The sequence below is a fragment of the Microbacterium sp. Bi98 genome (assembly GCF_918698045.1).
GTDB lineage: Bacteria > Actinomycetota > Actinomycetes > Actinomycetales > Microbacteriaceae > Microbacterium.
In genome coordinates this window covers 1-57,671 of sequence record NZ_CAKKLK010000006.1, presented here as the reverse complement: position 1 = coordinate 57,671, position 57,671 = coordinate 1, and the positions used below count along the sequence as shown (strand labels likewise).

The window sequence follows — 57,671 nt, the reverse complement described above, 5'->3', positions numbered from 1 at the left end:
AAGCAGGACCTTCGGCTCGGTGACCAGAGCGCGGGCGAGCGCGACGCGCTGCTGCTGACCTCCGGAGAGCTGATGCGGGTAGCGATCGGCGAAGTCCGAGAGCCCCACGAGCGCGAGGGCATCGAGGGCGCGCGTTGCCGCCTCGGCCTTGCCGACGCCGCGGCGACGCAGCCCGAACGCCGTGTTCTCCGCGACCCGCAGGTGCGGGAACAGGGAGTACGACTGGAACACCATGCCGATGTCCCGCTTGTTCGTGGGCACCCGCGAGACATCGTTGCCGCCGAGCAGCACCGCACCGCTGTCGAGCCCCTCGAGTCCGGCGAGCACGCGAAGCAGCGTCGTCTTGCCGCAGCCGGAGGGGCCGAGCAGCGAGACGAACTCACCGGGGGCGATGTCGAGATCGACGCCGTGCAGCACCGTGTTGCCCGAGTAGCTCTTCACGATGCCCTGCAGCTGCACGCGTGTGCCCTCTCCGGCTTCGGCGAGCAGCATGTTGTCGGCGGTCTGGGGGAGGGTCATGAGCGGGCCTTTCCGGTGCCGCGGGCGACGCGGCCGATGAGAAGCAGAAGCAGGAAGACGAACAGCAGCGCCAGCAGGGTGAAGATCGCCGGAGCGTACGGGTCCTGCTTCTGCACGACGACCATGGCCGTCTGGAACACCTGGCGGTTGAGGAGCGAGGCGATCGTGAACTCGCCGAGCACGACGGCGATCGAGATGAGAGACGCCGCGAGGAGTCCCTGACGCAGGTTGGGAGCGAGCACCTTCAGCACGACGGTAGGCCAGCCGGCGCCGAGGGATCGGGCGGCTTCGGCGAGCGTGCGCAGGTCGGCGGCGTCGATGGAGGCCTGGATCGAGCGGTACGCGAACGGCAGCACGGTGATGCCGTAGGCGAAGGCCAGCGTCCACGTGCCGGTGCCGAGGGTGCGTCCGATCTGCAGATAGATCGGTGCGAGACCCACGACCAGCACGATCGCGGGGATCGAGATCGGCAGCAGCACGGCGAACTCGAAGACGGGTGTGAGCTTCGCGAAGCGCAGGTTCACCAGGATCATGGTCGGTGCGAGCAGCAGGAGCACGATCGCGACGGTCACGACCGCGAGGACCAGGGAGTTGCCCAGGCCCATCCAGATCGGCCTGATCGCCGCCGACTTCGCGGGATCGAAGAGCGCGGCCCACCGCTCGAGGCCGAGACTGCCGTCGGTCTGGCGCAGCGTGTAGAGCAGGGTCGAGACGAGCGGGATCGCGAAGAATGCGCCGACGACCACGCCGATGATCCAGCGGGTCGCGAGTGACGGGCCGAGGCGGTTCATGACTGCCACCTCGCTGCCCGACGCTGGATGAGCGAGTACAGGGCCATCACGACTCCCACGATGACGATCATGCCGAGCGCGAGCGCGCCGGCGAGATTCTCACGGCCGAGAAGGGTCTCGCTCGTGAGGGCGGCGCGGATCTGCAGCGGCACGATCTGCGAACCCTGACTGGCGAGGGCGGCGGCGGTGGCGTACGACGAGAAGGCGTTCGCGAAGAGCAGCAGGAGGCTCGCGAGGAACGAGGGTGCGAGCACGGGGACGCCGATGCGCAGCCAGAAGCTCGCGCGCGTGCCGCCGAGCGTGAGGTTCGCCTCGGCCCACTGCGGCTTGAGGGCTGCGAGGGCGGGCATGAAGGTGATCACCATGAGCGGGATCTGGAAGTAGATGTACGGGAGGATCAGCCCGGGAAGCTCGTAGAGCCACGTGCCGTTCGCGAAGATGTCGATACCGAGGTCGTTCTTGAGGAAGAGGGTGACGACCCCCTGGATGCCGATCGTGGCGATGAAGGCGAAGGCGAGCATCACGCCGCCGAACTGGGCGAGGACGCCGGCCGCAGCATCCACGGTCGAGCGCACGGCGCCGTCCGGGTTCATGCCGAGCAGGGCATAGCAGACCAGAGCACCCGCGATCGCGCCGACGACGGCGGTCAGCAGCGACAGGCCGGCGGAGTTGGCGAACGTGGTGAGGACGACGAGGTCTGCCAGGGCCGACAGGTTCGACCAGGTGAACGACCCGTCCTTCGTGAAGAAGCCGGAGCCGATCGCGAGGAAGGTCGGAACGGCGAGGAAGAGCACGACGTAAGCGGCGAAGGGCACGAGACCGAGCCAGGCGACGGACGGCGCGGAGCGCTGGGCCCGCGACGAGGTCGCAGGCCCAGCGCTGTGCGCTGCGGGGGAGACGGGGGCGGATGCCGTGGCATCCGCCCCCGCTGCGGTGGCAGTCGTCACTGGACCGCCGCGGCCCACTTCTCGCCGAGCAGCGTGCCGGCGTTCGTCGACTGCTCCTCGGTCGGGACGACCGTCTCGCTGGGGACCTCGGGAAGAGCAGCAGCCAGGTCGGCGTCGATGGTGCCGGCCTCGGTCATGGCCTCCATGCGGGCCGGGCGTGCGCCGCCCTTGAGCCACAGGTTCTGCACCTCGTCGCTGTAGAGGAACTCCTGCCACAGGCGTGCGGCGGCCGGGTTCGGAGCATCCTTGTTGATCGCCTGGTTGTAGTAGCCCGCGTAGCCGGTGCCGTCGAGGACGACGACCTTCCAGTCCTTGTTGTCGGTGGCGTGCGCCGCGTTCAGGTAGTCCCAGTCGAAGACGACAGGGGTCTCGCCGCTGGCCACGGTCGCGGTGGTCACGTCGACCTTGAGCAGGTTGCCGGCCTTCTGAAGGTCGGAGAAGAAGTCGATGCCGGGCTGGAAGTCGTCGAGGGTGCCGTCGGACTGCACGGTCGCGAGGCCCACGGCGGCGAAGGCCGCGCCGGCCTGCGTCGGGTCTCCGTTGATGGCGACGGCGCCCTTGTAGGCGGCATCCTTCAGATCGTCGAGCGACTCGGGAGCGTCGAACTTCGAGGAGTCGTAGCCGATCGACATGTATCCGCCGTAGTCGCCGACGAAGAGGCCGGTCGGCTCCTTGAGAGCGTCGGGGATCTCGTCCCACGTCTGCACCTGGTACGGCGCGAAGACGTCGGTGTTCTGCAATGCGACGGTCAGACCCAGGTCGAACACGTCGGGCGCGGTGTCGAGGCCCTCGTTCGTCTTCGCAGCCTGGATCTCCTCGGCGCTCGACACGTCGGGAGAGGCCTCGTTGATCGTGATCTCGGGGTACTTCTCGGCGAAGAGGTCGAGGATCTCGCCGTAGTTCGCCCAGTCACGCGGAAGCGCGATGACGTTGAGCTGCCCCTCGGCCTTCGCGGCCTCTTCGAGGTCGGAGAAGGAACCGAAGTCCTCGACCGAGGTCGCGGATGCGGCGTCGACAGCGTCGCTGCCTGCGGCCGGGGTCTCCGCGCCGGTGGCGCAGGCGGTGAGACCCAGCGCGGCGGTCGTGAACAGGGCGATGCCGGCGCCGATTCGTGCGCGGCGGTGGAAGTTGGTCATCAGGGTCCTCTCGGTGCCCGGCGCTGTGAGCCGGATTCGGGTTGCGAGAGGACACTATGAGCCGAGGGTTGCCGATGATCGCGGCTCGGGTGAACGACAGGTGTCGAGGGTGTGACGGGTCGGACTGCAGTGGCGTTCGAGGTGCCGCGTGGTCTGACATCCTGGACGGATGGACATCGGCAGTGTGCTCGGGCTCGAACAGCTCACCTGGGGCACGCTGATCCTCGTCGTCGTCGCGGCCTTCGCTGCCGGGTGGATCGATGCGGTGGTGGGCGGCGGCGGTCTGCTGCAGCTCCCCGCCCTGCTGCTGATCCCCGGAATCTCGCCGATCCAGGCTCTCGCGACCAACAAGCTCGCCTCCGTGTTCGGCACGGCCACGAGCAGCGTCACCTACTACCGTCGTGCGAAACCCGATATCCGCACGGCTCTGCCGATGGCCGCGATCGCCCTGGTCGGATCGTTCGGGGGAGCTGCCGTCGCGACCGTTCTGCCTGCCGCCGCCTTCAAGCCGATCATCGTGGTCGCACTGCTCGCCGTCGCGCTCTTCACCGCCTTCCGCCCGCAGATGGGCGCCGCGACGCGGCTGCGCTTCAGCGGGCACAAGCACCACATCATGGCGGGTCTCTCAGGGCTCGTGATCGGCTTCTACGACGGTCTGATCGGGCCGGGCACCGGCACGTTCCTGGTGATCTCGCTCGTCGCGCTGCTCGGCTACGACTTCCTGCAGGCGAGCGCGAAGGCGAAGATCGTCAACCTGGCCACGAACACCGGCGCCCTGCTGCTCTTCATCCCGCACGGCGCCGTGCTGTGGCTGCTCGGCGGCATCCTCGCGGTCGCGAACGTCGCAGGCAGCTACCTCGGATCCCGCATGGCCATCTCGCGCGGCACGACCTTCATCCGCGTCGTGTTCCTCGTCGTGGTGGTCGCCCTCATCGCCAAGCTCGGCGTCGACGTGTGGAACGAGAACATCGTTCCGGCGCTCGCGCAGCTGCACTGAGCATCCGCCCTGGCGCACCTCCGCCCCCGCCTGCGCTCCGGCATCCGCTCGCGCTCCGGCATCCGCTCGCCGTCCGCGCGGTGTTCTGCGCGTGTCACGGCCGGATTCGGCGAGTCCGGCCGATCCTGACGCATTCGGCCGAGCGGGGGATGCGCGGTGCATGCGTCCGGGATCCGGCCTGGCGCATACGCAGAGACCCCGCTCCGCTGAGCGGAACGGGGTCTCGGTGCGACGGGCGATGCGGCGTCAGGCCTCGTCGTCCTCGGGCTCGAAGTCGACGCCGGCCTCGGCGCGCTGCTCGGCCGTGATCGGTGCCGGAGCGGCTGTCAGCGGGTCGAACCCGTTGCCCGACTTCGGGAAGGCGATGACGTCGCGGATCGACTCGGTCTTCGACAGGTGCTGCAGCACGCGGTCCATGCCGAGGGCGATTCCACCGTGCGGCGGGGCGCCGAACTTGAAAGCGTCCAGCAGGAAGCCGAACTGCTCCTGCGCGACCTCGTCGCTGATGCCCATGACCTCGAACACGCGCTTCTGCACGTCTTCGCGGTGGATGCGGATCGATCCGCCCCCGAGCTCGGAGCCGTTGCACACGATGTCGTATGCATAGGCGAGAGCCGAACCGGGGTCGGTGTCGAACGTGTCCTGGAACTCGGGCTTCGGCCCCGTGAACGCGTGGTGCACGGCCGTCCAGGCTCCGGCGCCGACGGCGACGTCACCCGACGCCACGGCATCCGCTGCCGGCTCGAACATCGGAGCGTCGACGACCCACGTGAACGCGAACTCGTCGGGGTTCAGGAAGCCGAGACGACGTCCGATCTCGACGCGGGCGGCGCCGAGCAGTGCACGGCTCTCCTTCGTCGATCCGGCGGCGAAGAACACGCAGTCACCCGCGGATGCGCCGACGAACTCGGCGAGGCCCGCCTGCTCCGCCTCGGACAGGTTCTTGGCGGCGGGGCCGCCGAGCGAGCCGTCCTCGTTGAAGAGGACGTACGCGAGGCCACGCGCACCGCGCTGCTTGGCCCAGTCCTGCCACGCGTCGAGCTGCTTGCGGGGCTGGCTCGCACCGCCGGGCATGACGACCGCGCCGACGTACTCGGCCTGGAACACCCGGAACGGGGTCTCGGCGAAGTACTCGGTCGCCTCGACCAGCTCGAGTCCGAAGCGCAGGTCGGGCTTGTCGGAGCCGTACTTGGCCATCGCCTCGGCGTAGGTCATGCGGGGCAGCGGGGTCTGTACGTCGACGCCGATGGTCTTCCACATCGCGACGATGAGCGACTCCATCAGCGTGATGACGTCTTCCTGGTCGACGAAGCTCATCTCGATGTCGAGCTGCGTGAACTCCGGCTGGCGGTCGGCGCGGAAGTCCTCGTCGCGGTAGCAGCGGGCGATCTGGTAGTACTTCTCGACGCCGCCGACCATGAGCAGCTGCTTGAACAGCTGCGGCGACTGCGGCAGGGCGTACCAGCTGCCCGGGTGCAGACGGGCGGGCACGACGAAGTCGCGGGCGCCCTCGGGCGTCGAGCGCGTGAGGGTCGGCGTCTCGACCTCGGTGAAGTCCTCGCCGTGCAGCACATCGCGGACGGCCTTGTAGACGTTCGAGCGCAGACGCAGAGCGGATGCCGCGGCGGGGCGACGCAGGTCGAGATAGCGGTACTTGAGGCGCGCCTCCTCGCCGACCGTCTCGGTGTCGGCGACGGCGGTCGACACCTGGAACGGCAGCGGAGCGGACTCGTTCAGCACCTCGACGTCGGTCGCGATGAGCTCGATCTCGCCGGTGGGCAGGTTGGGGTTGGCGTTGCCCTCGGGGCGACGCGAGACCTCGCCGGTGACCTTGAGGACGAACTCGTTGCGCAGCGGGTGCGCGATCTCCTCATCGCGGATGACGACCTGCGCGATGCCGGACGCATCCCGAAGATCGATGAACGCGACTCCTCCGTGATCACGACGGCGATCGACCCAACCCGAGAGGGTGACGGTCTGACCGATATGCTCGGCTCGCAGTGAGCCTGCCGAGTGGGTGCGAAGCACGGAGGATTCCTCCTGATCTGGGAAATGATGAACCCGCCCATTCTACGTGGGCGGGTGTCGCCTCCTCTGCCCGCGGCATATCGGTCAGTAGGATCGCCACGACAGAAAGGGTCACCATGGACTCCAACGGCATCTCCGACCTGTACGCGTCGATCTTCTCCGGCACGACCGGACTCATCGTGCTCGTCTTCTACGTCCTCGTCGCGGTCGGTCTGTGGAAGGTGTTCACCAAGGCGGGGTACCCCGGCATCCTCGCCGTCATCCCGATCGTGAACGTGGTGTTCCTCGTGAAGATCGCCGGGATGTCCGGCTGGCTCGCACTGCTCTATCTCATCCCCATCGTCGGCTTCGTCTTCGGGATCATCGTGGCGGTGCGACTCGGCGAGCGGTTCGGCAAGGGAGGGCTCTTCTCCTTCTTCCTGCTCTTCGTCTTCCCCTATATCGGGTATCTCATCCTCGGCTTCGGCGACTCCCGCTACAGCAGGGCGTGACGTGGTGGCATCGCGACTGCACCTCGTCCGCCACGGCGAGGTGCACAACCCCAGGCGCGTGCTCTACGGTCGGCTCCCCGACTATCACCTGAGCAGGGCGGGACGGAAGATGGCGCGAGCCGCCGCCGATCACATCGCCGGGCTCGATCGTCCGGTCCGGGGGCTCTACTCCTCTCCGCTCGAGCGGGCGCAGGAGTCTGCTGAGCCGTTCGCCGAGCGCTTCGGCCTCTCGCCCGAGATCGACATCCGTCTGATCGAGCCGACCAACGTGTTCGAGGGCACGCAGATGCGCCGCTCGCTTCTGAACCCGCTCAAGTGGTGGCACCTGCGGCAGCCGTCGCTGCCCAGCTGGGGTGAGCCCTACGCGTCGATCGCCGAGCGGATGCTGGGCATGATGGCCGAGGCGTGGCGGTCGGTCGACGACGGCGATCTGGTGATGGTGTCCCATCAGGCGCCGATCTGGATCACCCACCTCCGGGTGGCGGGTCTGCCCCTGCAGCACGACCCGCGCACCCGGCGCTGCGCACTGTCGAGCGTCACCTCGTTCGAGCTGGTGGGCGACGTGTGGCGTGAGGTCGATTACGCCGAACCTGCGGCGACCGGCGGTGCGGTGGACGTGGGAGCAGTCTGACCCCTCGCCTCGGTCTCCCTTCCGCTGCGGTCAGTGCGCCATCAGCGACTGGATGACGCCGACCGCCGCCATCTGACCGGCAGCGGACGCGAGCAGCACCGATGCCATGGGTCCGGGAAGCGACGCCCGGTGCGCGAGGTCGCCCGCCGCGAAGACCCCGGGCTGCGATGTGCGCCCCAAGTCGTCGATCTCGATCGAGCCGGAGGGCAGCAGTTCCAGGCCGAGCTGATCGGCGAACGGCGCACGGTGGCGCAGTGAACCGGATGCCACGAACACGCCGACCACGGTGTGCGCGGTCGACGCCGTGGTGATGCGCACATCAGCCGCCTCCGGCGCGACGGCGGCGACCGGTTCCGCGCTGACCCGAACGCCCAGCCCTTCGAGAGTCCGCGTCTCGTCGGCCGCGAACGGCTGCTCGACAGGGAACACCGTGATGTCGCCGACGATGCGCCCGAGCAGCCCGATCAGGTGCTCGGCGCGAGGAGCGGGTCCGAGGATGCCGATCGAGCGACCGGCGTGCTCGTGACCGTCGCAGAACGGGCAGCTGAAGGCCTTCGTGCCCCAGAGGTCCTGAAGTCCGGGGATGTCGGGGAGATCGTCGGCGACGCCGGTCGCGAGGATGACATGTCGGGTCTCGACCGTCTCGCCGTCTGCGAGTCGTACGACGAAGCTGCCCTCTGAGCCGGTCACCGTCTGCGCTCCGACGTCGCGGACATCGATATCGGAGTACTCGGCGAGCTGGGCTCGCGCCGTCGCGCGGAACTCCGCAGGGGGAGTTCCGTCGTTCGCGATGACGTTGTGCATGTGCAGCACGGTGCCGTTGCGGTATTCGCCCGAATCCAGAAGCAGCGTGGGGCGGTGCATCCGCCCGAGGGTCAATGCCGCCTGGAGGCCGGCGGGGCCTGCGCCGATCACGATCGCGTCGTACATGTGGGGTCCTTCCGAGGGGTGGTCGCTTGCGTTCGTCCTCAGTCTGTGACTTCATGTCAACATGAAGTCAAGCATCGAGAGTCCGTGGTCCGTGGGAGAGGTCGCCGAACGCTTCGAGCTGCCCACGAACGTGCTCAGGCACTGGGAGTCGGTCGGCCTGCTGCGCCCCGCGCGGGACACCGCAGGGAGGCGCCGCTACGGCCAGGACGACGTCGTGCGCATCGCTGTCATCCAGCGCAGCAAGGCAGCCGGGATGACCCTCGATCAGATCGCCGTGCTCCTCGACGACGGCAGCGCGGGGCGTCACGAGGTGCTGCAGCAGCACCTCGACGATCTCGATCGGCGGATGGAGGACATGCGCCGCTCGCGGGAGATGACCGAGCACGCGATGGGATGCCGGTCGCACGACATCGCCACCTGCCCGCGCTTCCGGGCCAGCGTGGAGGACGTCCTCGCGCGTCTCTGACGGCGGCCGAGCACCCCCGGGGCATCCGGCCCATGCATAGGAACCCCCGCGTAAACTGGGAATCGTGCCACTCGCCTCGACGGTTCGTCCGATCCGCAGCGGCCGCTCCTCCCGCATCCGGCCATCTCGCCGCGCGGTCGGGGCCGCGCTCGCCGCGGTGCTCGCCATCGGTCTGAGCGCCTGCGCTCCCGATCCCGTGAACGACTCGTTCCTCAGCGGTGACAACCCGGGCTATGTCGCGGCAGACGGAGCGATCGTCGAGATTCCGGTCGCCGAACGCGGCGACCCCGTCACCGATTTCGGCGGACTCACCGAGGACGGCGAGGACTTCTCCAGCTCTGACCTCGCGGGCAAGGTCACGGTCGTCAACTTCTGGTACGCCGGATGCGCCCCGTGCCGCCTCGAGGCGGAAGACCTCGAGAGCGTCTGGCAGGAGCACGGCGGCGACGACGTCGCCTTCCTGGGCATCAACACGCGTGATCAGGCCGACACCGCGAAGGCGTTCTCCGCCGAGTTCGGTGTGACCTACCCGAGCCTCATCGACGTCGACACGGCCGAGGCGAAGCTCGCCTTCGCGTCGTCGGTGCCGATCCAGGCGACCCCCACCACTCTCGTGCTCGACAAGCAGGGTCGCGTGGCCGCCCGCATCATCGGGCCCATCGATGGCACCTCGATCCTCTCGACGCTCGTCAAGGACGCGCTCGCGGAGGACTCGTGAGTCTCCCGGGAGCGGCGTGAACCCCGAAGTCATCATCGGATCGGGAGCCCTCTGGCTCGCGATCCCCGTCGCGCTGCTCGCGGGCCTCGTGTCGTTCCTGTCGCCGTGCGTGCTGCCCCTGGTGCCGGGCTACCTCGGATTCCTCGGGGGAGCGGTCGCCCCCCGCCGCGTCCCGAACCCGACGGACGGCACGGCGGTGTCGACGGTCGAGGCCCCCGCTCGCGGCCGACTCGTCGTGGGCGTGCTGCTCTTCATCCTCGGCTTCAGCCTCGTGTTCGTGTCCCTCACCGCGCTCGGCGGGCTCGCCAACGTCTTCCTGTTGCAGTGGGGCGAGCTGATCACTCGCATCCTCGGCGGCGTGATCATCCTGATGGGCCTCGTGTTCCTCGGTCTGTTCGGGTTCGCCCAGCGCGAGCTGCGATTCCATGTCGACTCGAAGGCCGGCCTGATCGGCGCACCGCTGCTCGGCATCGCCCTCGGCATCGGATGGGCGCCGTGCCTCGGACCCACGCTCACCGCGATCTTCGCCCTCTCGTTCAACGCCGGCGACCCGGTGCGGGCGGGCCTGCTGGGGCTGGCGTACTCGCTCGGCCTCGGCATCCCGTTCCTGCTGGTCGCGCTCGGCTTCGGATGGGCGACGAAGGCGATCGGATTCCTGCGCCGGCACATCCGCGTCGTGAACGTGATCGGCGGCGTGCTGCTCATCCTCCTCGGGCTGCTGATGGTCACGGGGCTCTGGACGGACATCATGTCCCGACTGACGGCGGTGATGAGCAGTGTCGACCTCCCGATCTGATCAGAAGAAGACGCATCGGAAGGATGACGTGAGCAGCACAACCGAGAGGTCGAGCGATCCGCTCCGGCCGTCCGACCACGTCGACGGCGAAGAGTCGATCACCCAGCCCCGCCTCGGATTCGTGGGCTGGCTGCGCTGGGGATGGCGTCAGCTGACCTCGATGCGCACCGCGCTGATCCTGCTGCTCGTGCTCGCGATCGCGGCGATCCCCGGCTCGATCTTCCCCCAGCGGATGGCCGACCCCAACGGCGTCACGCAGTGGGAGCGCGACAACCCCGATCTCTTCCCCGTGCTCGACGGGCTGAAGATGTTCGACGTCTACCTCTCGCCGTGGTTCTCGGCGATCTACCTGCTGCTGTTCGCCTCGCTCGTCGGCTGTGTCATCCCGCGCATCCGCCACCATGCGAAGGCCCTGCAGGCACGCCCCCCGCGCACCCCTGCACGTCTGAAGCGCCTCGCCGACTTCCGCGCGGTCGAGCGCGCCTCGACGGATGCTGCGGCAGAGGCCGCCGCATCGATCGACATCGCGCAGAAGCAGCTCAAAGCCCTGGGCTACCGGGTCGAGCGGTACGACGACAAACGATCGTCGTCGGTCTCGGCCGAGCGCGGCTACTGGCGTGAATCGGGCAACCTGCTCTTCCACCTCGCTCTCGTCGGCGTCCTGATCACGGTGGGCGTCGGGGGAGGGTTCGCGTACACCGGACAGCGCGTCCTGGTCGAGGGCGAGACGTTCGCGAACACCCTGCTCGACTACGACTCGATGAACCGCGGCCGCTTCGTGAGCGACGGAGCACTCGCGCCCTACTCGATGCGTCTCGACAGCTTCGACGTCACATACCAGCCGTTCGGCGAGCCGGGCTCGGGCCAGGCAGGCGACTTCTCGGCCAACGTCACCGTGCAGGAGAACGGCGAGGAGCGCACCGGATCGGTCAAGGTCAACGAGCCCCTCGGCGTCGCCGACGACAACGTCTTCCTGCTCGGCAACGGCTACGCGCCGACGATCACCGTGCGCAACCCCGATGGGGACGTGGTGTTCACGAACAGCACGCCGTTCCTGCCGCAGGACAACAACATGACCTCGCTGGGCGTCATCAAGATCCCCGACGGCCTCAGCGAGCAGGTCGGCCTCGTCGGCTTCTTCTACCCGACGACGGGGGTGCTCGACACCGGCGCGTTCTTCTCGGGATTCGGCGACCTCACCAACCCGACCCTCACGCTCGACGTCTACACCGGCGACCTGGGCATCAACGAGGGCATTCCGCGGTCGGTCTACGTGCTCGACACCACCGGCATGACCAAGGTCACCGGGCGCACGACGGACCTCGAATCGATCGAGCTGGCACCCGGACAGACAGCCGACCTGCCGAACGGCATGGGAACCGTGACCTTCGAGGACGAGTCCCCGGCGGGTGCGACAGACGCGTCGCAATCGGTCAAGCGCTTCGCCTCGTTGCAGATCCACCGCGACGCGTCTGGCCCCTGGGTGCTCGGCTTCGCGCTTCTCGCGCTCGGCGGTCTGATGCTCGCCCTGTTCATCCCGCGACGCCGGGTGTGGGTCAAGGCGACGGCACAGGACGGCACCGTCTCTCTCGAGTACGCCGGTCTCGCTCGCGGCGAGGACCCGACGCTCGCGACGGCCGTCGACGACCTCGTGGCAGGTCATGCGCGTCTGATGGACGCGGCCGGGGTCACGACGGCGGTCGAGGTCGAGGAGCCCGACACCGACACGGACGCCTCAGAGGCGGAAGACCCTGAGGCTGACGGCTCCGACGCAGATGGCTCCGACCAGGCGGCGACGGCACCCGAGACGCCCGCCGACCGCGACTCCGCGCGCCCCGCATCCGACACCCCGAAAGTAGACTGACACCATGTTCGATCTCGAAGTGATCTCGCCGATCCTGCTGTGGACGGCGATCGCGATCTATGCGGCGGCCTTCGTGGCCTATGCCTTCGACCTCGCCCGTCGGTCGCAGCTGTCCGCGGACGCGGCGACCGTGCAGGAGTTCGAACTCGTCGGAGCCGGAACCCGCTCGCGCGGCGGCAAGGCGGCGACGGCTGCCGCGGCATCCGGCTCCGAGGCCGCGCCTCAGCGCTTCGTGATGGCCCGCATCGGGACCTCGCTGACCGTGCTCGCGTTCATCTTCCATTTCGCCGCCACGCTCACCCGTGGTCTCGCGGCCGGGCGAGTGCCGTGGGCCAACCTCTACGAATTCGCGATGATGGGAACGCTGCTGATCGTCGCCGTGTTCCTGGTGGTGCTGACGCGCATCGATCTGCGCTTCCTCGGCACGTTCATCACCGGTCTGGTCGTCGTGCTGCTGGGTCTCTCCGCCACGAACTTCTACGTCGACGTCTCGCCCCTGATGGACCCGCTGAAGAGCGTGTGGCTGGTGATCCACGTCTTCGTGGCCTCGCTCGGCACCGCGTTCTTCGCTCTGGCCTTCGCCCTCTCGGTGATCCAGCTGATGCAGTCGCGTCGCGAGCGCCTCATCTCCGAGGGCGCGGAGAAGACCGGCCCCGGATTCCTGCGCACGTTCCCCGGGTCCGAGCGGCTCGAGAGCATGGCCTACCGCTTCACGATCATCGGCTTCATCCTCTGGACGTTCACGCTGATCGCCGGCTCCATCTGGGCCTACTACGCCTGGAGCCGCTTCTGGGGCTTCGACGTCAAGGAGACCTGGACCTTCGTCATCTGGGTTCTCTACGCCGGGTACATCCACGCTCGCGCGACGCGCGGCTGGCGCGGCAACCCCTCGGCGTGGCTGGCGATCGTCGGCTTCTCGGCCGTGCTCTTCAACTTCACGATCGTCAACGTCTTCTTCAAGGGTCTGCACGCATACTCGGGCCTCAGCTGAGCGCCCGAGCGCGGCTCATCTGAACGAGCGCAGTCCGAAGGGGATGACCTCGGAGTGCTCGGCTCCGTCTTCGTACCAGACGAGCTCGACTTCGCTGATGGTCTCGGCGGGGCGCGAACTGAGCGAGCGCCGCGACTTGTGCGACAGCTCCGTCCACGCCGCGGGCGCGAGCGTCTTCGCATAGATCACCGACAGGTGGAACGTCCAGTCGTCCGTGCTGCGCTCGTCGAGACGGCGGAAGTCCGTTCCCACGAGCGCTTCGCTGAGCGTGGAGTACGCCGACACGATGGATGCGGTGCGCCGCAGCCGCAGGATGACGACCTGCCAGGGGGCGGGGAACACGTCGACGGCCTCGGCGACGACCTCGATCGGACGCTGCGCCACCGCCCACTCGCGGATCAGCGCGAGCAGCTCTTCGCGGCGCTCGGGCTCATGGAACGCGCGCAGGGTGACGTGCTCGGTGTGCGGGTGCGGAGCATCCATCCGGCCGAGCGCCGACCTCTGCTCGGCCCGGTACACGTCCGACACGGCCCGCGTGGGTCGCAGCACGAGATACTGCTGTCCCTCGAGTGACTCGAGCTGGGCGGGAGAGGTCATGAAGGGGCGACGCATCCTCTGATCGTACGTGCGCGGGCACACGTCCGAATACCGTTCGATCTCGAGCGGGCACGGATTCGGAGCGGATACAGGACGCGCCGCGCATCGTGATCGATGCGCGGCGCGTCCTGCGTCGTGGTCCGAAGCGGTGCTCGGTGGGGTGGTTCACGCCGTCGCGAGGGCCGCCTTCACGGAGGTGGTGCGCCGCAGTGCCACCGCGACGGTGGTCGCGACGAGCGACAGCACGCCCCAGACGATGAGGCCTGCGGCTGCGCCGCCGTTCGCGGTGATCAGCCCGGCGAACGCGGGGGAGGTCGGCAGCGATGCGCCGAGATCCGCCAGCCATCCCGGCACGGTCGAGATCAGACCGGTCGCGATCGCGAGCACACCGACGAGCGCGCTGACCCAGCGGCCGACGCCGCCGAAGACCGCGACGAGTGCCTGGTTCACGGCCGCGAAGGCGACCCCGGCGAGCACGGCGATTCCTGCGAAGGCCCACCAGGCCGCGGCGTCGTATCCGGCGACGATCTGCACGATGAGCGACACCAGCAGACCCTGGGCTGCACCGATGGCGGCAGCCGGGGCGAAGGCGCGCAGGGCGAGTCCGGCCGACGAGCGTCGGGAGGTCAGGGTGCGCGCGGTGTAGGCCCGCATGACCAGGAACGAGGCGAGCGAACCGAACCACAGCACCACGGCGGCGAGCAGCGGGATCGCGGTCGGGCCGAAGATCGTGGCGCCGTCGGCGCCCTTGGACGCCACCGGATCGGCGATCACCGACGCGAGCGAGGTCGACTCGGAGTCGCTGAACGAGGGGAGCGAATCGGATGCGGTGCGCAGGCCGCTCGCGAGATCGCCGGTTCCCGTGGCGAGGGTGTCGAGGCCGGTCGCGAGCTCGTCGGCACCGGTCGCGAGCTCGGTCGCTCCGTCCGACAGCTGGGATGCGCCCGTCGCCAGTGCTCGTGCACCGCTCGCCGATTCGTCGAGACCCTGCGACGCCAACTGGTTCAGACCGTCCGCGAGACCCGTCGCCCCCGCACCCGCCTCGCCGAGCTGGGCCGCGAGAGTGGTGAATGCGCCCGGGAGAGTCGCGATCTGGGGAGAGACGGTCGTGAGGTACCCCGATGCGGTTCCGGCCGACGTCGCGGCATCCGCAGCGTTCGCGGCCTCGGCGGCGAGCTCGGCGCACAGATCACCGGAGGTCATGGGGTCACAGCTCGCGGCCATCGCGCCGAGGCGCTGAGCAAGCCCGGCGGTCTGGGTGGCGGCATCCGTCGCGGCCGCGGTCCCGGTCTCGACAGCTCCCACGAGAGCGGGCAGCTGACCGGCCTGATTCTGCAGCTCCGTCGCGCCTGCGGTCAGCCCGGTGCCGATCTGGCTCGCGCCGTTCGCGGCCTCGCGGGTCTTCGACGCGAGTGTGTCGAGCCCGGATGCCAAGGAGGATGCGCCGTTTCCGAGCTCCGTGGCACCGGAGGCGAGCTGAGTCGCGCCGTCGGGGATCGCCGCGGCTCCCGTGGCCGCATCCCGCGCGCCGGTGGCGAGTTCGGCGGCGCCGTCCGCGGCCTCGCCGATCTGGTCTCCGATCGTGGTGAAGCCGACGAGGATGTTCTCCGTCGTCGCCTCCGACAGCAGTGTGCCCATGCTCGAGGCCGCCACGTTCGCGATCTGACTCGTGATCAGGTCATCGGCGACGAGCCCGTCCTCCGGGGTGGTGACCTGGATCGTGGCCTGCTCCGCGTCGCCGCCGCCGTCCGAGATCGCCTGCCCCGCCGAGGTCGCTGCGGCCGAGAACTCCTCGGGGATCGTGATGACGGCCTGGTACGAGCCGTCGGCGAGACCGTCGGCGGCGTCGTCCTCGTTCGAGATCACCCAGGTGAGGTTGGAATCGAGCTCGTCCGATCCTTCGACGAGCCCCGAGGCGAGCTGCCGACCGAGCGGAGTGAGCTGCCCGTCGATCTCGACGGGCTCGTCGAGGTTGACGATCGCCGCGGTCATCGACTCGAGACGCTCGGTGGGATTCTGCAGGGCAGCGACCAGGATGCCGCCCACTGCCGCGGGAAGCAGAAGGACGCCGAGGATCGTCAGCCACGTGATGGGCTTGCGCGAACGGGCGCGTTCGATGGGGAGGGTCATGCGTTCACCTCGGTCGATTCGGTGGTGCCGTCGACGATGCGGGGCACCGAGGACTCGGATTGCGACTGTGCGGCTGGCGCGTCGATGTCGATCGTGTCAGCCGATGAACGGCCGGCATCGGCCAGGATCTCCAGGGCCGCCTGGGGATCGAGTGCGGTGAGCAGCATCGCCGTCGTGCTGCGGGAGTCGCGCAGTCGCGCCGCGAGCTGATCGCGTTCGGGGCGGGAGAGCCGGTCGGCTCCGTCGATCACCACGAGAGCCGGCCGTCCGCGCAGTGCCTCGGCGAGGTCGGCCGACAGGCTCGCGGCATCGGCGGCCATGACCGCTCCGACATGCGCCCGCACCCACGCGGATCGACCGGGCAGAAGATGGCCTGCGACCCGGAGGCGGCCGTCGTCCGCAGTCGCCCGCCCGGCGATCGTCAGAGCGAGCGCGCGCAATGCGCCGGCTGACGATCCGGTGAGCACGGCGGAGGCCCCGGGTGCGAGGCGCAGGTGGAGGCCGTCGATGCCGGCATCCGTCATCGTGAGGTCGTCGGCGGCGACGATCGACTCGTCGCCCGGCCAGCCCGCCAGGTGACGCTCGCGTTCGACCGCCTCTCCTTCGATGTCGACGCTCGGGAGGATCCGCTCCAGCCAGGCCGGGATCTCCCACGCGCGCTCCCCGAGGATGGCCATGAGTGCAGGGATCAGCGTCATCCTCACCAGGAACGCGTCGATCGCGATGCCGGCCGCAAGGCCCAGCGCGATCGGCTTGAGCGACGAGTCGCCTTCGGGGACGAACGCCACGAAGACGGCGAACATGATGAGGCCGGCAGCGGTGACGACCTTCGCCGATCCCGTGAAGCCGCTGCGCACGGCACGCAGTGCCGCGGCTCGGCGAGTCGCGCGATCGGGGCTCCTGCCGTCGGGATCGTGCACGAAGTCCTCGCGCATCCGAGACACCAGGAACACCTGGTAGTCCATCGCGAGCCCGAACAGCACACCCATCAGGATGATCGGCATGAAGCTGATGATCGGACCGACCTTCGCGACATGGAGGGCGTCGGCGAACCAGCCCCACTCGAACACGGCTCCCACGATGCCGAACGCGGCGACGATCGAGAGCAGATAGCCGGCGGCTGCCGTGACCGGCACCCAGAGTGAGCGGAACACGATCGTGAGCAGGATCAGGGACAGGCCGATGACGAAGATGCCGAACGGGAGAAGGGCGTTGCCCAGCTGGTCGGAGATGTCGATGCCCACCGCGGTGAACCCGGTCACCTTCAGGTCGATGCCGAACTCGTCGAGCCACTCGTCGTGGTGCGAGCGCAGCTCTCGCACGAGATCGGCCGTCGCGGGGTCATCGGGTGCGGTCTCGGGGATGATCTGCACGATGCCGGTGTCTGCGGTCTCGTTCGGGGTGGCGAGGGCGACCTCCTTGACCCCGTCGATCTGGGCGACCTCGTCGCCGAGATCCTCCATCAGGGTCAGCGGATCGGTCGACGTGACGATCGTGCCCGTCAGGATCAGCGGTCCGTTGAACCCGGGACCGAACTGCTCGCCGACCAGGTCGTAGCTCTGCCGCGCTTCGGAGTCCTGCGGCAGCACGCCCGCGTTGGGCAGCGCGAGATTCAGGCTGAGGGCGGGCACGGCGACGATGCCGAGCCCGAGCACGACGGCCAGGGATACGAGGATCGGACGCCGGGTGACGCCGGTCACCCAGCGCTCGCTGAAGCGACGGCGCTGCGCGGGGGCTGCCTTGCCCTTCTTCGCCTTCGGAGCCCGGCGCGGTCGACCGGCGACGCGGCCCTTCATGAAGCCGAGCAGAGCGGGGGTGAGCGTCACGGCGATGGCGACGGCGACCGCGACGGCGGCGGAGGCCGCGATGCCCATCGTCGTCAGGAACGGGATGCCCGCGAACCCGAGTCCGATCAGGGCGATCAGCACGGTCACGCCCGCGAACACCACCGCCGAGCCTGCCGTGCCTACAGCCCGCGCTGTCGACTCCTCGGGGTCGACTCCCTCGCGGACCTGATCCTGGTGCCTGGCCATGATGAACAGTGCGTAGTCGATTCCGACGGCGAGCCCGAGCATCAGGGCGAGGAGGGGAGTGGTCGACGAGACCGTGGCGAAGGCGGTGGCGGCGAAGATGCCGGCCATCGAGATGCCCACACCGAGCACTGCCGTGAGCAGCGGGAGCCCTGCGACGACGAACGAGCGGAACGTGACGATCAGCACCAGCAGCGCGATCAGCAGACCCACGGCCTCGGTGAGCGTGACACCGGGGATGGAGGTGGCGAAGAGCTCTCCGCCGAGGGAGGTCTGTGATCCGTCCGGCAGCTCATCGGCGAGTTCGGCCACGACGGCTCGCAGGTCATCCTGCGTCTCCGCCGATACATCGCTGGCCTGGCCGTCGAACTGCAGGCGGATGATACCGGCCGTCTCGTCGTCGTTGATCATGCCGCTGACCATCTCGTCGAACGGGGAGGTCGCCGAGAGCACCGAGTCGTCGAGGTCGGCGAGCTGGTCGACGGCATCCTCGATGTCGGTCTTATATGCGTCATCCGTGATCGAGTCGCCGTCGGCGGCGACCACGATGATCTGCGCGCTGGTGCCGCTGACCGCGGGGAACGAGCGGTTGAGCTGCTCGAGGCCGGCCTGGGACTCGGTGCCCGGGATCGAGAAGGAGTTGTCCGTGCCAGCCCCGAGGACGAGGGCGCCGGCCCCCGCGATGCCGAGGGCGAGCAGCCAGGAGACGAGAACGCGCCACGGGTGCCGGTAGGACCAGCGACCGAGCGAGGACAGGAGTGTGGACACGAGGCTCCTCAGGGAATACGGGCTGGATACACAGGTGTATCCAATACATACCTGTATCGTAAGGTGGTCCGAGCCCCGGAGTCTGTGTGCGGGGTGTGAGAATGACAGGCAGGAGGATTCGATGACGACACCCGCCACCCGCAGCCGGGAGAACACGCGAGCCCGGCTTCTCGATGCGGCCGCGCAGGTCTTCGCCGAGGTCGGCCTCGACGGCGCCTCCGTCGAAGCGGTCTGCGATCGCGCCGGGTTCACCCGCGGCGCGTTCTATTCGAATTTCGAGTCGAAGGACGAACTCTTCCTCGTGCTCGCCGGCAGCGTCGGCGAGCAGCGCGTCAATGCGGTGCGTGACCGCGTCGACGAGATCGCCGCCGAGGGCGGTCTGTCAGAGGGATGCGACCCGGTCGAGCTCGTCCAGCGGATCATGGACGCGGGCGGCGATGACCGCCTCGGCGTCATGCTGATGAGCGAGATCCGGATCCGTGCTCTGCGTGACCATCAGTTCGGCGCTGCCTACCTCGTGCAGGAGCGCGAGATGGTCTCGAGCATCGCCGTGATCATCACCGACATCGTCTCGGTGAGCTCGCTCGAGCTGAAGGTTCCCGCCGAAGAGGCCGCGCGCATGCTCATGATCATCTGGGAGGGCATGACCGTTCGCGGAGCGATGGCCGGTCAGGACTCCGATCAGCTGCGGCATTCCAGCGGCGAGGAGCTGGGGCGCCTCGTGCAGCTGCTGCTCGCGGAGTGACCTCGCAGACGAACGGCGCTCAGCGCGCGTCGAGCACGGCGTAGCACCGCGTGAGGCGATCGAGCCACCAGTCCCGTCGGTCGTCCGAGGCGGCGAGCCGCGCCAAAGCATCGGGATCCGGGGTGACCCGAGCTGCCGGGATCGAGCCGTCCACCGGGCGCAGGTCGGCGACGTCGTCGAGGAACAGGGATGCCGTGCCGAGCCCGCAGTCGTAGTCGAGAGTCGGCAGGGCGGCGGCGAGCGCCGCACCCTGGGAGAGTCCGATCGCGGTGTCGAGCGCGCTGGAAACCACGACGGGCAGGCCCGCGGCGGTGATGATCTGCAGCGCATGCGTGATGCCCCCGAGCGGCTGCGCCTTGATGACGAGCAGGTCGGCGGCCTTCTCGCGCGCGACCGCGAGCGGGTCGGAGGACTTGCGGATGCTCTCGTCGGCGGCCACCGGAATGCCCATGTACTTCACCCGGGTGCGCAGTTCGGCGAGCTCCGGCACTGTCGCGCACGGCTGCTCGACGTACTCGAGATCGAACTCGTTGAGCGCATGCACGGCGTGCTCGGCCTCGTCGACGTTCCACAGGCCGTTGGCATCGACGCGGATGCGACCCTCCGGCCCCATGGCCTCGCGCACGGCCCGCACACGGGCGATGTCGTCTGCGAGCGTCTGCCCGGGTTCCGCGACCTTGACCTTGGCGGTGCGGCAGCCGGCGAAGCGGGCCAGCACTTCGGCGACCTGCGCCGCCTCGACAGCCGGGATGGTGGCGTTCACGCCGATGCGCTCGCGGAGAGGTTCGGGCTGCGTCCTCCAGGCGAAGTCGATCGCCGCCGCGAGCCAGGTGGCCGACTCGAGATCGTCGTACTCGACGAACGGAGAGAATTCCGCCCATCCCTCCGGCCCTTCGACGAGCAGCGCCTCTCTCTTGTCGACCCCGCGGAAGCGGGTGTGCATCGGAAGCGAGACGACCCTGGCCGAGCCGAGCAGATCTGCGAGCGGTGGGAGCATGTGCTCATTCTGCTCTGTCGACGCCTCGTCGGGGATCCGCCGTGCCGACGGGTCCGCCTCAGCGCAGGCGCTTCTGCAGTTCGCCCATCCGCTCGCTGGGGCGGAACCCGAGCGCGGTGTTGACGGCGAGCATGTGCGCGTTCGACTCGGCGTTGTAGGTGTAGACGGCGCGGGTCTGCGGCGCCTCCCTCTGCAGCATCCGCAGGTTGGCTGCCTTGACCGCGATGCCGAGCCGGTGCCCCCGGTCCGCGGTGCGCACGAGCGTGCCCCACTGATAGGCGTTGCCGTCGTCGGTCGACACGACGAGCTGCGAATACGCCGCGGCCTCGCCGTCGGCCGCGAGGGCGATGGCCCCGAACGACACGCGCCTCTGTCGGTCGAGCAGTTCCTCGCTCTCGCGGATGCTGTCGACATCGGGTCTCTGAGGTTCGATGGCGAGTTCGCCGGTCGGGGCTTCGGTCTCGAGGGCGGCGTCGAGGATCGTCCAGCGTTCCACGACCTCGTCGGGGATGCGGCCGACCCAGCTGCGGATCTCGTACGGAGCGATCGCCGATGCGATGTCTCTCTCGATCCGGTCGAGCAGTGCGGGGTCGACCGGGAGGTCGAGCCTGCTCTGCACGTCGCCGAGGGCCAGACTGTAGCCGCGGGCGCGTGCGAACTCACGCCCCGGCGATCCGGCACCTTCCGAACCGAGGGCGTGGCGCCACGACGTCGCCCCCTGCGCAATCGTCCGACCGGACGCCGTGACCTCCGCCTCGAGGAACGCGAGGGCCTCGGAGCCGATGCCGCGCCGTCGGTGCTTGGGCGGCACGCTGATCGCGAGATGGGCGACCTGGGTGTTGTCCTTCAGGGGGAGCGCGAGGCTCGCGGAGCCGACGATCCGGTCGGCGTGGCGCAGCAGATAGGCGCGTCGGTCGACGACGGCCGACTCCTGCTGCAGCTCGCTGCGCGACTCCTCGAGCGACCACACGACGGCATCCGCGCCGCGATCCGCGCGTTCGGCGGTGGCGTACGCATCCCACCATGCATCGACGGACCGGTCATCGGTCGCGTCGATGCGGAGGATCTCGATCGCCATGCGACCACCGTACGTGCCTTGTCCTTCACATAAATGTGTGATTGACAATGGTGTGTGACGCACAGTAATGTGATGGACATGAAAGAGACCCTCGACACGCATCTGCAGGAACTGCGCCGCGGCACCGTGGTGCTGGCGTGCCTGCAGCTGCTGCGCACGGCGGGGTACGGCTACGGGCTGCTCGAAGACCTCGAGCGCCGCGGCTTCGCCACCGATGCGAACACGCTGTACCCGCTGCTTCGGCGTCTCGAGAAGCAGGAGTACCTGACGAGCGAGTGGAACACCGACGAGGCGCGGCCCCGCAAGTTCTACCGCACATCGGAAGCCGGCATCCGGCTCGCCGACACCCTGACCGAAGAATGGCGATCGCTCACGACGGCGATCGCGACCCTCACAGCTGAGGAGAACTGACATGCCCTCGACAGCCACGCTCACCGAGCGATACATCAGCGCCACGATCCGCAGCCTCACGCCCGAGGTGCAGGACGACGTCCGCGCCGAGCTCGAAGGATCCATCGCCGACGCGATCGACGCGAGACTCGAACAGGGGGACGACCCGGCCGAGGCGGAACGGGCGGTCCTCACAGAGCTGGGTGACCCCGGCGTCCTCGCCGCCGGCTACGCCGACCGGCCGCTGCACCTGATCGGACCCCGGTACTACCTCGTGTGGTGGCGGCTGCTCAAGCTGCTGCTCATCATCGTGCCGGTGTGCGCGATGGGCGGAGTCGCGATCGCGCAGGCGATCGAGCGCGCACCCATCGGAACGATGATCGGCGCCGCCGTCACGGTCGGCATCTCGGTCATCGTGCACGTCTGCTTCTGGGTGACCCTGGTCTTCTTCATCCTCGAGCGCACCGGAGCGGACACCGGGGTGAAGTGGGACGTCGACCAGCTGCCCGAGCCGACCCAGAACGGAGCCGGCAGGGCGGATGCGATCGCGTCGCTCGTGTTCCTCGTGCTGGGGGTGGGCGCGGTCTTCTGGGACGCAGTCATCGGCTTCTTCCCGACCGAAGGAGATCCGATTGCGATCCTGAACCCGGGTCTGTGGCCCTGGGGGATCACGTTCTTCCTCGGGCTCTTCGTCGCCGAGGCGCTGCTGACGGTGGTGGTCTACGCTCGCCGCCGCTGGACGATCGGTGCCGCTGTGGTCAACACCCTGCTCGCGGCGGTGTTCGCCGTCTGGTCGCTGACGCTGCTGGTGCAGGGCGAGCTGCTCAACCCCGAGTTCCTCCGCTTCGTCTTCACCGACAACGGCGTGACGGATGAGACGATGCGCATCCTGACCGTGATCACCGGGTTCGCCCTCATCGCGTTCCCGATCTGGGACATCGTCGACGGCTGGATCAAGACCGCTCGCGCTCGCCGCGGCTGATCACCGCACGCAGACGGCGTCGCCTCTTCGGGGCGACGCCGTCTCCGTGTGCAACCCGGGCGGGAATAGGCTGGATGCTGTGACCAGCGCATTCGTCTCAGACCTGTTCGACCCGGACGAATGGGTGCTCGCGCCCGGTGCCGAGGACTACACCGACATCACCGCCCACGTGAGCACGGACGGCGGAGTCGCGCGCATCGCGTTCAACCGCCCCGAGGTGCGCAACGCCTTCCGCCCGCACACGGTCGACGAGCTCTACCGGGCACTCGACGACGCACGGCAGAACCCCCGCATCGGCGCGGTCCTCCTCACCGGCAACGGACCGAGTCCGAAGGACGGCGGGTGGGCGTTCTGCTCGGGCGGCGACCAGCGCATCCGCGGCCGCGACGGATACAAGTACTCCGATGACGAGACGACCGTGCACGATCCGGCTCGCGCCGGTCGCCTGCACATCCTCGAGGTCCAGCGCCTCATCCGTTTCATGCCGAAGGTCGTCATCGCCGTCGTGCCGGGCTGGGCGGCCGGCGGAGGGCACTCGCTGCACGTGGTGTGCGACCTCACGATCGCCTCCGCCGAGGAGGCGCGGTTCAAGCAGACCGACGCCGATGTCGGCAGCTTCGACGCGGGGTACGGATCGGCGTACATGGCGAGGCAGACCGGGCAGAAGTTCGCGCGCGAGGTGTTCTTCCTCGCCGAGGAGTACTCGGCGCAGCGGGCGTACGAGGCCGGGGCGGTCAACCGGGTCGTGCCCCATGCCGACCTCGAGCGCGAGGCGCTGAAGATGGCGCGCTCCGTGCTCACCAAGTCGCCCACGGCGATCCGCATGCTGAAGTTCGCCTTCAACGCGGTGGACGACGGGCTCGTGGGGCAGCAGGTGTTCGCGGGCGAGGCCACGCGTCTCGCCTACGGCACCGATGAAGCGGTCGAGGGCCGCGACTCGTTCCTCGAGAAGCGGGACGCCGACTGGACCTCGTTCCCCTGGCACTACTGAGCGGATCGAGACGCACATGGTCGCGCTGACGCCGACGGATGCCGAGGATCCGGCCGAACTCCGGGCCGCTCTGGCGCGCGCGCTCGACGGCGGGCCGGCGCTCGGATTCGGGATGCTCGGAGACGCCCCGAAATGGGTGCCGGACGGCACGGCCGTCGTGATCGCCACCTCGGGCTCCAGCGGGGTCCCCAAGCGGGTCGCGTTGAGCGGCGAGGCGCTGCGGGCGAGCGCCGAGGCGACGGCGTCGAGAGTGGGCGGTGGGCGCTGGCTGCTCGCCCTGCCCGCCGGATACGTTGCGGGACTCCAGGTCATCGTGCGGTCTCTGATGGCAGGCACGCACCCTGTCGCGCTGAGCGGTCGGTTCTCGCCCGATTCGTTCGCCGACGCGACGCTGTCGATGCTCCGCCCGCTGCCGGGCGGTTCCGCCGGCATCCCCGAGCTGTACACCTCGCTCGTCCCCGCGCAGCTGTCGACGCTGCTCGATGCGGCAGACGACCGACCTGTGCGTGCGGCCCTTCAGGCGTACCGGGCGATCCTCGTGGGTGGCCAGGCGCTGCCGGAACCGCTGCGCGACCGCGCCGCCGATCTCGGCATCCGACTCGTCCGCACCTATGGCTCCACCGAGACGAGCGGGGGATGCGTCTACGACGGCGTCCCCCTCGACACCGTCGCCGTGCGCACAGTGGACGGAGAGCTGCGCATCGCCGGTCCGATGCTCGCTGACGGCTATCTCGGCGACGGGGAGCTCACGGCGAAGAACTTCTCGCGCGACGAGCACGGCATCCGCTGGTATCACACCGGCGATCTCGGGCTCTATGACGACGGCGTCGTGCGGGTGCACGGTCGTGCCGACAACGTGATCGTCTCCGGCGGCATCAACATCTCGCTCGATCGGGTCGAGCGGTTGGTGCGCGGCGTTCCGGGTCTCACCGATGCCGTCGTGGTCGGCGTGCCGGACGAGCGATGGGGCGAGGCCTCGGTCATCGTCGCCCCGAGAGGCGAGGCGCTGCGGCGCAGCGAGGCCGAGCAGCTCGCGCACGCGAGGGATCTCGTCGCCGCCGAGCTCGGCAGGCACGCGAGACCGGCTCGGCTGATCATGGTCGACGAACTGGCCGTGCTGGCCTCAGGGAAGCCGGACCGCGAGTCGATCAGGCGGGCCGTCGCCGAACTGCACTGACGGCGGATTTCAGCGGCGAGAAGAGCACTGCCAGACTGAGCCATGGCCACCTACACCCACGGGCATCACGAGACCGTCCTCCGCTCGCACAGCAGTCGCGACATCTCCAATTCGGCGGAGTACCTCCGCCCGCACCTGACAGAGACCACCCGGCTTCTCGATGTCGGAGCGGGGCCAGGCACCATCACGATCGACTTCGCCGGCACCGTCGCCCATGTCACGGCGACCGAGATCGATGAGAACGCACTCTCGCTGTCGCGCGATCTCGCATCGCGCAGGGGACTGGACAACCTCGACTTCGCGGTCGAGGACGTGCATGCACTGACCTTCGCCGACGACAGCTTCGACGTCGTGCATGCGCACCAGGTGCTGCAGCACGTCGGCGACCCCGTGCAGGCGCTCCGGGAGATGCGTCGGGTGACGGCGCCGGGTGGTGTCGTGGGGGTGCGCGACGCCGACTATGCGGGCTTCCTCTGGTTCCCGATCCTGCCCGAGCTCGATCGATGGCTCGACCTCTATCGTCGCGCTGCCCGAGCGAACGGCGGCGAGCCCGATGCGGGGCGTCGACTGCTCGCCTGGGCGCGGGCCGCCGGATTCGACGACATCACGGCGACGTCCTCCACGTGGACATACGCGACCCCCGAGGACCGCGCATGGTGGGGCGGCATGTGGGCCGATCGCATCCTCGAGTCCGCGCTCGCCCGGCAGCTGGTCGACGGCGAGATGGCGACGCGGGGCGACCTGCAGGAGATCAGCGACGCATGGAAGCGCTGGGCCGACGACGGCGACGGCTGGTACCTCGTGCCGCACGGCGAGATCATCGCCCGCGCCTGACCGGACCGCGGATACATCTGCAGGCGGATGCGAGGCGGATGCCGTGCCGCGTAGCGTGGGGGAGTGATCCGCCCGCTCTCCCGTACGGCGCTCGTGCTCGACATCGTCGGGGCGGCGCTGCTCTTCGTCATCCTCACGCCGTTCTCCGTCGTCTTCTACGGCCCGGGGGCGGTCGGCGAGGGGATCAGCGGTGCGGCGGTCGCGGCGATCGTCACCGCGGGCATCCTGATGTTCGGCGGAGTCGCGATCGGCAGGCTCGCCCCCGGACTCGCGCTCGCCGCGGCCTGGGCGGGCGCGATCGTGCAGATGCTGTCCGGATTCGGTCCGCTGCCGATCGATGTGGCGATCCTCCTTGTGCTCTACGCGACCGCCGCCTGGGGGTCCCGCGCGGTGCTGTGGTGGGGTTTCGGCTCGGCGCTGCTCGGTGCTCTGGTCTCGGCGGTCTACCTGGTCGTCGTCACGGGCGTCACCTCCGGCGCCAGCGGGTGGGATCAGCTGACGACCGGCACGCTGCTCCTGGTCGTCTCGGTGCTCGCGCTCGGATTCGCGTGGGTCTGCGGTCTGCTGTGGCGGGTGGTGCTGCGCGCGCGGAGCACCCGTTCGGCGCAGCTGAAGGCGGAGTCGCTCGCGGCGGAGGAGCAGGAGCGTGTGCGGATCGCCCGCGACATGCACGACATCGTCGCGCACTCGCTGGCCGTGGTGATCGCGCAGGCCGACGGCGCCAGGTATGCGGCCGCCGCGAAGCCCGAGATGGCCACCGAGGCCCTCGGGACCATCGCCCAGACCGCTCGCAGCGCGTTGAGCGACGTGCGTCTGCTGCTCACGCAGCTGCGCCACCGACAGGGGGACGGTCCCCAGCCGACGCTCGCAGACCTCGAGTCGCTGTTCGCGCAGGTGCGTCAGGCGGGAGTCGAGGCCCGGATCACCGTCGATCCGATGCCGCCGGGGGAGCCGCCGGGAGCCATCCAGCTCGCGGTGTACCGGATCCTCCAGGAGGCGCTCACGAACGCCATCCGTCACGGCGACGGCGCGGTCGACGTGCACCTCGCGTGGCTTCCCGACCGTGTCGACATCCAGGTGCGCAACACCGTGGGACGGGATCAGCCGCAGATCGGCGGCGGTCACGGGGTGATCGGCATGCGTGAACGGGCGCAGCTCGTCGGCGGTAGCCTTCAGGCGGAGCGCCAGGGAGCGCAGTTCGTCGTCCGCGCCTCGCTCCCGATCGGAGAAGTCGCATGATCAGGGTCGTCCTCGTCGATGATCAGGCGCTGTTCCGCGCCGGAGTCCGCATGCTGCTCGCCTCGCAGCCCGATCTCGACGTCGTCGGAGAAGCGGGCGATGGCCGCGAAGCCGTCGCTCTCGTGCACGCGACTCGACCGGACGTGGTGCTGATGGACATCAGGATGCCGGTCATGGACGGGCTCGCTGCGACCGCCGAGATCCTCGCTCAGCCCGACCCGCCGCGCATCGTCATGCTGACGACCTTCGACCTCGACGAGGCCGCCGCTCGCGCGATCCGTCAGGGGGCGAGCGGATTCCTCCTGAAGGACGCCGACCCCGAGTTCCTCCTCGCCGCGATCCGCACCGTCCACGCGGGCTCGAGCGTCATCGCCGCGTCGGCGACCCGCGAGCTGTTCGAGCACTTCGCCGAGGAGCCGAAGCCGGTGCCGGTGCAGTTCTCCGCGCTGACCGAGCGTGAGCGCGAGATCTTCGCGCTCGCCGCCCGGGGGCTCTCGAACTCCGAGATCGCCGCTCGCGAATATCTCAGCGAGGCGACCGTCAAGACCCACATCAGCCGCATCCTGACGAAGCTCACCCTCCGCGACCGGGTGCAGCTGGTGGTCTTCGCGTTCGAGCACGGACTCGCCTGACCCGATTCCTGTCCGCGGGATCATCCTTACGATGTAGGCGGATGCGCCGTCAGGCCGACGCGGCGGAGCAGCCGGCGTCCGTAGCGTCGAAGGCATGGAGATCACGACCACCGACCTCGGGCTCGCAGCCCGCGTCCAGCACCTCAAGAAGACCTACGGCGCCGGCGAGGGCACCGTCCACGCGCTGGACGACGTCAGCGTCGGCATCCGCCGCGGACAGTTCACCGCCATCATGGGACCGTCCGGTTCGGGCAAGTCCACGCTCATGCACATCATGGCCGGCCTCGACACCCCGACGCAGGGGAGGAGCTGGATCGGCGACACCGAGATCACGGAGCTCGGAGACCTCGATCTCACGATCCTGCGCCGCCGCCGGGTCGGCTTCATCTTCCAGGCGTTCAACCTCGTGCCGACGCTCACCGCCCTCGGCAACATCATGCTGCCGTTCGAGCTCGACGGGCGGCGACCCAGCGCGATCGAGAAGGCGCGCATCGACGGACTGATCCAGACGCTCGGGCTCGGATCCCGTCTGCAGCACCGACCGCATCAGCTCTCTGGGGGTCAGCAGCAGCGCGTCGCCATCGCCCGTGCGCTCGCCACGGCGCCCGATCTCGTGTTCGCCGACGAGCCCACGGGCAATCTCGATTCCCGCACGGGGCGCGAGGTGCTGCAGCTGCTGGCCACCGCGAGCCGCGAGCACGGACAGTCCATCGCCATGGTCACCCACGACGCGATCGCGGCGAGCCATGCCGACCGGGTGCTGTTCCTCGGAGACGGCCGGATCGTCGCCGACCACCCGCGCCAGAGCGCCGAGGAGATCTCGGCCTACATGCTCGCCGCCGAGGTCGCGGCATGAGCGCCGTCATCGAGTCTCCGACTCTCGCCGTCGTACCGCAGACGTCCGCGACCGGTCCGCGCCTCGCCTGGCTGCGCGACCGGGGCATGGGCGCCAGCATCCTGGTCGCAGCGCTCTCGGCCGCCTTCGGAGTGGTGCTGGTCGAGACCACGGCCTACCTCGGAGCCGTGCTGCAGGCCGACCCCTTCATCGGCGACAGCGAGACGCTCGCGTTCATCGTGGGACTGCTCTCGGTGCTGCTCACGGGCGTCGCGATGTACGTCGCCGCGATCGTCACCGCGAACACGTTCTCGACGATCATCGCCGGGCGCACGCGTCAGATCGCCCTGATGCGCCTCATCGGCGCGACCGCGAGGTCCCAGCGGGCCGTGGTCGGCCGGCAGGGCTTCGCGGTGGGGGTCATCGGCGCGGCACTCGGGCTTCTCGCCGGCCTCGTGATCGCCGCGGTCGGCGTGCAGATCGGTTCCGGACTGATCGAGAACGTGCCGCAGGGGTTCTCTCTCGCCCAGCCGTTCATCGCCTTGCCGGTCGTCGGCGTCGCGCTCACGACCTGGGCGGCGGCATGGGTGGGCTCCAGGCGCGTTCTCGCCGTCACGCCGCTGCAGGCGATCGGCGGGTCGGTCGAGCGCACTCACGAAGAGCTGTCCCGCCCCGGGCGGCACATCGGCGCATGGATCCTGCTGGCTTCCGGCACCGTGCTGCTGGCGGCAGGGGTCGTCGTCGGCCTCGTGCACCCGCTCGGGGTGGTCGTCGCCTTCGTCGGCGGACTGCTCTCCTTCACCGGACTCGCGCTCGGATCGGTGCTGTTCATGCCTCCCGTGCTCCGTCTGGTCGGGCGGATGTTCGGATCGAGTGCCACGGCACGACTCGCGGCCGAGAACGCCCTCCGCTATCCCGAGCGCTCGTCGCGCATGGCGATCGGCGTCGTGATGGGGGTCACACTGGTCACGATGTTCGCGGTCGCGCTCGAATCGGTCAAGCAGATGCTGATCGGTCAGGTCGAGGGCGAGACGCCTGCGGAGTTCTTCACCCCGTTCGACGCCTTCGCATCGGTGATGATGGTGCTCGTGGCGGTGTCGGCGGTGATCGCCGCGGTCGGTCTCGTCAACCTTCTGACGATCGGCGTCGTGCAGCGTCGTCGCGAGCTCGGACTCCTCCGGTCCATCGGCCTGTCCAATGGGCAGGTGCGCCGCATGGTGCTGCTCGAGGCGGCGCACATCACGGTGGCCGCCACGCTGACCGGGTTGATCCTGGGCATCGCCTACGGATGGATCGCGGCGCAGTCGCTGCTCGGCTCCGTGCCGACCCTGCCCGACTTCGAGGCCGCCGGGCTCGTCGCACCGCACGTGCCCTGGCTGCCCGTGGTCATCATCGTCGCGGCGACCGCTGTGCTGACCCTGGTGGCTGCCGCGACGCCGACCCGCCTCGCCACCCGCGTGGCGCCCGTCGACGCACTGGCCGCCGACTGACGACGACGCCTGAGGATGCCCCGATGACCGAATCCGTCATCGGGGCATCGGCACCCGGGCGGTCGTTCTAGGCTGGACGGATGCCGTCTCCGTTCGACCAGTCCACGTATCAGGTGCGTCTCGAGTGGGGCGTCGACGGGCTCGATCGCCTCGCGACCGCCGATGTCGTCGTGGTGGTCGACGTGCTCCGCTTCTCGTCGACGGTGGCAGACGCTGTCGCGTCGGGCTCAGCGGTCTCGCTCGACGACGCGCGTGAGTGGTCCCGCAATGGCGCCGCGGTCGCCGCCCGCGCCGGCGACGCGGTCGTGCTGATCGGAAGTCTCCGCAACGCGGCGGCAGTGGCACGAGCGATCGCGACGCTGCAGGAGCGCAACCAGTCACGCACTTCCGTGAGCGTGATCGCCGCGGGCGAAGCCGACGCCGCGGGCGCCGTGCGCTTCGCGGTCGAGGACCACCTGGGAGCCGGTGCGATCGTCGCCGCGCTCACCGAACTCGGCATCGACCACACGGCGCCCGATGCGGCCGTGGCCGCCGAGGGATTCCGCGCGCTGAAGAGGGCGCTGCGCCACATGGTCAGCGCGAGCGGTTCGGCGCGTGAGCTCGCGGACGGGGTCGCCGCGACCGAGCGGATGCGGGCATCCGGTGCTGCGCCGACGACGGTGTCGGACGCCGCCGAGCTCGACGCCCTGGATGTCGTCCCCGTGCTGCGTGACGGGCTCTTCGTCGCCTTCGACTAAGCGGTCTGCGGTCGTCCCCGGCGCGCAGGCCATCCCCGCTCGGGGGTGAGGCGCCTGTGGATCTCGTCCCTGCACGCGCTCGGCAACAGGCCGTGCATCCGGCACGGGTTTCGTGTTCCGCGACGTAGGGTCATGGCATGAGGTTCGTCCCCGCTTTCGTCGTCGATGCCGTCCTGGTGCTCGTCTTCGCCGTGATCGGCCGTGCCTCGCACGGAGAAGATCCCGGCGGGTTCCTGCTCACCGCCTGGCCGTTCATCGTCGCCCTCCTGCTGGGTCACGTCGTGGCGGCGCTTCTGCCGGCGAGGCCGCGTCGACCGTGGTCGCTGGCCTGGGGTGCCGTCGTCTGGCTCGTCACCGTCGTCGGCGGGCTGCTGCTGCGCGTCGTGGCGGGGGACACCGCGCAGATCGCGTTCATCATCGTCACGACCCTCGTGCTCGGCGTCTTCCTCGTCGGGTGGCGAGCCGTGGCAGCGCTCCTGCGTCGGCGTGCGGGGCGTGCGAGCGACGCCGGCGCGGCCCCCGGGCGGCCTGAGGAGCGGGAGGATGACGACACTCCCGTCGACCGGGACGCACCCGCCGACGCGGCAGCCTCGGAGCGAGCGCAGGAGGAACCCTCGCCCGAGGCCGATCCGGAATCAGGTCCTCACGCGCGCTGACCGCACTCTGCGGGTTCGCGGCGCTCGGGGCGGGTCGACGTCGTGCGCGGATCAGCGCGACATCTGCGCCGCGAGCCTCGTGTCGGCCGTGATCTCGCGCCGAGTCCAGTCGAACAGGTAGCGCGCGTCGTACGAGCGGGAGCACCGCGCGCACGATGTGGCGCGTGACGGACGCCGGTGGCGGTAGGTCACGTGACCAGCGGGGCACTGGCCGACCCACGGCGCGAGTTCGACCGCCGTCTCGCCATGGTGGGTGGTTCCGCCGACGTAGCCCAGGTCTCGGGCCACGCGCTTCCAGGTCGGGCCGTGGGCCGCTTCATGACCCGCGAGGGCATGCGCCACCTCGTGCAGCAGCACCTGATGGATCTCGTCGTCCTCGAACCGCGCAGCCAGATACCGCGACACGGTGATGCGCTTCTTCGTGTAGTCGCACTGCCCCGCCCGACGCTTCGCGTGGTCGAAGCCGAATGACCAGCTGTCGTCGAGGTGCAGCGTGATCAGTGCCTCGCCCCAGACGCGCACCCGGTCAAGTTCCGCCATGCGATCAGGCTAAGCCATACCGCCGACATCGCCCCTCAGCGGGGCACCGGCGGGCGTGTGCTGCCGTCAGCCCGCGACGAGCTGCGTCGTGCGGCGCCGCTCGGCGGCTTCGATGGCGAGCAGCACCGTCTCGAGCTCTCGGTCCTCGGCCCCGGCCTCGCGGCGCAGGAAGAGGGACTGCTTGAAGCTCTCGCGAGCGGTCTCGTAGTCGCCGGCCTCGTAGGCGTTCCTGCCGTGATGGTGGTGCGCGAACGCGGCGATCGACAGCCAGCGCTGTCCCTCGGCTTCGGCGGCGCACGTCGCGAGCTCCTGCTCGGCGGCGGCGTGGGCGCCGCGGTGCTGCAGGATCGTGGCGTGCAGCACCCTCGAGCGCAGGACGTCCTTGCGTGTGCCCGCCATGCGCGACTGGCGCACGGCCTCATCGGCGAGGGGGAGCGCTTCGTCCAGACGGTCGAGGACCTTCAGCAGCCAGACCCGCTCCAGCAGTGCCGGAAGGCTCCGCTGGCTCTCGATCTCCTCCAGCCGTGCGGCGCATTCACCGAGGTCGACCAGCTCGCGAAGGCTCTCCGGGTCGTATCCCTGGATGAAACTCATTGCTCTCCTTCCGCAGCGTCCCCCGTCAAGTGTGCCTCGCGTCGGCGCAGTCGTCGGGGCGGCACGCCCCACGGCCCCGCATCCGATCTCGATCGAGGCCTCAGCGGAGGAACAGCGAGGCGTCCGGACGAGGGGAGGCGACGGCATCCGCATCGGTCACCACGCGTGCACCCTGCACGAAGGCGGTCACCTCGGCACCCTGCGCGATCTTCGCCGGATGCGGCCCGGCGGCGAGCATCCTGGGCAGCCATTCGGTGGGCAGGGGAGCCGCCGATGCGGCGATCACGAGGTTGCCGAACCTGCGCCCCTTCAGCACCTGGGTGTCGGCGAGGACGCCGATCTCGGGCAGAACCTCCGCGATCGTCGCGACCTGTCGCCGGGCGAACGCGAGGCCCGGCCCGTCGGCGACGTTCACGAGCAGCACGCCGGCGGGCGCGAGCAGTTCGGCGAGTTCGCGATAGAACTCGATGCTAGTGAGGTGGGCCGGCGTCTGGGCTCCGGAGTAGACGTCGGACACCACCAGATCGCAGGTGCCGACGATCGCCGGGGGGAGGCGGCGGACGCCCTCGCGGGCATCTCCGATGCGGAGCCGGATGGCCGCGCCTCGCGGCAGGGGGAGGTGCTCGCGCACGAGGGTGGCCAGCGGTGCCTCGAGCTCGATCACCTGCTGCCGAGAACCGGGGCGGGTCGCCTCGATGTAGCGGGGGATCGTCAGTGCGCCCGCGCCGAGGTGCACCGCGGTCAGGCGGCCGGCAGCGAGCTGGTCGATCACGGCGCCCATCCGCACGATGTACTCGAAGTGCAGGTGCGTGGGGTCATCCAGGTCGACGTGCGACTGCGGGGTGTCGTCGACGATGAGCTCGAATCCGCTGGTGAACTCCGACGGCACGATGCGGGCGATGCCTCCGTGGTCGAGACGGACCTGCGGGTGCTCGGTGTCCTTCGCTCGCGTCCTGCCCATCCTCCGAGACTACGCGCTCACTCCGCCTCGACATCGTGTGGTCGGCTCACGCGATGGGAGGATTGAGGGCTGCTGACTCGCCGCGAGTCTGCCGCGGAGGCTCGATGTTACGGCCGCATGACGTTTCCGAGAATAACTTGCAGGGAATTAGTTAGTGATGAATACTTTTTCCTACGTGGTAGGCACCCGATGCCGCCAGGACGTTCAAAGAGGAGATCCCTGATGCACAAGCGCATTCTTCCGGTCGTGGCGCTGGGCGCCGTGGCCACCCTGGGCCTGGCGGCCTGTGCCGGCGGCGGAGCCGACACCGGCGGAGCCGTCGACGGAGAGGGCCAGGAGCTCACCGTCTGGATCATGAAGGGCACGAACCCGGACGCGAGCGCGTTCTACGACGAGGTCTCGAGCGCCTTCGAAGACGAGACCGGCGCCACGGTCAAGATCGAGGAGATCCAGTGGGCGGACGCTCATGATCGCTTCGTCACGTCGATCGCCGGCGGCACCACGCCCGACATCGCCGAGACCGGAACCACCTGGACCGCGGAGTTCGCGGACGCGGGTGCCCTCGAGCCGCTCGACGAGTACGTCGACGCCGAAGACGGCCTGCGTGACGACCTCGTCGAGGGCCTCGCGGTCGCCGGCACCTACGAAGACGAGCTGTACGGCATGCCCTGGTACGCCGGAGTCCGCTCCATCGTCTACCGCACCGACGTGTTCGAGGAGCTCGGTCTCGAGGCCCCGAAGACGTGGGACGACATCGTCACCGCTGGCGAGGCCATCAAGGCCGCCAAGCCCGACATGCTGCCGTTCCCCGTCGCGGGTGACGCGGAGTTCCAGGTGTATCCCTGGGTCTGGGGCGCCGGCGGCGAGGTCGCGACCCTCGACGGCAAGACCTGGACGAGCGAACTCGACAGCAAGGAGTCGCAGGCCGGCATCGAGTTCTACACCGGACTCGCGACCGAGCACGGCTTCTCCTCCGCCGGGGCCACGACCTGGAAGGAGACGGACCTCCGTGACTCGTTCACGCAGGGCAACGTCGCCATGATGCTCTCGGGCTCCTGGACCCCGAAGGCTCTGATCGAGGCCAACCCCGAGCTCGAGGGCAAGATCGGCGCCGCCGTGATCCCCGGCGAGGACGGCGGCATCGCTCCGTCCGTGCTCGGCGGCTCGCACCTGTCGGTCTTCAACACGACCGAGAACGCCGACCTCGCATGGGAGTTCGTCAAGCTGATGACCACGGGCGAGTTCGCCGAGAAGTGGGCTGACGAGACCGGATACTTCCCGGGAGTGCAGTCCGCGATGGAGGAGGCCCTGGCCTCGACCGACCCGCTCGTCGCTCCGTTCGCGCAGCAGATGGTCGAGGGCGGCGCATCCGTGCCGGTCACCCCGAACTTCGGTGCCGTTCAGGCGAAGAAGACCACCAACTCGATGATCCAGGCGATCCTCAGCGGGCAGAAGGACGTCGCCACGGCGACGAAGGACGCCGCCGCTGAGATGACCGATCTGCTCAACCAGTAAGGCTGTATCCCTTCATGTCGATGGTGCAAGCGCCACTGCCGGTCACGAAGGCGGAGTCCACCTCCGCCTCCGTGGCCGGCGGCCGGCCGCCCAAGCGGGGTTTCTCGCTGATCACGGCCCGCCCCTGGCTTCTTCTCGCCCCCGGGCTGGTCATCCTCGCGGTGCTCATGCTCTGGCCGCTCATCCAGGTCGTCATCTTCTCGCTGCAGGACTACGGTCTTCGCGAGATCAACACCGGCGAGAACAACTGGATCGGCGTCGACAACTACGTCGAGGCGCTCACCAACCCGACACTGTGGACCGTCGTCCTGCCGAACACCGTCGGCTTCGCCGCCGTCGCCGTGTTCGTCACGGTCGCGGTCGGCACGCTCGTGGCGCTGCTGCTCGCGAAGCTGGGCACGGTGTGGCGCACCATCGTCTCGAGCTGCATCATGGTGGCGTGGGCGATGCCCGCCGTCACCGGAACCTACGTCTGGACGTTCATCTTCGATGCCGACCGCGGCATCTTCAACACCGTCCTGCAGGATCTCGGCCTGATGGACGACCCGGTGAACTGGTTCACCAATCAGTGGTCGTTCTACGCGATCGTGCTGCTGAACGTCGTGCACCACGGCTTCCCGTTCGTCGCCATCACGGTGCTCGCGGGCCTGCTCGGCGTCTCGAAGGAGATGCTCGAGGCGGCCGCGCTCGACGGCGCGAACGCGTGGATGCGGTTCTGGAAGATCATCTTCCCCACTCTCAAGCCCGTCTTCTCGGTCGTGATCATCCTGTCGACGATCTGGGACTTCAAGGTCTTCGCGCAGGTCTACCTGATGCCCGGTGGAGGCGGCGGCAACCGATCGGTGCTGAACCTCGGCGTCTGGTCGTACGTCGAATCCTTCGGCCAGAACCGCTACGGCTTCGGTGCCGCGCTCGCCGTGCTGCTCACCCTCGTGCTGATCGGCATCACGATCGTGTACATCCGCTCCCTCATGAAGGAGGACGAGCTGTGAACCCCCGCCCGTCTGTCATGTCGCGCGTCGGCACCGGCATCGCGATCGCCGCCGTCCTGATCTTCACGCTGTTCCCCGTCTACTGGATGGTCTCCAGTGCGCTCGACGCCAAGGCGTCCAGCGGAGGGCAGTCGCTGCTGCCTCAGGAGTTCACGTTCGACAACTTCGCCTTCGTCCTCACCGACGGCGGTTTCGGCACCTACCTCCGCAACTCCGCGATCGTGGCTCTCGTCACCGTCCTGGTCAGCGCCCTCGTGTGTCTGCTCGCGGCTGTCGCAGTCGCCCGGTTCCGCTTCAAGTTCCGCACGACCATCCTGATGATGATCCTCGTCGTGCAGATGGTTCCGCTCGAGGCCCTCGTCATCCCGCTCTTCCTGCAGGTCAAGAGCCTCGGGCTGCTCAACAGCATCCTCGGCCTGATGGTCGTGTACGTCGCGCTCTCGCTGGCGTTCGGGATCTGGATGCTGCGCGGATTCGTCGCCGCCGTGCCCGTCGAGCTCGAGGAGGCCGCGTACATCGACGGCGCCAGCTGGTGGCGGATGTTCCGCTCGATCCTGCTGCCGCTGGTGATGCCCGGTCTCGTCGCGACCAGCATCTTCAGCTTCATCACGGCCTGGAACGAATTCATCTTCGCCATGACGATCCTCGGCAGCGCGACCGACCAGTACACGGTCTCGATCGGACTGAAGTCGTTCTTCGGCCTGCACTCCAACGACTGGGGCAGCATCATGGCCGCGTCGACGATCATCACGATCCCGGTGATGGTGTTCTTCGTGATCGTGCAGCGTCGTCTCTCGGCCGGCATGGTCGCGGGAGCGGTGAAGGGATGACCGACGACCTCGTCCGCCTCGCCAACGGGGTGCTCTGGCCGGGGTTCCTCGGCACGGAGGCCCCCGAATGGCTTCTCGACGAGCTGCGCGACGGCCTCGCGGGTGTCGTGTACTTCAGTCAGAACGTCGGCGAGGGACTTCCGGCTCTGAGCGACGAGATCCTCCGGGCCAATCCGGACGCGCTGATCGGGATCGACGAGGAGGGCGGCAACGTCACACGCCTCGAGTCCGCAGCCGGCTCCACGCTTCCGGGGGCGGCTCAGCTGGGCATCGTCGACGACGTCGAGGCGACGCGGGCATCGGGTGCCGAGCTGGCTCGACGAGTGGCCGCGATCGGCGGCAACGTCGTGCTCGGTCCCGTCGCGGATGTGAACACCGATCCGCGGAATCCTGTGATCGGCGTCCGTTCCTTCGGCAGCGACCAGAAGCTCGTCGCCCGACACGTGCAGGCGGCGGTGGAGGGCCTGCAGAGCACGGCGGTCGCGGCGTGCGTCAAGCACTTCCCGGGGCACGGTGACACGCACACCGACTCGCACCACGCACTGCCCGAGATCTCGCTGGGGATCGAGGAGTTCGAGCGCGTGCACCTCGAGCCGTTCCGCGCGGCGGTGGCTGCAGGTGTCGACGCCGTCATGACCGCGCACATCGTCGTTCCCGCCTGGGGCACCGAGCCGGCGACGCTGAACCCCCGAGTGCTCGGGCTGCTCCGCGGCTGGGGCTTCGACGGCGTGATCATCACGGATGCCCTCGACATGGCGGCCATCCGCGAGACCGTCGGCATCGGCGAAGGCGCCGCGCGTGCCCTCGCGGCCGGAGCGGATCTGCTGTGCATCGGCAACCCGACGAACCGCGGTGAGGCCACGCTCCCCGACCAGGACCGTCGAGACTTCCTCGCCGCGCGCGACGGGATCCTCGCGGCGGTGGACGACGGCTCACTCTCTCGCGAGCGACTCGCCGAAGCGGCCGGGAGGGTCTCCCGCCTGGCTCAGACCCTGAGCGTCCGTGCCGAGACTGCGACTCCCGTCGACTACGACGGATCGGACATCGTCCGACGCGCGATCACAGGAGTGGCGCGCGATGCCGAGGCGCTCGCCGTCGTCGATGCTCGTCGACGTTCGACGCTCGCGGTCGACAGCGCGTCGGCGTACGTGGCTGAGACTCTGGCGGCAGACGGTCATCGCGTGCGCGTCGACGTCGCACGGACCACGATCGACGAGCAGGATGGGGCTCTCGACGCGGCTGTCGCCGCAGACGGACTGACGGTCGTCCTCCTGGATCGTCCAGACACCGACGACGGGCAGCGTGCGCTCGTCGAGCGCGCCGCTCTGCGTGATCCCGACGCGGTCGTGGTCAACGTCGGACTCGCGGCACGGCAGCCTCTGCCCCTCGCGCTCGTGGAGGTCGGATCCGCGAGCCGGATCGGAGCCCAGGCCGCCAGAGATCGACTGATCGGGGGCTCGTCGCGCCGCGCCGATCCGTCGCCCGACAGCGCAGGTGCCGCCGACTGAGGCAGGATGACACCGTGGACGCCGATGTTCTCGCGCTGGTGCGCCGATCCGTTCCCCGACTGAGTGCTGCAGAAGCACGGGTCGCGGAGACGATCCTCGGAGACCCCACGCTCGTCGTCGACCTCGCCATCAACGACCTCGCCCAGCTCTGTCACACATCGCTGTCGACCGTGGCTCGCTTCGCGCAGTCGCTCGGCTTCAGCGGATACCGGGAGCTGCGGGTCGCGGTCGCCCGCACGATCACGCTCGCCCAGGCGCAGCAGGCGCGCTTCGGCCTCGACACCACGGCGATCGATCCCGATGACGAGCCGTCCGCCATCGCTGCGAAGCTCGCGGCACAGGAGATCGACGCGATCGAGAAGACGGCGCTCGGACTGGACGCCGACGCGCTCGACCGCGTCGCCAGGGCCGTCGTGGCGGCGCGCCACGTCGATCTGTTCGGGCAGGCCGCATCGTCGTTGACCGCTCAGGACCTTCAGCAGAAGCTCGCGCGCATCGGGTGCTCGGTCGCGCACTCCGCCGATCCGCACCTCGCCCTCACGACGGCGTCGCTGCGGACCCCGGAGGACGTCGTCATCGCGTTCTCCCACGGGGGCGAGACGCAGGAGGTCGTCCGGGCTGTCGAGATCGCCAGAGATGCGGGCGCCTTGTCGGTGGCCATCACCAGCGCGCCCGACTCGACGCTCGCGCTCGCCGCAGACGTCTCGCTGATCACCTACGCGCAGGAGTCGCCGTTCCGCATGGCCGCGATGTCGAGCCGCATCGCGCAGCTGGCGCTGGTCGACATCCTCTTCGTCCGGGTCGTCCAGCACCGGGGTGAACCCGTGGTCATCCCCCTGCAGCTGACGCACGACGCTGCGGCGCCGCGTCGACGTCGCTAGAGGCAGGCGATGAGATACCCGTCGACCGTCACCGGTGCCCGTGGCGACCGGCAGGAACAGCGCCGCTGATCAGTCGATGTGGTCTCGGGTGCTGACCAGTGCCCTGGTCGCGATCCGGTGCGCGCGAGCGAGGCTGCCGGTGAGCGAGAGTCCCGACAGGACGCCGGCCAGGAATCCGGCGGCGAACGCATCTCCGGCGCCGATGGACTCCACGACGGGGACATCGAGCGACCTGCTGTCGGTGCGCTCGGCGCCGTCGAAGGCCACAGCGCCGTCTGGACTCGTGGCCAGCAGATACCTCGGTTCGGGGAACAGCTCGCGCAGTCGATCGGGCTCGCCGGTGCCGAAGACCGCCTCGGCGTCGGGGCGTGTGCAGAACGCGATGTCGGCGCGGCGGACGTAGTCCGCGATCACCGCGCGCCCCTCCTCCTGTCGCCCGCGCCACAGCGCAGGTCGCCAGTTCACGTCGAAGCTGAGCAGCCGCCCGTCGCGCGGCGCATCGAAGAGGGCGTTCTGCGCTGCGTGGGCGGTGTCCGAGAGAGCAGGCGTGATCCCCGAGGTGTGCACGAGGGCGGCCTGTGACAGCAGCGCGGATGCCGCGGGGGAGTCGAGCGTCGCTGGCGACAGGGCCGCGGCCGCGGAGCCCGAGCGGTAGTAGTGCATGGTCCCGTCGACGGAGCCGTCCGGACGCGGTGACAGCTCCTTGACGTAGAGGCCGGTGGGCGCCTCGGCGTCGATCTCCACGGCGGAGTCGTCGACCTCGTGCCGGCGCAGCTCGGCGGCGAGGAAGCGCCCGAACCCGTCGTCGCCCACACGGGAGACGACGGCGGTGCGGATGCCGGCCGAGGCCAGTGCGATCGCCGTGTTCCACTCCGCTCCGGCGAGCGAGCGGTGGAACGTCCGCACGTCCTCGAGGGGCGCGGCGATGGCCGGGACGAAGGAGACGAGGCCCTCGCCGACGCAGACGGCGAGGGGAGACGTGTCGGGCACGCTCTGGAGATTACCGGATCGGCCACACCCCCGGACATCCGTAACAGGAATGAAACCTGCAGGTGTTTGGCATCGGTCTGCGCACTGGGTAGTTTCAAGGAATCACCGTTTCCGAAGTCGACGATGTCTTCGGAACGCGCACAGCAGCGCTCGACAGGAAGGTCACACAATGCACCACTCAGTCATGCGTCGGCGAGGTCTCATCGCCGTCACCGGAGCGGCAGTCGCCGCGATGGTCCTCTCAGGATGCGTCGCCAGCGAGCGCGGCGACGACGGCGGAGAGGCGTCCGGCGATGTCGACGGAACCTTCGTGTTCGCGGCGTCCTCCGACCCGGCGAGCCTCGACCCGGCCTTCGCCCAGGACGGCGAGAGCTTCCGCGTCTCGCGTCAGATCTTCGAGGGCCTCGTCGGCACCGAGCCCGGCACGGCCGACCCGGCACCGCTGCTGGCCGAGTCATGGGAATCGTCCGAAGACGGCATGAGCCACACCTTCACGCTGAAGGAGGACGTGACCTTCCACGACGGCACGCCGTTCAACGCCGAAGCCGTATGCGCGAACTTCGACCGCTGGTTCAACTGGACCGGCCTCGCGGCCTCCGAGGCGTTCGGCTACTACTACAACAAGCTCTTCAAGGGCTACGCGGAGAACCCGGCTGACGCCGTCTACAAGTCCTGCACCCCCGACGGCGACTACTCCGTGACGATCGACCTGAACAAGCCGTTCGCAGGGTTCGTGGCGTCGCTGTCGCTGCCGTCCTTCTCCATGCAGAGCCCTTCGGCCCTGCAGGAGTTCGGTGCTGACGAGGTCAGCGGCTCGGCCGAGGCACCCGTCCTCTCGGAGTACGCGATGGGGCACCCGGTCGGCACCGGCCCGTACCAGTTCGACGAGTGGGCGCCGGGCGAGCAGGTCTCGCTCAAGGCGTACGACGACTACTGGGGCGAGGCGGGTCAGATCGACGAGATCATCTTCCGCACGATCGACGACCCGACCGCGCGTCGTCAGGCTCTCGAGTCCGGCTCCATCGACGGCTACGACCTCGTCGGTCCGGCCGACACGCAGGCACTCGAGGACGACGGCTTCACCATGGTCTCCCGTCCTCCGTTCACGATCCTGTACCTCGCGTTCAACCAGGCGCTCCCTGAGCTGCAGGACCCGAAGGTCCGCGAGGCGCTCTCGTACGCGGTCGACAAGGATGCCCTGATCAGCCAGGTCCTGCCCGAGGGCACCGAGAAGGCGATCGAGTTCGTGCCCGACACCGTCAACGGCTACAACCCCGATGTCACGACCTACGACTACGACCCCGAGAAGGCCAAGGAGCTGCTGGCAGAGGCCGGCTACGACGAGGCCAACCCGCTGAAGCTGACCTTCAACTACCCGGTCAACGTCTCGCGTCCCTACATGCCGGACCCCGAGCAGATCTTCACGGTCCTCTCGTCGCAGCTCGCCGAGGTCGGCGTCGAGACCACCCCGGTCTCGGAGGAGTGGGTCGAGTACCTCGACCGCACCACCGGCACGTCGGACCACGGCATCCACCTGCTCGGCTGGACCGGTGACTACAACGACACGGACAACTTCGTCGGCGTCTTCTTCGGGCAGCAGAGCTCCGAGTGGGGCTTCGACAACCCGGAGCTGTTCCAGAAGCTCAACGAGGCTCGCGGCGTCTCCAACCTCGAGGACCAGACGGCCCTCTACGAGGAGATCAACGAGATGGTCGCGCAGTTCATCCCCGGTGTCCCGCTCGCGCACCCGGCGCCCACACTGGCGTTCGACCCGCGTGTCGAGAGCTACCCCGCCAGCCCGGTGAACGACGAGGTCTTCACGGACATCGTCCTCACCGAGTAGGTCTGACCGACTGAGTTGCCCACCCGGGTCCCCGCGCTCGTCGCGGGGACCCGGGCCCGGCGTACCTTCTGATCAACGGAGACCTCTTGCTGCGCACCATCGGCAGACGACTGCTTTTCCTCATCCCCACCCTGATCGGCCTCAGCATCCTGCTGTTCGCCTGGGTCAGGGCCCTCCCCGGCGGCCCGGCCGTCGCGCTTCTCGGCGAGAAGGCGACACCCGAGGCCATCGCGAGGGTCAACGAGCTCTACGGCTTCAACAAGCCCATCATCGAGCAGTACTTCATCTGGGTCGGCCGCCTGCTGCAGGGCGACTTCGGCACATCGATCCAGACCAACCGGCCGGTCACGGAGGAGTTCTTCCGCCGATTCCCGGCCACGATCGAGCTGAGCGTCGTCGCGCTCATCTTCGCGGTCGGCGTGGGCATCCCGCTCGGATACTGGGCCGCTCGCCGCCACGGCAAGTTCACCGACCACGCGTCGGTCGTGCTGAGTCTCATCGGCATCACCATCCCGGTGTTCTTCCTCGCCTTCATCCTCAAGTACGTGTTCGCCGTGCAGCTCGGCTGGCTGCCGTCGGACGGCAGGCAGAATCCACGAATAGACGCCACCCATCCGACGGGGTTCTATGTGTGGGACGGCATCATCACCGGCGAGTTCGACGCCTCCTGGGATGCCCTCATGCACCTGGTGCTCCCGGCACTCGCGCTCGGCACCATCCCGCTCGCGATCATCGTCCGCATCACCAGGGCGAGCGTGCTCGAAGTGCAGAACGCGGACTACGTGCGGACGGGGCGGGCGAAGGGCGTCGGCTCGTCGACGCTGCGCAGTCGCTTCATCCTCCGCAACGCGATGCTGCCGGTGATCACGACGATCGGTCTGCAGACCGGGCTCCTGATCTCGGGGGCAGTGCTCACCGAGACCGTCTTCGCGTTCCCCGGCATCGGGTCCTTCCTCGCGAGGGCGATCTTCACACGGGACTTCCCCGTGCTGCAGGGGTTCATCATCTTCATCGCGATCGCCTACGCGCTGATCAACCTGGCCGTCGATGTGTCGTACAGCTTCATCGATCCGAGAGTGCGGGTGCAGTGATGATCCGTCTCGTTCTCCGAAAGGGGGTGGCGTCATGACCATCTCGCTCCCACCCGCGCAGGGTCCGTCCGCGGCGAGCGGCTCGGTCGTCGACACGGTCGCCGTGAATCAGGCCGGCCTCAAAGAGGGGCCCGGGGGGTTCTGGCGCGACGTGTTCCGCCGCCTCCGCCGCAACCCGACGGCCTGGATCGGCGCCGGCATCGTGCTGGTGTTCGTCCTCGTCTCGGTGCTCGCGCCATTGCTCGCCCCGTACCCCGAGACGGCGTTGCCCGGCGCGAAGTACATCACGCCGACGCACATCCCCGGTCCGGGGGAGCTGCCGGAGTTCCCCCTCGGGCTCGACCGCTTCGGCGGCGATGTGCTCTCCAAGCTCATCTGGGGCGCGCAGGCGTCGCTGCTGATCGGTGTGATCTCGACCGCGCTCGGTCTGGTCGGCGGAATGATCCTCGGACTCCTCGCCGGCACGTTCGGCGGATGGGTCGACACCCTCATCATGCGCATCGTCGACATCATCCTGTCGGTGCCGAACCTGCTGCTGGCGGTCTCGATCGCCGCGATCCTGGGCCAGACGCCCTTCGCGGTGATGATCGCCATCGGAGCATCCCAGGTTCCGATCTTCGCCCGCCTCCTGCGGGCGTCGATGCTGCAGCAGCGATCGAGCGACTACGTGCTCTCGGCCCAGACGCTGGGGCTCGGTCGCGGGCAGATCACCATGTCGCACGTGCTGCCGAACGCCATCGGACCTGTCATCGTGCAGGGCACGCTCACGCTCGCGACGGCGGTGATCGATGCGGCGGCGCTGTCGTTCCTCGGTCTCGGCGGCGGTCGCCCCGAGACGGCCGAGTGGGGCCGCATGCTCACCTACGCGCAGGCCGAGCTGGCCATCGCGCCATGGCTGGCATTCCTGCCCGGCATCTGCATCGCGGTCACCGCGCTCGGCTTCACCCTGTTCGGTGAAGCCCTGCGCGAGGCCATGGACCCGAGGACGAGAGCACGATGAACGCTGCGAAAGAGACACGGACCACGGACGCTCCGCTGCTGTCCGTCGAAGGGCTGGCGGTCGACTTCGCCACCATGGACGGCGTCGTGCACGCCGTCGAGGGAGTCGACCTCGAGATCGCGCCGGGCCAGACCGTCGCGATCGTGGGGGAGTCCGGGTCGGGCAAGTCGACGACTGCCATGGCCATCATCGGCCTGCTCGCCGGTGGCGGGCGCGTGGCCGGCGGCAGCATCCGCCTCGACGGCAAGGACATCACCCGCGCTCCCGAGAGCGAGCTGCGCACCATCCGCGGGCGCGACATCGGCCTCGTGCCGCAGGACCCCATGTCGAACCTGAATCCGGTCGCGAAGATCGGCACCCAGGTCGCCGAGACCCTGCTCGCCCACGGACTCGCCACCAGGCAGAACGTGCAGCAGAAGGTCGTCGAGGCGCTGACAGCCGCCGGACTGCCGGATCCCGAGAAGCGCGCGAAGCAGTACCCGCACGAGTTCTCCGGCGGCATGCGCCAGCGCGCGCTGATCGCGATCGGCCTGGCGTGCAAACCGCGCCTGCTGATCGCGGACGAGCCGACGAGCGCGCTCGACGTGACGGTGCAGCAGACGATCCTCGACCAGATCGGCGACATGACGCGCGAGCTCGGCACCGCCGTGCTGCTCATCACGCACGATCTGGGACTCGCGGCCGAGCGTGCCGAGCGCGTCATCGTGATGCACCGCGGCAAGGTGGTCGAGCAAGGGCCGGCGAAGCAGATCCTCGAGAATCCGCAGCACCCCTACACGCAGTCGCTCGTGCAGGCGGCGCCGTCGGTGGCTGCCGCGCGTCTGCGCCCGGAGGCGTTCCACGCCGAGGAGCGTCCGTCCGATCCGAACGCAGCCGAGGATGCCTCGAGCGCGCTCGCCCTGCCGACAGCGGACAACATCGTCGAGATCGAGAACCTCACCAAGGTCTATCCGGTCCGTGGGCAGAAAGAGGACTTCGTCGCCGTGAACGACGTGTCGCTCGCCATCCCGCGCGGCGAGACGGTGGCGATCGTGGGCGAGTCCGGTTCGGGCAAGACGACGACCGCGCGGATGCTGCTGAAGATCATCGAGCCGACGAGCGGTCTCATCCGCTACGAGGGAAAGGACGTCTCCTCGCTCACCCGTGCGGAGACCCGGGACTTCCGGCAGAAGGTGCAGCCGATCTTCCAGGATCCGTACTCGAGCCTGAATCCGATGTTCACCATCGAGCGCCTCATCTCCGAGCCGCTGGACTTCTACAAGCGGGGGAGCGGCGCCGATCGGCGCAAGCGCGTCCGGCAGCTGCTCGACGACGTGGCGCTGCCGCAGTCGATGCTGCGCCGGTATCCGTCCGAGCTGTCCGGCGGTCAGCGGCAGCGTGTCGCGATCGCCCGTGCACTCGCGCTCTCGCCCGAGCTGATCGTGTGCGACGAACCGGTGTCAGCGCTCGACGTCCTCGTGCAGGATCAGATCCTGAACCTGCTGGGCGACCTGCAGACCGAGTACGGACTCAGCTATCTCTTCATCTCCCACGACCTCGCCGTGGTCCGCCTGATCAGCGACTACGTATGCGTGATGAAGGACGGCTCGCTCGTCGAGGCGGCATCCTCGGAGGAGATCTTCACGAATCCTCGAGACCCGTACACGCGACGTCTGCTGGCGTCGATCCCGGGGAACGAACTCAACATCGCCTCCTGACGACGACGATGCGTCCCGCCCCGAGCGCGAGCTCCGGGGCGGGCGCACCGGGTCGGCGGACGACGCTTCCGGGTGCCATTACCGCAGCATCCGAAGAAGGTCAAGGATTGCGCTTGCCATGTCGCAAGATCGCGCGTATAGTTGGTAGTTGCGCTCGCTTCTCCGTGCCCTCATATGGTGGTCGGCATTTCGTTGAGTCTTTGAGCGCACACTCCACCTGACGACAAAGGAATCGAGAAGCCCTGCGGGGCTCACGGAGGTTATTCCCTTGGCTGCTGCTCGCAACGCATCCACATCCACCACCACCAAGAACGGACGCGGAGCTTCCCGTCTTTCGTTCGCCAAGATCTCCGACACGCTGACGGTCCCTGACCTTCTCGCTCTGCAGACGGAATCCTTCGGATGGCTCGTCGGCAACGACGCCTGGAAGGCTCGAGTCGCAGAGGCCAAGAAGGCCGGCCGCACCGACGTGAACGAGAACAGCGGTCTCGGCGAGATCTTCGAGGAGATCTCTCCGATCGAGGACCTCGGCGAGACGATGCAGCTGTCGTTCACCAACCCTTACCTCGAGCCGGAGAAGTACTCGATCGAGGAGTGCAAGGAGCGCGGCAAGACGTACGCCGCTCCGCTGTACGTCGAGGCCGAGTTCATGAACCACCTCACGGGTGAGATCAAGACCCAGACGGTCTTCATGGGCGACTTCCCGCTGCAGACCGACAAGGGAACGTTCATCATCAACGGCTCCGAGCGCGTCGTCGTCTCGCAGCTCGTGCGTTCGCCCGGTGTCTACTTCGACAAGACCCCCGACAAGACGTCCGACAAGGACATCGTGTCGGCTCGCGTCATCCCGAGCCGTGGTGCATGGCTCGAGTTCGAGATCGACAAGCGCGACCAGGTCGGCGTGCGCGTCGACCGCAAGCGCAAGCAGTCGGTCACCGTGTTCCTCAAGGCGCTGGGCATGACCAGCGAGGAGATCCTCACGGAGTTCGCCGGCTACACCTCGATCGAGGAGACGCTCGCGAAGGACACGATCGTCACGAAGGAAGATGCGCTCCGCGACATCTACCGCAAGCTGCGTCCGGGCGAGCAGGTCGCCGCCGAGGCCGCCCGCGCGCTCCTCGACAACTTCTACTTCAACCCGAAGCGCTACGACCTCGCGAAGGTGGGTCGTTACAAGATCAACCACAAGCTCGGTCTCGACGCTCCGCTGACCGACTCGGTCCTCACGGTTCAGGACATCGTCGCGACGATCAAGTACCTCGTGCGTCTGCACGCAGGCACGGAAGAGACCTTCCCCGGCATCCGCTCGGGCAAGAAGGCCGACATCCGCATCGCGACCGATGACATCGACAACTTCGGCAACCGTCGCATCCGCGCGGTCGGCGAGCTGATCCAGAACCAGGTCCGCACCGGTCTGTCCCGCATGGAGCGCGTCGTCCGCGAGCGCATGACCACGCAGGACATCGAGGCGATCACGCCGCAGACCCTGATCAACGTGCGCCCCGTCGTCGCCGCGATCAAGGAGTTCTTCGGAACCTCGCAGCTGTCGCAGTTCATGGACCAGAACAACCCGCTCGCGGGTCTGACCAACAAGCGCCGCCTCTCGGCTCTCGGCCCCGGTGGTCTGAGCCGTGACCGCGCAGGCGTCGAGGTCCGTGACGTCCACCCGTCGCACTACGGCCGCATGTGCCCCATCGAGACCCCTGAAGGCCCGAACATCGGTCTGATCGGTGCTCTCGCGACGTTCGCGCGCATCAACTCGTTCGGTTTCATCGAGACCCCGTACCGCAAGGTCGAGGGTGGCGTCGTCACCGAGCACATCGATTACCTGACCGCTTCCGAAGAGGTCGACTTCAACATCGCACAGGCGAACGCCCCGCTCGACAAGAACGGTCGCTTCCGCGAGAGCCACGTCCTCGCGCGCCCCAAGGGCGGTAGCGGTGAGGTGGACCTCTTCCTTCCGGAGGAGATCGGCTACATCGACGTCTCGCCGCGCCAGATGGTGTCGGTCGCGACCTCGCTCGTGCCCTTCCTCGAGCACGACGACGCACAGCGCGCACTCATGGGCGCCAACATGCAGCGTCAGGCTGTGCCGCTGCTCCGCAGCGACTCGCCGCTCGTCGGAACCGGTATGGAGGGCTACACGGCCATCGACGCCGGCGACGTGCTCACGGCTGAGAAGCCGGGTGTCGTCACCGAGGTCTCCGCAGACCGCGTCACCGTCATGCTCGACGAGGGTGGAACGCAGGACTACCACCTGCGCAAGTTCGACCGCTCGAACCAGGGCACGTCGTACAACCAGAAGGTCGTCGTCAACGAGGGCGACCGCGTCGAGGTCGGAGAGGTCATCGCCGATGGCCCCGCCACCGAGAACGGCGAACTGGCACTCGGAAAGAACCTCCTCGTCGCGTTCATGACGTGGGAGGGCTACAACTTCGAGGACGCGATCATCCTGAGCCAGGACCTGGTCAAGGACGACACCCTCTCCTCGATCCACATCGAGGAGTACGAGGTCGACGCGCGCGACACGAAGCTCGGCAAGGAGGAGATCACCCGTGACCTCCCCAACGTCAGCCCCGAGCTCCTGAAGGATCTCGACGAGCGCGGCATCATCCGCATCGGTGCCGAGGTCCGCCCCGGCGACATCCTCGTCGGCAAGGTCACGCCGAAGGGCGAGACCGAGCTGTCGGCGGAAGAGCGTCTGCTCCGCGCGATCTTCAACGAGAAGAGCCGCGAAGTCCGTGACACCTCTCTCAAGGTGCCCCACGGCGAGCAGGGCACGATCATCGCCGTCAAGGAGTTCAACGCCGAGGACGGCGACGACGAGCTCGGCTCCGGTGTCAACCGCCGCGTCGTGGTCTACATCGCCCAGAAGCGCAAGATCACCGAGGGTGACAAGCTCGCCGGGCGTCACGGCAACAAGGGTGTCATCGCCAAGATCCTCCCGATCGAGGACATGCCGTTCCTCGCGGACGGAACCCCGGTCGACATCGTCCTGAACCCGCTGGGCATCCCCGGTCGAATGAACTTCGGCCAGGTGCTCGAGACCCACCTCGGGTGGATCGCGAAGCAGGGCTGGAAGGTCGAAGGCACCCCGGAGTGGGCTGCGCGACTCCCCAAGGACGCGTTCGAGGCTGCCCCCGGCACCAAGGTCGCGACCCCGGTGTTCGACGGTGCGAGCGAGGAGGAGATCTCCGGTCTCCTCGACGCGACCACCCCGACCCGTGACGGCATCCGCCTGATCGACTCGACCGGAAAGACGCAGCTGTTCGACGGCCGCTCCGGTGAGCCGTTCCCGGCGCCGATCTCGGTGGGCTACATGTACATCCTGAAGCTGCACCACCTGGTCGACGACAAGATCCACGCACGTTCGACGGGTCCGTACTCGATGATCACCCAGCAGCCGCTCGGTGGTAAGGCGCAGTTCGGTGGCCAGCGATTCGGTGAGATGGAGGTGTGGGCCCTCGAGGCCTACGGCGCCGCATACGCGCTCCAGGAGCTCCTCACGATCAAGTCCGACGACATCCTCGGCCGCGTCAAGGTGTACGAGGCGATCGTCAAGGGCGAGAACATCCAGGAGCCCGGCATCCCCGAGTCCTTCAAGGTGCTCATGAAGGAGATGCAGTCGCTCTGCCTGAACGTCGAGGTCCTCTCGGCAGACGGCACGCTCGTCAACCTGCGTGACACCGACGACGAGGCCTTCCGCGCTGCGGAGGAACTCGGCATCAACATCTCCAGCCGCTTCGAGGCCGCCTCGATCGACGAGATCTAAGGTCCAGGCCGCCGACCGCGCGTCACGCCCGGTCGGCGGCCCACCTCCCCGATTTCTTCAGAAGAATTCCTACACAGGAGAATTTGTGCTCGAGTCAAACACTTTCGATGAGCTTCGCATCGGCCTGGCCACCGCGGACCACATCCGCGCCTGGTCCTACGGCGAGGTCAAGAAGCCTGAAACCATCAACTACCGCACCCTGAAGCCGGAGAAGGACGGTCTCTTCGGAGAGCAGATCTTCGGCCCGTCCCGCGACTGGGAGTGCGCCTGCGGCAAGTACAAGCGTGTCCGCTTCAAGGGCATCGTCTGCGAGCGCTGCGGCGTCGAGGTCACCAAGTCCTCGGTCCGTCGTGAGCGCATGGGTCACATCGAGCTCGCCGCTCCCGTCACCCACATCTGGTACTTCAAGGGTGTTCCCTCGCGTCTCGGGTACCTGCTCGACATGGCGCCGAAGGACCTCGAGAAGGTCATCTACTTCGCCGCCTACATGGTCATCTCGGTCGACGAGGATGCTCGTCACCGCGACCTGGGCACGCAGGAGAACAACATCCGTCTCGAGCTGAAGACGCTCGGAGACCGTCGCGACGCGAAGATCGCCGAGCGCCTGGCTCGCCTGGAGGAGGAGCTCGCTTCCCTCGAGGCGGAGGGCGCCAAGGCCGACGCGAAGAAGAAGGTCAAGGACGCCGCCGAGAAGGAGATGTCGCTCATCCGCAAGGGTGCCGACGAGGCGATCGCCAAGCTCGAGCGCGTGTGGGAGGACTTCCGCACGCTCGAGGTCGGCGCACTGCGTCCCGAGGACGACGTCTTCCACGAGCTCCAGGACCGCTTCGGTCAGTACTTCGAGGCCTACATGGGCGCCGAGTCGATCCAGCGTCGCCTCGCGGCGTTCGACCTGGCAGCCGAGGCGGAGAGCCTGCACCTGCAGATCTCCGAGGGCAAGGGCCAGCGCAAGATCCGCGCGATCAAGCGTCTGAAGGTCGTCAACTCGTTCCTGGAGACCGGCATGAGCCCGGCCGCCATGGTCCTCGACGTCGTTCCGGTGATCCCGCCGGAGCTGCGCCCGATGGTGCAGCTCGACGGTGGCCGCTTCGCGACCTCCGACCTCAACGACCTCTACCGTCGTGTGATCAACCGCAACAACCGTCTTCGTCGTCTGATCGACCTCGGTGCTCCCGAGATCATCGTCAACAACGAGAAGCGGATGCTGCAGGAGGCCGTCGACGCACTGTTCGACAACGGTCGCCGTGGTCGTCCCGTCACCGGTACCGGCAACCGTGCCCTGAAGTCCCTCAGCGACATGCTGAAGGGCAAGCAGGGTCGTTTCCGCCAGAACCTGCTCGGCAAGCGCGTCGACTACTCGGGCCGTTCGGTCATCATCGTCGGTCCGCAGCTGAAGCTGCACCAGTGCGGTCTGCCCAAGCAGATGGCGCTGGAGCTCTTCAAGCCGTTCGTCATCAAGCGCCTGATCGACCTCGGTCACTCGCAGAACATCAAGGCGGCCAAGCGCGCCGTCGAGCGCACGCGTCCCGAGGTCTGGGACGTGCTCGAGGAGATCATCCGCGAGCGTCCGGTGCTGCTCAACCGTGCGCCCACGCTGCACCGTCTCGGCATCCAGGCCTTCGAGCCTCAGCTCGTCGAGGGCAAGGCCATCCAGCTGCACCCGCTCGTCTGCGCGGCGTTCAACGCCGACTTCGACGGTGACCAGATGGCTGTCCACCTGCCGCTGTCGGTCGAGGCTCAGGCCGAGGCCCGCGTGCTCATGCTCGCGTCGAACAACATCCTGAAGCCGTCCGACGGACGCCCGGTCACCCTGCCTTCGCAGGACATGATCATCGGTCTGCACCACCTGACCACGGTCAAGGCGGGCGCAGCCGGTGAGGGTCGTGCATTCGGTTCGGTGGGCGAGGCGATCCTGGCGAAGGACGAGGGAACCCTCGACCTGCAGGCCAAGGTCCGCATCCGCATCCCGGGTCTCACGTTCCTCGAGGGCGAAGCTCCCGAGGGCTACGAGCGTCACGGTCTCGTCGACGCATCGCTCGGTCAGGCGATCTTCAACGACACGCTGCCCAAGGGATACCCGTTCGTCCGCGAGCAGGCTGACAAGAACAAGCTGTCGCAGATCGTCAACAAGCTGGCCGAGGAGTACCCCAAGGTCGAGACGGCTGCGTCGCTGGACCGCATCAAGGACGCCGGTTTCTACTGGGCCACGCGCTCGGGTGTGACCGTCGCCCTGAGCGACATCCTCACGCCGCCGAACAAGGCTGAGATCGTCGCGGGCTACGAGAAGCAGGCCGCGAAGGTCCAGTCCCAGTACGAGAAGGGCCTCACGACCGACGTCGAGCGTCGTCAGGAGCTCATCAAGATCTGGACCGAGGCGACCGACGAGGTCCAGGCTGCGATGAAGGCCAACTTCCCCGAGGACAACACCATCAACCGCATGGTGTCGTCGGGTGCTCGTGGTAACTGGCTGCAGATCCGGAACATCGCCGGTATGCGTGGTCTGGTGAACAACCCCAAGGGTGAGATCATCCCGCGTCCGATCATCTCCTCGTACCGCGAGGGTCTGTCGGTTGCGGAGTACTTCATCGCGACGCACGGTACCCGTAAGGGTCTCGCCGACACCGCTCTGCGTACCGCCGACTCGGGTTACCTGACCCGTCGTCTGGTGGATGTCTCGCAGGACGTCATCATCCGCGAAGAGGACTGCGGCACGTCGAAGGGCCTCGAGCTCCCGATCGCCGCTCCGAACTCGCAGGGTGAGCTCGTGCGCGACGCGAACGTCGAGAACTCGGTGTTCGCTCGTACGCTGGCCTCCGACGTGGTCGACAGCAAGGGCGAGGTCCTCGCCTCTGCCGGCGACGACGTGGGTGACGTTCTCATCGACAAGCTGGTCGGTCTCGGTGTCGAGAGCATCAAGGTGCGCTCGGTCCTCACCTGCGACTCCGCCGTCGGTGTCTGCGCGCAGTGCTACGGCCGTTCGCTCGCGACGGGTAAGACCGTCGACATCGGCGAGGCCGTCGGCATCATCGCGGCACAGTCGATCGGTGAGCCCGGTACCCAGCTGACGATGCGTACGTTCCACACCGGTGGTTCGGCGTCTGCAGACGACATCACGCAGGGTCTGCCCCGCGTGCAGGAGCTCTTCGAGGCTCGCACCCCGAAGGCCGCATCGCCGATCGCCGAGGCCGACGGCCGCATCACGATCGACGAGACGGACAAGGCCAAGAAGGTCATCCTGACGCCCGACAACGGTGACGAGGAAGTGATCTACCCGGTCCTGAAGCGTGCGACGCTTCTGGTCGAGGACGGTCAGCACGTCACGGTCGGTCAGCCTCTCCTGGTCGGAACGCTCGACCCCAAGGAGGTCATGCGCGTCATGGGTGCCCGCGAGGTGCAGCGTTACCTCGTCGGCGGCGTCCAGGGCGTCTACCGCTCGCAGGGTGTGCCGATCCACGACAAGCACATCGAGGTCATCGTCCGTCAGATGCTCCGCAAGGTCACCGTCGTCGATCACGCCGACACGACCCTGCTCCCGGGTGAGATGGTCGACCTCAAGCGCTACCAGGCGATCAACCGCGAGGCTGTGGCAGAGGGCAAGCGCCCCGCGTCCGGCCGTCCGGAGCTGATGGGTATCACGAAGGCGTCGCTCGCGACCGAGTCGTGGCTGTCGGCCGCTTCCTTCCAGGAGACGACCCGCGTTCTCACGCAGGCCGCCATGGAGGGCAAGCGCGACCCGCTGGTCGGTCTCAAGGAGAACGTCATCATCGGAAAGCTCATCCCCGCCGGAACCGGTCTCTCGAAGTACCGCGACGTCACGGTCGAGGCGACGGAGGAAGCCAAGAGCGAGCGCTACCCGAACCGGATCTTCGCATCCGACGGTGCGTACGCCGACGGCGACTTCGGTTACGTCGACTTCGACGCGTTCTCGACGGACGACATCACGCCGGGTACGTACAACTGATCGAGTGAGTGAGTGAGAAGGCCCCGGGCGATTCGCCCGGGGCCTTCTTCGTGCCCGGATCCGGGGTGCCTGCCGTGGACAGGGCGACGGATCAGTCGAAGAGGTGCGCCACGATGCTCGAGGTGTATCCCTCGGGCGCGAGATTCGAGTACTGGGAGTCGATCAGCACGTCGTCCCGCCAGAAGAGGGTGCGACCGTCGGTGACAGGGTACTGCTCGTTCTGCCAGGTCTTCTCGCAGCGCGTGCCGCCGCCGGGAGTGAAGCACGTGTAGCCCTCGTCGGCCACGAGAGCGTTCAGCATGTCGAGGGCCGGCCCTCGGTTCATCAGGGAGATGGTGGTGACCAGCCGGGTGGTGTCCGCCCTCGGATCCGCCCAGATGCAGGTGAGCTCGCCGTCGTCTCCGACCCCGGACGGTCCGAAGGCCGCGTCATTGAGTGGCACTCCCTCGAGCTGTGCGAGCACGTCGTCCGAGAGGATCGCTCTGCAGTCGGTCGGCAGAGCGATCGGAGTCTCTGTCGGTGTGGGGGAGGGCGACGGGCTCTCCGATTCGTCCGGTCCCGGACTCGACGACGGTTCAGCGGAATCGTTCGACGGCGTGGTGCCCGAACCGGTCGGATCGCAGCCGGTGAGCACGGCGAGGAGCAGGAGAGCCGCAGCGCCGGCGGCGATTCGAGCGTTCATGCGCTCACCGTAGCGCTGTGCCCAGCCCGTGCAGGGAGGCTGACCGAACCGCCGCGGAAGCCGCTCTCGCGGTAGTGTCGGCGGAATGAGTGATGATTCCTCCCTTATGCCCGGTGCAGTCGTCGTCGGAGACGCGCTGATCGACGAGATCCACGACGTCGGCGGGGTGCGTGAGCTGGTCGGCGGCGCGGCACTGAACGTCGCCGTCGGTCTTCGCAGGCTCGGTGTGCCGACCACCCTGATCGCGATGGTCGGGGACGACGAAGCGGGGGCGCACATCCGCGAGTACCTCGACGATCACGGCGTGCGGCTGATCGCCAGCGAGGCGCCGCTGGGCTCGTCTCGGGCGATCGTGCAGCGTGGTCCCGACGGCGAGCCCGTCTACGTGTTCAACGAGGCCGCGCAGCGGCGCAGCATCCGCTATTCCGACGAGGCTGTCCGTGCGATCGCCGATTCGGATCTCGTGGCCGTCAGCTGCTTCCCCTTCGACGTGCCCGGTGAGGTCGACGCCCTGCTCGACGCCGTCGGCGACACTCGCCTCGCTGTCGACCCGAACCCACGGTCGGGGATGCTGAGCGACCGTGCCGAGTTCGTGCAGGGCTTCGAGCGCGCCGCCGCAGGAGCGTCGATCGTCAAGATCGGCGCCGATGATGCGGCTCTCCTCTATGACGGCGATCTCGATGCGCTGAGGGCGCGGCTGCGCGCGCTCGGGGTGAGCGCGGTGCTCGCGACCGCAGGCGCCGATGGTGCAGCCCTCGAGTCGGATGCCGGCATCGTCACGGCGCCCATCTCGACGCTGCCCGGTCGCGTCGTCGACACCGTGGGAGCCGGAGATGCGACTCTCGCGGCCGTGGCGGCCGGCCTTGCTCAGGGGACACCCTCCGATGCCGAAGGCTGGCGACACCTGCTCGATCGAGCCATGGATGTGGCTGCTGCGACGTGCCGAGCCGAGGGCGGCCTGCTGCGGACTCCGGAGTCGATCGCTGACACCGATCGCGGCGTGTTCGGCAGCTGACCGCTCGATTTCTCACGCCTGCCCTCGGCAGGTATGATTATCTATCGTGCCCCCGGTTGGCTGTCGAAGTCGGACGGGTGCGCTCTGGCGAGTTACCCAAGCGGCCAAAGGGATCTGACTGTAAATCAGACTGCTCAGCATTCGGGGGTTCGAATCCCTCACTCGCCACCATGGGGTATTCCCGGATCTCGAGGATTTTGTTCTCGTATCTCAGAATGCCAGGTCAAACGAGGAAAGCCCCCGGGAATACCGGGGGCTTTCCTCGTTTCGGTGCCAGTTCTGCTTCTTGCGTGAGCTGTCGGCAGGCCGCCCAGAGGTCCCTGGGCTGGCTGGGTCGCACTGTGCGCGACCGTTGGGCAGTGGCAGCTCAACCGATGAGACAACAGGCACGACGAGAGCGTCGCAGGGCGAGCTCAGTCTCGACGTAGCAGGCCCTCAGGTAGGCGATCCCCTGGGGAGAGCCAGAACCTGAGGGCGACGGCGCCGCGGCCGAATCCTGAGTTTCGCCCGCTGGCACCTCAAGCAGGAGTAGGGCAGTCGGGGGTATCCGTGGGAATCGCGAAAGGAACGCGTGGGAAACGCGTAGGAATCGCGGGCCCCGATCCCTGTAAAGGGTAGGACTCGGGGACACGGGGAAACCCCACCCTCTGTTCGTTGTTCTCGATCACGAGATCGACGAGCCGGAGAAACGCCCCCGTCCTCGGGGGCGTTTCCTTTTCACGGCGTGCTCACATCGCAGGAACCAGGACGCGATCGATCGTGTGGATCACTCCATTGTTCGCGGTGATGTTCACCCGCCACAGCACCAGGGCCGGGTCCCGCAGGGTGGGGCTCTCGTCACGCAAGAAGACGCCGCGCGGCCGGACGACCCCGCCGTTGGCCATGGTGAGCGACTTCGACGTGATGACCTTGATCGGGCCCAGCTTCTTGCCCGCGACGACGTGGTAAAGCAGGATGTCGGCGATCTGGTCGGTGGTGAAGGCGGTTGTGAGCGTGGTCAGTGCCGCCGCCTCGGATGCGGGTGCGGTGCCCGTCAGGTCGGACACCAGCCGCAGGAAGGCTCGATCGTTCGGAGCGAAGACGGTGAACGTTCCCGCCGGATCTGCGAGCGTGCTGTCGAGGCCGGTGGCGAGCACCGCCTGGACGAGCAGGTCGTAGTCGTTGGCGTTTCGGTCTGGAGCGCCTCCTCCTGAGGCGGTGACGAGAACATCGACGATGTTCCCCGAGGGGCGTGCTGTCTCTGCGGCCTGTGCGGGCGCGGCGGTCAGGACGAGGGCGAGTGCGGCCACCCCTGCGAGGGAGGCGCGGATCTTTCCAGTCATCGTTCAACTCCATTGTCGATCGGAGTCACGGCGAGGGTCGTGACACAGGGTTATTCCGCTGGTCACCACCGTTTGGATGCACCGGCCGCGAAGTTTCTCTGAGCTGCCTCGGAGAGCGGAAGACAGTTTCTGGACTGTATTCAAAAACATATGGACAGAGTGATCGGGGGCGCGCATAATCGCTTCAACACCACCGGGCACCAGCGAAGGAGCACCCCATGAGTGATGAGAAGGAAACGTCCGAACTGTTCTCCGAGGCCTCGGGGCCGAGTGGAGCATCGATCACGGACTGGACGGATCTCGGCCGAGAGATGTGGGCCTATCTGACCGGTCGCGGAGCGGCGGTCAACTACACGTTCGAGGACATGACCGTGGAAGTCCCTCGGGACATCGGGCCGGATGCACCTCGCGCGACGTGGAAGTTCAACGGCACGCTGCGCGTGACGACCAGCGACAGCGAGTCCGGCGAGAGCCGGCCGGCCTGACGGCCTGCCACCATGATCCGTCTCGATATCGACCTGAAGGTCGAGCACGTCGCTTCGGACGGCGCATCTCCGACTCGCTTCACGGTGCGTGCCGCGGGTCGGGAGGTCGTCATCTCGTTCGAGTCCACTGCGGGCCTCACCGGCATGGGTCGCCGCGAGCTCACGCAGCTGGCACCTCTCGCCGATGCCTTGTCGCGACGAGGCCTCAGCGTGCGTGTGGAAGGGCCGAAGGGGACTCTGCTCCAGCTCGGCGACGTCAGGTCAGGGCCTGTCGGCCGTGCGATCGCCGGGTCGTCGCACATCAGGCTCGGACATCTGTCGGCGCTGCTCTCGGAGGTGAAGCACCGGGACGATGGCAGCCGGTTCCGCCTCCCCGCCC

At 68.3% G+C, this 57,671-nt stretch carries 50 protein-coding genes, 1 tRNA gene and 1 pseudogene (1 of these 52 running past the window's edge); 35 read left to right on the top strand and 17 right to left on the bottom strand.

Annotated elements, in window-relative coordinates; genetic code table 11:
• The 4 genes in view from LQZ85_RS10860 to LQZ85_RS10845 are tightly spaced (each overlapping or abutting the next) and all read right to left on the bottom strand, a layout consistent with a single transcriptional unit that may run on beyond the window.
• Positions 1-519, bottom strand: partial view of an ABC transporter ATP-binding protein gene (locus LQZ85_RS10860; RefSeq protein ID WP_056277111.1) — the beginning only. 561 nt of this gene lie to the left of the window's left edge; 519 of the gene's 1,080 nt are visible here — the first part of the coding sequence; the start codon lies at positions 517-519; the stop codon falls past the left edge of the window.
• Positions 516-1,310, bottom strand: coding sequence for an ABC transporter permease subunit (locus LQZ85_RS10855; RefSeq protein WP_053098861.1), 795 nt, complete (start codon positions 1,308-1,310; stop codon positions 516-518). Before LQZ85_RS10855 ends, LQZ85_RS10860 begins: the two co-directional genes overlap by 4 nt.
• Positions 1,307-2,257 (bottom strand): ABC transporter permease, encoded by a 951-nt coding sequence (locus LQZ85_RS10850; RefSeq protein WP_200955155.1) that lies wholly within the window; start codon positions 2,255-2,257, stop codon positions 1,307-1,309. Before LQZ85_RS10850 ends, LQZ85_RS10855 begins: the two co-directional genes overlap by 4 nt.
• Positions 2,254-3,393 (bottom strand): extracellular solute-binding protein, encoded by a 1,140-nt coding sequence (locus LQZ85_RS10845; protein WP_053098863.1) that lies wholly within the window; start codon positions 3,391-3,393, stop codon positions 2,254-2,256. The genes LQZ85_RS10850 and LQZ85_RS10845 overlap by 4 nt, the downstream gene beginning before the upstream one ends.
• A gap of 169 nt (positions 3,394-3,562) precedes the next feature.
• Here LQZ85_RS10845 and LQZ85_RS10840 point away from each other — a divergent pair, with 169 nt between their 5' ends.
• Positions 3,563-4,390 carry a TSUP family transporter gene (locus LQZ85_RS10840; RefSeq protein WP_056277117.1) on the top strand — a complete coding sequence of 276 codons (828 nt, stop codon included), beginning with the start codon at positions 3,563-3,565 and terminating at the stop codon, positions 4,388-4,390.
• A gap of 246 nt (positions 4,391-4,636) precedes the next feature.
• On the opposite strand, the gene aspS is transcribed toward LQZ85_RS10840, so the two are convergent.
• On the bottom strand, positions 4,637-6,418 hold the full coding sequence (aspS, locus tag LQZ85_RS10835) for an aspartate--tRNA ligase (protein WP_053098865.1): 1,782 nt from the start codon (positions 6,416-6,418) through the stop codon (positions 4,637-4,639).
• Between the two features lie 116 nt (positions 6,419-6,534).
• On the opposite strand from aspS, the gene LQZ85_RS10830 reads away from it, so the two are divergent.
• Both LQZ85_RS10830 and LQZ85_RS10825 read left to right on the top strand, forming a co-directional pair.
• A complete protein-coding gene (locus tag LQZ85_RS10830; protein ID WP_053098866.1) occupies positions 6,535-6,909 on the top strand; it encodes a DUF5684 domain-containing protein in 375 nt (124 codons plus the stop codon).
• 1 nt (position 6,910) lies between these two features.
• Positions 6,911-7,540: a histidine phosphatase family protein gene (locus tag LQZ85_RS10825; RefSeq protein ID WP_056277120.1), complete on the top strand. Its 630-nt coding sequence runs from the start codon at positions 6,911-6,913 to the stop codon at positions 7,538-7,540.
• A gap of 30 nt (positions 7,541-7,570) precedes the next feature.
• Here the strand turns inward: LQZ85_RS10825 and LQZ85_RS10820 are convergent, their stop codons facing one another.
• Positions 7,571-8,470: an NAD(P)/FAD-dependent oxidoreductase gene (locus tag LQZ85_RS10820; protein WP_056277124.1), complete on the bottom strand. Its 900-nt coding sequence runs from the start codon at positions 8,468-8,470 to the stop codon at positions 7,571-7,573.
• Between the two features lie 61 nt (positions 8,471-8,531).
• Here LQZ85_RS10820 and LQZ85_RS10815 point away from each other — a divergent pair, with 61 nt between their 5' ends.
• From LQZ85_RS10815 to ccsB, 5 genes are all read left to right on the top strand, one after another.
• Positions 8,532-8,936 (top strand): MerR family transcriptional regulator, encoded by a 405-nt coding sequence (locus tag LQZ85_RS10815; protein WP_056277127.1) that lies wholly within the window; start codon positions 8,532-8,534, stop codon positions 8,934-8,936.
• A gap of 64 nt (positions 8,937-9,000) precedes the next feature.
• Complete coding sequence (locus LQZ85_RS10810) at positions 9,001-9,654, top strand: TlpA disulfide reductase family protein (protein ID WP_082586511.1); 654 nt, start codon at positions 9,001-9,003, stop codon at positions 9,652-9,654.
• A 16-nt stretch (positions 9,655-9,670) separates the two neighbouring features.
• Positions 9,671-10,450, top strand: a complete 780-nt coding sequence (locus LQZ85_RS10805; protein WP_056277130.1) for a cytochrome c biogenesis CcdA family protein — start codon at positions 9,671-9,673, stop codon at positions 10,448-10,450.
• A 28-nt stretch (positions 10,451-10,478) separates the two neighbouring features.
• Positions 10,479-12,314 (top strand): cytochrome c biogenesis protein ResB, encoded by a 1,836-nt coding sequence (locus LQZ85_RS10800; protein ID WP_230100886.1) that lies wholly within the window; start codon positions 10,479-10,481, stop codon positions 12,312-12,314.
• A gap of 4 nt (positions 12,315-12,318) precedes the next feature.
• Entirely contained in the window at positions 12,319-13,305 is a 987-nt protein-coding gene (gene ccsB, locus LQZ85_RS10795; RefSeq protein WP_056277133.1) for a c-type cytochrome biogenesis protein CcsB, read from the top strand.
• Positions 13,306-13,320: 15 nt separating this feature from the next.
• On the opposite strand, the gene LQZ85_RS10790 is transcribed toward ccsB, so the two are convergent.
• From LQZ85_RS10790 to LQZ85_RS10780, 3 genes are all read right to left on the bottom strand, one after another.
• Positions 13,321-13,902 (bottom strand): 2'-5' RNA ligase family protein, encoded by a 582-nt coding sequence (locus LQZ85_RS10790; RefSeq protein WP_082586536.1) that lies wholly within the window; start codon positions 13,900-13,902, stop codon positions 13,321-13,323.
• 165 nt (positions 13,903-14,067) lie between these two features.
• Positions 14,068-16,032: a YhgE/Pip family protein gene (locus LQZ85_RS10785; protein WP_053098873.1), complete on the bottom strand. Its 1,965-nt coding sequence runs from the start codon at positions 16,030-16,032 to the stop codon at positions 14,068-14,070.
• Positions 16,029-18,830 carry an MMPL family transporter gene (locus LQZ85_RS10780; protein WP_082586513.1) on the bottom strand — a complete coding sequence of 934 codons (2,802 nt, stop codon included), beginning with the start codon at positions 18,828-18,830 and terminating at the stop codon, positions 16,029-16,031. The genes LQZ85_RS10785 and LQZ85_RS10780 overlap by 4 nt, the downstream gene beginning before the upstream one ends.
• Positions 18,831-18,951: 121 nt before the next feature.
• Between LQZ85_RS10780 and LQZ85_RS10775 the strand changes: the two genes are divergently transcribed.
• A complete protein-coding gene (locus LQZ85_RS10775; protein WP_053098875.1) occupies positions 18,952-19,575 on the top strand; it encodes a TetR/AcrR family transcriptional regulator in 624 nt (207 codons plus the stop codon).
• A gap of 19 nt (positions 19,576-19,594) precedes the next feature.
• Here LQZ85_RS10775 and LQZ85_RS10770 read toward each other — a convergent pair whose 3' ends face one another.
• Both LQZ85_RS10770 and LQZ85_RS10765 read right to left on the bottom strand, forming a co-directional pair.
• On the bottom strand, positions 19,595-20,572 hold the full coding sequence (locus LQZ85_RS10770) for an o-succinylbenzoate synthase (RefSeq protein ID WP_056277139.1): 978 nt from the start codon (positions 20,570-20,572) through the stop codon (positions 19,595-19,597).
• A gap of 58 nt (positions 20,573-20,630) precedes the next feature.
• Entirely contained in the window at positions 20,631-21,650 is a 1,020-nt protein-coding gene (locus LQZ85_RS10765) for a GNAT family N-acetyltransferase (RefSeq protein ID WP_230100885.1), read from the bottom strand.
• A 78-nt stretch (positions 21,651-21,728) separates the two neighbouring features.
• Between LQZ85_RS10765 and LQZ85_RS10760 the strand changes: the two genes are divergently transcribed.
• The 11 genes from LQZ85_RS10760 (at position 21,729) to LQZ85_RS10710 (ending at position 31,613) form a co-directional block, all read left to right on the top strand.
• Positions 21,729-22,061, top strand: coding sequence for a helix-turn-helix transcriptional regulator (locus LQZ85_RS10760; protein WP_230100884.1), 333 nt, complete (start codon positions 21,729-21,731; stop codon positions 22,059-22,061).
• Position 22,062: 1 nt separating this feature from the next.
• The gene (locus LQZ85_RS10755) at positions 22,063-23,022 is read left to right on the top strand and encodes a permease prefix domain 1-containing protein (protein ID WP_056277150.1); all 960 of its coding nucleotides are present in this window, start codon (positions 22,063-22,065) and stop codon (positions 23,020-23,022) included.
• Between the two features lie 79 nt (positions 23,023-23,101).
• Positions 23,102-24,013 (top strand): 1,4-dihydroxy-2-naphthoyl-CoA synthase, encoded by a 912-nt coding sequence (locus LQZ85_RS10750; RefSeq protein WP_230100883.1) that lies wholly within the window; start codon positions 23,102-23,104, stop codon positions 24,011-24,013.
• A 16-nt stretch (positions 24,014-24,029) separates the two neighbouring features.
• Positions 24,030-25,190: an AMP-binding protein gene (locus LQZ85_RS10745; RefSeq protein WP_056277153.1), complete on the top strand. Its 1,161-nt coding sequence runs from the start codon at positions 24,030-24,032 to the stop codon at positions 25,188-25,190.
• A gap of 42 nt (positions 25,191-25,232) precedes the next feature.
• Positions 25,233-26,024, top strand: a complete 792-nt coding sequence (locus LQZ85_RS10740; RefSeq protein WP_056277158.1) for a methyltransferase domain-containing protein — start codon at positions 25,233-25,235, stop codon at positions 26,022-26,024.
• 63 nt (positions 26,025-26,087) lie between these two features.
• Complete coding sequence (locus LQZ85_RS10735) at positions 26,088-27,263, top strand: histidine kinase (RefSeq protein ID WP_056277160.1); 1,176 nt, start codon at positions 26,088-26,090, stop codon at positions 27,261-27,263.
• Complete coding sequence (locus LQZ85_RS10730) at positions 27,260-27,895, top strand: response regulator transcription factor (RefSeq protein ID WP_053098884.1); 636 nt, start codon at positions 27,260-27,262, stop codon at positions 27,893-27,895. The genes LQZ85_RS10735 and LQZ85_RS10730 overlap by 4 nt, the downstream gene beginning before the upstream one ends.
• 94 nt (positions 27,896-27,989) lie before the next feature.
• On the top strand, positions 27,990-28,751 hold the full coding sequence (locus LQZ85_RS10725) for an ABC transporter ATP-binding protein (protein ID WP_056277163.1): 762 nt from the start codon (positions 27,990-27,992) through the stop codon (positions 28,749-28,751).
• On the top strand, positions 28,748-30,220 hold the full coding sequence (locus LQZ85_RS10720; RefSeq protein WP_072590816.1) for an ABC transporter permease: 1,473 nt from the start codon (positions 28,748-28,750) through the stop codon (positions 30,218-30,220). Before LQZ85_RS10725 ends, LQZ85_RS10720 begins: the two co-directional genes overlap by 4 nt.
• Positions 30,221-30,300: 80 nt before the next feature.
• Positions 30,301-30,957: a 2-phosphosulfolactate phosphatase gene (locus tag LQZ85_RS10715; protein ID WP_056277169.1), complete on the top strand. Its 657-nt coding sequence runs from the start codon at positions 30,301-30,303 to the stop codon at positions 30,955-30,957.
• A gap of 137 nt (positions 30,958-31,094) precedes the next feature.
• Complete coding sequence (locus tag LQZ85_RS10710; RefSeq protein ID WP_082586514.1) at positions 31,095-31,613, top strand: DUF3054 domain-containing protein; 519 nt, start codon at positions 31,095-31,097, stop codon at positions 31,611-31,613.
• A 51-nt stretch (positions 31,614-31,664) separates the two neighbouring features.
• Here the strand turns inward: LQZ85_RS10710 and LQZ85_RS10705 are convergent, their stop codons facing one another.
• The 3 genes from LQZ85_RS10705 to LQZ85_RS10695 form a co-directional block, all read right to left on the bottom strand.
• Positions 31,665-32,153 carry a SprT-like domain-containing protein gene (locus tag LQZ85_RS10705; protein ID WP_053098888.1) on the bottom strand — a complete coding sequence of 163 codons (489 nt, stop codon included), beginning with the start codon at positions 32,151-32,153 and terminating at the stop codon, positions 31,665-31,667.
• Between the two features lie 66 nt (positions 32,154-32,219).
• Positions 32,220-32,747: a hypothetical protein gene (locus tag LQZ85_RS10700; protein ID WP_056277172.1), complete on the bottom strand. Its 528-nt coding sequence runs from the start codon at positions 32,745-32,747 to the stop codon at positions 32,220-32,222.
• A gap of 100 nt (positions 32,748-32,847) precedes the next feature.
• Positions 32,848-33,708: a fused MFS/spermidine synthase gene (locus tag LQZ85_RS10695; protein ID WP_056277174.1), complete on the bottom strand. Its 861-nt coding sequence runs from the start codon at positions 33,706-33,708 to the stop codon at positions 32,848-32,850.
• A 222-nt stretch (positions 33,709-33,930) separates the two neighbouring features.
• Here LQZ85_RS10695 and LQZ85_RS10690 point away from each other — a divergent pair, with 222 nt between their 5' ends.
• The 5 genes from LQZ85_RS10690 to LQZ85_RS10670 are packed head-to-tail and all read left to right on the top strand — an operon-like array spanning position 33,931 to position 39,434.
• Entirely contained in the window at positions 33,931-35,223 is a 1,293-nt protein-coding gene (locus tag LQZ85_RS10690) for a sugar ABC transporter substrate-binding protein (RefSeq protein ID WP_053098891.1), read from the top strand.
• Between the two features lie 14 nt (positions 35,224-35,237).
• Positions 35,238-36,215: a sugar ABC transporter permease gene (locus LQZ85_RS10685; RefSeq protein ID WP_053098892.1), complete on the top strand. Its 978-nt coding sequence runs from the start codon at positions 35,238-35,240 to the stop codon at positions 36,213-36,215.
• Positions 36,212-37,045, top strand: a complete 834-nt coding sequence (locus tag LQZ85_RS10680) for a carbohydrate ABC transporter permease (protein ID WP_053098893.1) — start codon at positions 36,212-36,214, stop codon at positions 37,043-37,045. The genes LQZ85_RS10685 and LQZ85_RS10680 overlap by 4 nt, the downstream gene beginning before the upstream one ends.
• On the top strand, positions 37,042-38,553 hold the full coding sequence (locus LQZ85_RS10675) for a glycoside hydrolase family 3 N-terminal domain-containing protein (protein ID WP_056277177.1): 1,512 nt from the start codon (positions 37,042-37,044) through the stop codon (positions 38,551-38,553). The genes LQZ85_RS10680 and LQZ85_RS10675 overlap by 4 nt, the downstream gene beginning before the upstream one ends.
• A gap of 14 nt (positions 38,554-38,567) precedes the next feature.
• Positions 38,568-39,434, top strand: coding sequence for a MurR/RpiR family transcriptional regulator (locus tag LQZ85_RS10670; RefSeq protein ID WP_056277179.1), 867 nt, complete (start codon positions 38,568-38,570; stop codon positions 39,432-39,434).
• A 69-nt stretch (positions 39,435-39,503) separates the two neighbouring features.
• Here the strand turns inward: LQZ85_RS10670 and LQZ85_RS10665 are convergent, their stop codons facing one another.
• Positions 39,504-40,424 (bottom strand): sugar kinase, encoded by a 921-nt coding sequence (locus tag LQZ85_RS10665; RefSeq protein ID WP_056277182.1) that lies wholly within the window; start codon positions 40,422-40,424, stop codon positions 39,504-39,506.
• Positions 40,425-40,593: 169 nt separating this feature from the next.
• Between LQZ85_RS10665 and LQZ85_RS10660 the strand changes: the two genes are divergently transcribed.
• The 6 genes from LQZ85_RS10660 to rpoC all read left to right on the top strand — a co-directional run bounded on the left by LQZ85_RS10660 (position 40,594) and on the right by rpoC (position 53,788).
• The gene (locus LQZ85_RS10660; RefSeq protein ID WP_053098897.1) at positions 40,594-42,267 is read left to right on the top strand and encodes an ABC transporter substrate-binding protein; all 1,674 of its coding nucleotides are present in this window, start codon (positions 40,594-40,596) and stop codon (positions 42,265-42,267) included.
• Between the two features lie 86 nt (positions 42,268-42,353).
• Positions 42,354-43,358, top strand: coding sequence for an ABC transporter permease (locus LQZ85_RS10655; protein WP_053098898.1), 1,005 nt, complete (start codon positions 42,354-42,356; stop codon positions 43,356-43,358).
• 34 nt (positions 43,359-43,392) lie between these two features.
• Positions 43,393-44,358, top strand: a complete 966-nt coding sequence (locus tag LQZ85_RS10650; protein WP_053098899.1) for an ABC transporter permease — start codon at positions 43,393-43,395, stop codon at positions 44,356-44,358.
• Positions 44,355-46,055, top strand: a complete 1,701-nt coding sequence (locus LQZ85_RS10645) for an ABC transporter ATP-binding protein (RefSeq protein WP_056277185.1) — start codon at positions 44,355-44,357, stop codon at positions 46,053-46,055. The genes LQZ85_RS10650 and LQZ85_RS10645 overlap by 4 nt, the downstream gene beginning before the upstream one ends.
• A 268-nt stretch (positions 46,056-46,323) precedes the next feature.
• Positions 46,324-49,827: a DNA-directed RNA polymerase subunit beta gene (locus LQZ85_RS10640; RefSeq protein WP_053098901.1), complete on the top strand. Its 3,504-nt coding sequence runs from the start codon at positions 46,324-46,326 to the stop codon at positions 49,825-49,827.
• 85 nt (positions 49,828-49,912) lie between these two features.
• Complete coding sequence (gene rpoC / locus LQZ85_RS10635) at positions 49,913-53,788, top strand: DNA-directed RNA polymerase subunit beta' (RefSeq protein ID WP_053098902.1); 3,876 nt, start codon at positions 49,913-49,915, stop codon at positions 53,786-53,788.
• 91 nt (positions 53,789-53,879) lie between these two features.
• Here rpoC and LQZ85_RS10630 read toward each other — a convergent pair whose 3' ends face one another.
• On the bottom strand, positions 53,880-54,470 hold the full coding sequence (locus LQZ85_RS10630) for a hypothetical protein (protein WP_230100882.1): 591 nt from the start codon (positions 54,468-54,470) through the stop codon (positions 53,880-53,882).
• Positions 54,471-54,555: 85 nt separating this feature from the next.
• Here LQZ85_RS10630 and LQZ85_RS10625 point away from each other — a divergent pair, with 85 nt between their 5' ends.
• Together LQZ85_RS10625 and LQZ85_RS10620 are read left to right on the top strand one after the other, a co-directional pair.
• Positions 54,556-55,485: a PfkB family carbohydrate kinase gene (locus LQZ85_RS10625; protein WP_230100881.1), complete on the top strand. Its 930-nt coding sequence runs from the start codon at positions 54,556-54,558 to the stop codon at positions 55,483-55,485.
• A gap of 86 nt (positions 55,486-55,571) precedes the next feature.
• Positions 55,572-55,656: transfer RNA gene (locus LQZ85_RS10620), tRNA-Tyr, on the top strand.
• A 557-nt stretch (positions 55,657-56,213) separates the two neighbouring features.
• Here LQZ85_RS10620 and LQZ85_RS10615 read toward each other — a convergent pair.
• Positions 56,214-56,807, bottom strand: a complete 594-nt coding sequence (locus LQZ85_RS10615; protein ID WP_053098913.1) for a fasciclin domain-containing protein — start codon at positions 56,805-56,807, stop codon at positions 56,214-56,216.
• Positions 56,808-57,025: 218 nt separating this feature from the next.
• Here LQZ85_RS10615 and LQZ85_RS10610 point away from each other — a divergent pair, with 218 nt between their 5' ends.
• Together LQZ85_RS10610 and LQZ85_RS10605 are read left to right on the top strand one after the other, a co-directional pair.
• Positions 57,026-57,292 carry a hypothetical protein gene (locus tag LQZ85_RS10610; protein ID WP_053098914.1) on the top strand — a complete coding sequence of 89 codons (267 nt, stop codon included), beginning with the start codon at positions 57,026-57,028 and terminating at the stop codon, positions 57,290-57,292.
• A 12-nt stretch (positions 57,293-57,304) separates the two neighbouring features.
• Positions 57,305-57,671 (top strand): annotated as a pseudogene (locus LQZ85_RS10605) (hypothetical protein); the annotation flags it as partial.

Coding starts and splice junctions, on each gene's coding strand:
- LQZ85_RS10855 (WP_053098861.1), bottom strand. CDS start 1,310: ATGAACCGCCTCGGCCCGTCACTCGCGACCCGCTGGATCATCGGCGTG.
- LQZ85_RS10845 (WP_053098863.1), bottom strand. CDS start 3,393: ATGACCAACTTCCACCGCCGCGCACGAATCGGCGCCGGCATCGCCCTG.
- LQZ85_RS10840 (WP_056277117.1), top strand. CDS start 3,563: ATGGACATCGGCAGTGTGCTCGGGCTCGAACAGCTCACCTGGGGCACG.
- LQZ85_RS10830 (WP_053098866.1), top strand. CDS start 6,535: ATGGACTCCAACGGCATCTCCGACCTGTACGCGTCGATCTTCTCCGGC.
- LQZ85_RS10820 (WP_056277124.1), bottom strand. CDS start 8,470: ATGTACGACGCGATCGTGATCGGCGCAGGCCCCGCCGGCCTCCAGGCG.
- LQZ85_RS10815 (WP_056277127.1), top strand. CDS start 8,532: ATGAAGTCAAGCATCGAGAGTCCGTGGTCCGTGGGAGAGGTCGCCGAA.
- ccsB (WP_056277133.1), top strand. CDS start 12,319: ATGTTCGATCTCGAAGTGATCTCGCCGATCCTGCTGTGGACGGCGATC.
- LQZ85_RS10790 (WP_082586536.1), bottom strand. CDS start 13,902: ATGACCTCTCCCGCCCAGCTCGAGTCACTCGAGGGACAGCAGTATCTC.
- LQZ85_RS10785 (WP_053098873.1), bottom strand. CDS start 16,032: ATGACCCTCCCCATCGAACGCGCCCGTTCGCGCAAGCCCATCACGTGG.
- LQZ85_RS10775 (WP_053098875.1), top strand. CDS start 18,952: ATGACGACACCCGCCACCCGCAGCCGGGAGAACACGCGAGCCCGGCTT.
- LQZ85_RS10770 (WP_056277139.1), bottom strand. CDS start 20,572: ATGCTCCCACCGCTCGCAGATCTGCTCGGCTCGGCCAGGGTCGTCTCG.
- LQZ85_RS10765 (WP_230100885.1), bottom strand. CDS start 21,650: ATGGCGATCGAGATCCTCCGCATCGACGCGACCGATGACCGGTCCGTC.
- LQZ85_RS10760 (WP_230100884.1), top strand. CDS start 21,729: ATGAAAGAGACCCTCGACACGCATCTGCAGGAACTGCGCCGCGGCACC.
- LQZ85_RS10755 (WP_056277150.1), top strand. CDS start 22,063: ATGCCCTCGACAGCCACGCTCACCGAGCGATACATCAGCGCCACGATC.
- LQZ85_RS10745 (WP_056277153.1), top strand. CDS start 24,030: ATGGTCGCGCTGACGCCGACGGATGCCGAGGATCCGGCCGAACTCCGG.
- LQZ85_RS10740 (WP_056277158.1), top strand. CDS start 25,233: ATGGCCACCTACACCCACGGGCATCACGAGACCGTCCTCCGCTCGCAC.
- LQZ85_RS10730 (WP_053098884.1), top strand. CDS start 27,260: ATGATCAGGGTCGTCCTCGTCGATGATCAGGCGCTGTTCCGCGCCGGA.
- LQZ85_RS10725 (WP_056277163.1), top strand. CDS start 27,990: ATGGAGATCACGACCACCGACCTCGGGCTCGCAGCCCGCGTCCAGCAC.
- LQZ85_RS10720 (WP_072590816.1), top strand. CDS start 28,748: ATGAGCGCCGTCATCGAGTCTCCGACTCTCGCCGTCGTACCGCAGACG.
- LQZ85_RS10715 (WP_056277169.1), top strand. CDS start 30,301: ATGCCGTCTCCGTTCGACCAGTCCACGTATCAGGTGCGTCTCGAGTGG.
- LQZ85_RS10710 (WP_082586514.1), top strand. CDS start 31,095: ATGAGGTTCGTCCCCGCTTTCGTCGTCGATGCCGTCCTGGTGCTCGTC.
- LQZ85_RS10705 (WP_053098888.1), bottom strand. CDS start 32,153: ATGGCGGAACTTGACCGGGTGCGCGTCTGGGGCGAGGCACTGATCACG.
- LQZ85_RS10700 (WP_056277172.1), bottom strand. CDS start 32,747: ATGAGTTTCATCCAGGGATACGACCCGGAGAGCCTTCGCGAGCTGGTC.
- LQZ85_RS10695 (WP_056277174.1), bottom strand. CDS start 33,708: ATGGGCAGGACGCGAGCGAAGGACACCGAGCACCCGCAGGTCCGTCTC.
- LQZ85_RS10690 (WP_053098891.1), top strand. CDS start 33,931: ATGCACAAGCGCATTCTTCCGGTCGTGGCGCTGGGCGCCGTGGCCACC.
- LQZ85_RS10685 (WP_053098892.1), top strand. CDS start 35,238: ATGTCGATGGTGCAAGCGCCACTGCCGGTCACGAAGGCGGAGTCCACC.
- LQZ85_RS10675 (WP_056277177.1), top strand. CDS start 37,042: ATGACCGACGACCTCGTCCGCCTCGCCAACGGGGTGCTCTGGCCGGGG.
- LQZ85_RS10660 (WP_053098897.1), top strand. CDS start 40,594: ATGCACCACTCAGTCATGCGTCGGCGAGGTCTCATCGCCGTCACCGGA.
- LQZ85_RS10650 (WP_053098899.1), top strand. CDS start 43,393: ATGACCATCTCGCTCCCACCCGCGCAGGGTCCGTCCGCGGCGAGCGGC.
- LQZ85_RS10645 (WP_056277185.1), top strand. CDS start 44,355: ATGAACGCTGCGAAAGAGACACGGACCACGGACGCTCCGCTGCTGTCC.
- LQZ85_RS10630 (WP_230100882.1), bottom strand. CDS start 54,470: ATGAACGCTCGAATCGCCGCCGGCGCTGCGGCTCTCCTGCTCCTCGCC.
- LQZ85_RS10625 (WP_230100881.1), top strand. CDS start 54,556: ATGAGTGATGATTCCTCCCTTATGCCCGGTGCAGTCGTCGTCGGAGAC.
- LQZ85_RS10615 (WP_053098913.1), bottom strand. CDS start 56,807: ATGACTGGAAAGATCCGCGCCTCCCTCGCAGGGGTGGCCGCACTCGCC.
- LQZ85_RS10610 (WP_053098914.1), top strand. CDS start 57,026: ATGAGTGATGAGAAGGAAACGTCCGAACTGTTCTCCGAGGCCTCGGGG.